Below are 57,671 nucleotides of genomic sequence, written 5' to 3'. Positions count from 1 at the left end.
GCCCGGCCGGCGTCGCTCGACTCGTGGACGCCAGGGCGATCGGCGCCCCCCTCGGGCGAACCGATCCGCATCTGCTCTCCGAGCACGAATCCCGTCACGAAGTGCGTGGACGCGGTGATGGTCTTCGTCGCCAGCTCGGCGCCGAAGCCGAAGCCGGCCAGGGCGTCGATCTCGTCCAGGAACAGCTGGAAGGTCTCGGGGCTGCCGTTGCGCACCGCTGACACCACGCGCGCGCCATCCCGGTGACGCAGGAGCTCCGCACGGTAGCCGCGGGAGCGGCGGAGCACCCACTCCTGCCAGGTCTCGCCGCTCGGGCTCGAGCCCATTCCCGAGCGCTGGATGATCTCGTCGCCGATCGCATCCAGAAGGCTCTGCTTGCTGTCGAAGTGCCAGTAGAGCGCGGGGGAGGTGATGTCGAGCTCCGCGGCCAGCCGTCGGGTGGTCAGCTCATCGAGGCCGACCTCGTCGAGGAGCCGCAGCGCGGTCTCGACGATGGCCGCCCGCGTGAGCCTGGGGCGCGCGTCGCTGGTTGCCATGATGCTTGACAGCTTATCAGTGATAAGGATAATGAAGTGCATAACTTATCACTGATAAGGAGCTGATCATGAGTGAGCACGAAAACCTCGTGGACGACCCGACCGGAGCCGACGTCCGGGTGGAAGGCAGCGGGCCGACCATCCTCATCGTTCACCCGGGCATGGACGACGGCCGTTCCTGGGCGAAGGTCGCCGGAGAGCTGGCTGCCGCCCACACGGTCGCCAGGTTCACGCGGCGGCAGTACCGCCCGTCGGCGCGCCGTCCGGTATCCATCGCCGATGAAGCGGCGGACGTTGCGAGCATCGCGGCCGGCCTGGCGGCGCCTGTCCTCCTCGTCGGGCATTCATCGGGGGCGGTCGTGGCGCTGGAGGCCCTGGCGCGTTCGCCGCACCTCTTCTCCGGAGCCGTGCTCTACGAGCCCCCGCTGGAGACCGAGCTGCCGAGCCCGTATGCGGCCATCGACCGGGCGCTCGAGGCGCTCGCGAACGATCGTCCCGGACGGGCGATGCAGCTGTTCGTCCGGGACATGGTGGGACTCCCGCCGGCCTTCGGCGTGGTCGTCCGGGCGATGGTGCCGCTGGTCCCGCGCATGCGCAGGCTCGGCCCGTGGCAGATCCTCGACGCGAAGAGCATCGCGGAGCTCGGTGATCGGCTGTCCGTCTACGCCGCGATCCCGGTACCGGTCCTGCTCGTGGGCGGCTCCCGCAGTCCCGCGCATCTCGGACGCCGGCTCGACGCGCTGGCGGCCGTCCTTCCGCGTTCCTCGCGCGTCGAGATCGAGGGTCAGGGCCACAGCGCGAACGCCAGGGATCCCCGGGGGATGGCCCGGCTCATCGCGGACTTCGCCGCGAGCGGGCTGGATCCGGATGGACGGACACTGCGATGAGCGCGATCAGGCCGATCCGCTGGACCGGCGCCCAGCGATCGTCCTACCTCCTCCTCGTCGCGCCCGGACTGCTGGTCGCCATCGATTCCAGTGTGCTGCTCCTCGCGATCCCGTCGCTGAACACGGCGCTGAAGCCCACGGCGGCAGAATCCATCTGGATCAACGACATCTACGGCTTCATGGTGGCGGCGTTCATGATCCCGGCCGGCCGCCTCGCCGATCGCGTCGGACGCAAACGCCTCCTTCTGGTCGCGTGCGGGCTCTTCGCCGGCGCATCCGTCGCCGCCGCCTTCTCCATATCGGCGACGATGCTGATCGTCGCGCGCGGGACGATCGGCATCGCAGCGTCGGCGATCATCCCCTGTTGCATCGCCGTGATCCGCGACGTCTTCGCCGACGAGCGCCAGCGCAGTGTCGCAATGGGCATGTGGACGGCCTTCTTCGCTGTCGGAGTCGCCGTCGGGCCGCTGATCGGAGGGCTGCTTCTTTCAGAGCTTCTCGTGGGGTTCCGTCTTCCTCATCGTCGTCCCCGTCGCTGCGCTGGTCATCCTCCTCGGCCCGAGGTTCATTCCCGATGACGCGGTTCGCGCGCGGCGGCCGATGGATCTGCCCAGCATCGCGTCGCTGGTGCTCGGGATTCTGGCCGTCATGTACGGCGTGAAGGCGGAACTCACCACGAACCCGACGCTCTGGGCGCTCCTGGTGCTGGTCATCGGCACCGGCCTGCTGGCCGGATTCGTGATTCGTCAGCTCACCAGGGACGAGCCGCTCCTCGACCTGAGAGTTCTCGGCCGGCCCGAAGTCGCACCACTGCTGGTCGCGTTGTTCGTCACCGCCCTGATCATGGGCGGAGTGCAGCCGCTCCTGACCACCTACCTGCAGACGGTTCAAGGTCTCACTCCGGAGGTCGCGGCGATGTGGCTGCTCCCGCAGACCGCGATCATCGTCGTCGTCAGTCCGGTCGGCGCGCTCCTCGCGGCGAGGATCGGAGCACGCGCGCTGATACCGGGTGGGATCGCAGTGATGAGCGTCGGGCTGACCGTCATGGCTCAGGCCCCGGACCGGAACGGCGCGCTCGTCCTCGTCGCCGGCTACAGCATCGCCGTGGCAGGGATGGGGGCCATCTACGCGGTGCTCATGAACACGGTGGTGGGCTCGGTTCCCCCTCGGCTGAGCGGTATCACCGCCGCGACGGCGCAGACGGCCAACGAACTCGGAATCGCGGTCGGTGTCGCCGTCCTGGGCATCGTCGCGGCGGTCAGCTACCGCGACGCCGTCGCACGCACCGGACTCGCGCATCGGCTTCCCCCGACCGTCACGGTCGCGCTGGCCGAGCACGCGCGCACGGCGGGCCGCCTGGCCGACGTGGTGTTCGCCGCCTTCGCCGGTGCCCTCCGCGTGAACAGCTACGCGTGCGCCGCTGTGCTCGCCGTTCTCTCGGTGCTCGTCGCCGCGTCGCTTCGTCGCGGAGCGGCGACGGCCGTGGTCTCATCGCGTCGGTCAGGGTGAAATGCGGGGGTGAACCCGCGCTCGCCTCGACCCTTTCGTCGACGGTTCTCCCGTATCGTCAACGCGCGTCGGTGCGCCGACTCACCACGACGATGGAGGCGAATTCATGGCGGCTGTCCGCACGCTCGGGAGCACACGGTACAGCGGAAGGGGCTTTCGCGCAGCGATCGCCGCTGCGGTGACCGCCGGTCTCGCCCTGACGGGAGCGCTCGTCACCGCTTCGGCGGCGGAAGCCGCAGCGCTGCCGTGTACGAGCGATCTCTACGGTACCTCCTTGGGTCGCGACACGATCACGAGGACAGCTCCGTCGGGCGCGACGACGACCATCGCGACATCGCCGGCCGGGATCCCGCTGAACAGCCTGGCCTACAACCCGGTCGACGGCTACCTGTACGCGAACACCAACGGAACGGGTGAGCTGTACCGGATCGGCAGTGATGGAGCGGCGACGGATCTCGGCATCGCCGTCCCGAGTTCGACGCTCGGCATCGACTCCCACGGGGTCGCGTGGGCCGGGAGCGGCGCCGCTCTCACGCGCGTCGACCTGACGACGCTCGCTGTATCGACCGTCCCGCTGTCGCAGAGCGTCGGCAGCGGTGATTTCGCATTCATCGGCGACACGATGTACGTGATGGGGGTCCGGTCGGTCGCGGCCGTCGACACCGCCACCGGGACCGTGCGCGTGATCCCCGTGGCGGGCAACCCGATCGGCAGCCCGGCCGCGGTCAGCTTCGACGGCCACCTCTATGTCTCGACGGTTCGGCCGATCGGCCAGCCGGTCCCCGACCTGCTGGAGGTCGTGGGCCTCGACACCGCCAGCGCCTCCCTCGTGGACACCGGTTTTCCGTGGGTGGCCAGCGACGGCGCATCCTGCGCGACGGCGCCGTCGCCGATCCTCGCCGCGACCGACGACGACGTCACCGCCACCCCGATCGTCGGCACCAGCGGCGGCACCACCGCGAGCGTCTTCGGCAACGACCTGCGCGGCGGCGCGGCGGTGACGGCCGCGGAGGTCGTCCCGACCCTGACCGCGGACGGCGGACTCACCGGAGCGACGATCAACCCCGACGGCACGATCACCGTGCCGGCCGGGGCCGCGCCCGGCACCTACACGGTGTCGTACCGGATCTGCCTCGGCGACCGTCCGCAGATCTGCGACACGGCCAGCGTCCGCCTCCGCGTCGCCGCGGGCGGCGTCGCTCCTGGCACCGACCCGGGCACTGGCACGTCCGCCGGCCCGGCGACTGTCACGACACCGGCAGGCGGGCCCGAACTCGCTGCGACCGGCAGCGACGCCACGCCCGCCGCCCTGGCGGCCGCCGGAGCTGTGGCGCTCGGCGTCGGCCTGATCGTGGGTCTCCGGGGCAGGCGGCGCGCCCTGACCCGGTGACCGCTGCAGGCGTCGGCCTCGGAGCTCCTCAGCCGTTGTCCAACAGCCGGAACTGTCGGGCCATCGCCGCCGCCTCGTCGCGCGACGAGACGCCGAGCTTGCGGTAGAGGCCTCGCACCTGGGTCTTGACCGTGTTGTGCGAGACGTGGGATTGAGTGGCGATGTCGCGGATCCGGGTGCCGGCGACGAGCCCGGCGAGCACGGACTTCTCCCTCGTCGTGAGTGCGATGTCGTCCGCCGTTCCGAACGGGTTCGCCAAGCCCTGCGGGAGCCGATCGGCGTCCTCGCCGAGGATGCGCACGAGATCCCCTCTGGCGACCATCGCCAGGGGAACGGTCAGCCCCTCGAGTTCGGCGAGGGCAAGGGCTCGGTGGGCGAGGACTCGCGCCGCGCCGCGCTGTCCGCTCCGCTCGGCCGCCGCCGCGCCCAGGACGTACGCTTCGGCGCGATGTCGCGTCCAGAGCCGGGGAGCAGCGAGGGCTCGGCGAGCGTAGATGCCCGCTCGGGTGGGGTCGTCTTCGGCGAGGGCGAGTCGGGACAGGGAGAGCAGGGTTGCCGGGAACGCGGCGTCAGCGTCGTCCTTCAGGTACGCGCGGGCACCCTCGTGGTGTCCCGTGGCCAGCTCCAGGTCGGCCGCCGCGGCGAACATGACCGACCGGGACTCGGGCGTCACGGGACGGTCCCGGTTCTCGACGAGTGCGCGGTGGAGGCGCTCGCGTCCGGTCAGCGGGTCGTCGGACACCAACCAGGCGAGGCCTTCCGCCCAGAGGAGGTACGGCCAGTGCTCGATGACGCCGCGCCGCCTGCCGACCTCGCCGAGGATGTCGAGGGCGGCCCGCGGATCGCGATCCTCCGTCGCCCCCACGGCGCGCGCGATGTACCACCCCGTCGAAAGGGTGCTCGCGCGCCACTGCGACATCCGGTCGACGGGGAGGTCCGCGACGAAGGCGCGGCTCTCGGACATCCTGCCGGTGACGGCGTGCGCGTAGGCGCGCAAGGCCTGGACGTGGAGGACGCGCACGGGATGATCTTCCGCGAGGAGGGTGAGCACCTCGACCGCGCGGTCGAATCGGCCGGCCAGGATGTTCGAGATGCCGGCCTGCATCATCCCCAGGTTGATCGCCACCGGGATGCGCCCGCGCTCGGCCGGGGTCATCTGGAGCATCATCTCGAGCAGCCGGTCGCTGACGTCCACGGTCTCCTCGTAGCGGCGGACGCTGCGGTAGGCGGCGTAGATGGCGAGCCGGTGCAGGTAGGCGTCGACGATGTCCGCGGGCTCGTCGCGCGCCAGCAGCGTCTCGAGGGCGCCGTTGGCCAGGGTGAGTGTCTCGAGCGAGGGGCGGGGTTCGTCCTCGCCCAACACGATCGCGAGCGCCGCGGCGGCACCGCCGCCCGCGATCATCGTCTCCTTCGGCACCTGTTCCAGGAAGTGCTTGGTCAGCGGGCGGAGGTGGTTGATGAGTTCGGAGAAGTGGTCGACGAAGAAGCGCCAGATCAGGTCGGGAGCGTGGGCCTCGGAAGCGAGCCGGAGAGCGGTCATGGCCCAGCCCTCGCGTCTCGACAGCCCGAGCGCCGCGATCCGCAGCAGCCGAGCCGACTCGGCGGGTGGGATCTCGACGCGCGCGAGCCGGCCGAACGCCTCGCCGATGACGGCGTGGAAGCTGAAGAGACCGTCGGCGGCGAACTCGCCGAGGCCCTCGTGCTCGAACGACCGGACGATGGCGGGAGCTTCGGGCAGGCCGGTCAGGGTCGTCGCCAGCTCGTCGTCGACCGCGGGCGCGAGGGCGATCCGCAACGCGACATCGCGCTCCACCCCGTGGGCCGGCAGCAAGTCGTTCGCGGTGTGCTGCGCGATCAGCCCCGCGTCCACCTGCGCTTCGGAGTGCAGGGCCGCGAGCGCGACCCGTGTCGAGAGCGGGTGCCCGGACGTCGCCTCGTGCAACTCCACCGCACTGAACCGGGGCTGAGGGCGCCCGCTTCTGACCACCTCCTCGACGACCGCGACGGTCTCGGCGGTGTCGAAGGCGAGCTCTGCTTCGGTGAGTACCAGCGGATCGAACCGAGCCGCGGCGCTCGGGGATTCGAGAACGCTCCGTCGACGCGTCGTGAGGACGAGCTGACTGCGGACGCCGCGGCGCAGCATCCAGACGAGATCCGCGGACGCGCGCCACGGCGACAGGTGGGCGTCGTCCACCACGACCCTCGCGGGTCCGTCCGCACCGGCCAGAACATCGCCGACGATCTCTCTCGCCACGTCTGCGGGGATGAAGCCGCGGACGAAGTCGATCAGGCGTTCGTCCGCGGCCCCGGCGCGCACGAGCGCCGCCGCCATCAGCTGCCAGAATCCGGCGTACTCGGCGGCGCGTTCGTCGAGGGCGACCCAGACCGTGGTCTCCCGCTCTCGTCGACTGCGGAGCCAGTCGACCACGGCGAGGGTCTTGCCCGAGCCGCCGGGCGCCCGGACGACGACAGGGCGGCCGTCCGACCCGTCGAGGAGGTCGCTCACCCGGCGGCGGTGGAGGAAGACGGGCGGCAGCAGAGGGAGATTCGTGTGGTCTGGTGTGGGCATCGTCATCCGTCGGCGTCGCGTGTGCAGCTGAATCACTTGCAACTATTGCAGGCGATGAGGAGCTCGGTGAACCACGGGACCGCGGACGCCGCCGATCAACGGCCCAGCGGGTTCTGACGGGCGTCGCTGCGGGCGCGGTGTCGCGACGGAGGGCCGGGGGTGATCCGGAGGGGTGAAATCGACGTGCGGTCGTTGCCCGGGGGTCGCTCGCTCGATTGACTGCAGCGCGGGGCAGGCTGGTCCGGTCGAGGCGGAAGGCCTCTGCGGCCACGCGAAAACCGCCCTGATCGTGTCGCAGAGGGAGGTTGACCGAGTTGAGGCTGCGGGGCAGGTTCGGTACGAGGCGGGGCGTTGTCGCGGCAGGGGTGAGCATCGCGCTAGCGGTGGCGTCCTCACTTGTCGCACTCCCGGCGGCCTCCGCTGCCGTGGGGACCTCCCATGCCGCACTCCCGGCGAGCACCGCAGCGGCGGCCGCAGGCTGCACACCCGACGCGGGCTACACGGATTGCGTGGTCTTCACGTACACCGGCGCCGATCAGCAGTTCACGGTTCCCAACCGCGTGACGAGCCTCAACGTCAAGGCATGGGGCGCCGGCTCAGGCGGCTCGGGCTGGCCGGGCGGGTCCGGCGGCTACGTGCAGGGCTCGCTCGCCGTCACAGCCGGTACGCAGTTCTCGGTCATGGTCGGCAACGGCGGCGGGTACGATGCCGCGTTGACGACCACGGTCCCGAATCCGTGCCTGGCCACCTACGGCTTCGGCGGTGCGTGCGCGCCGCTGCGGAACGGCCAGAACATATACCTCGACGGCGGCGGTGGCGGGGGTCTGTCGGGCCTCTTCACCGGCACTGCGCCGATCACGGCCACATCCCAGGCCAGAGCGCTGCTGGTCGCCGGCGGTGGAGGCGGCGGCGAGGGCGCGAACGGCTGTACTCCTTCGCCGACCACCATCTACCAGTCCGGCGGCGGCGCGGGAGGGAACTCCTTCTCCGGCGGCCAACCGACCATGCAGGGCGTGAACGGTCTCTTCAACCCCGCCACGAGCTGTGAGGCCAACACCGGCGGCGGCGGCGGGTACGCCGGAGGAGGCGGCACGACCCGCCTCTCCAGCGGCGTGGTCGGCGGCGCGAACGGCGGCAGCAACTTCATCGCGCCCTCGGTGACCGGCGCGGTGAACCAGGCGGGCGCGGAGCACATGAGCGCCGGCACGAGCGCTGCACCTTCCGCATCGGCGCTCCAGTACATCGCCGGCGTCGGTGTGGGCACCCAGCAGGCGCTCGGCGGGAGCGGCGAGGTCGTCATCCAGTACGCAGTCGCGCCGCTCCCCACGGTCACGTGCACGACGGACCCCGCCGTGTTCAACACCGGATACGACGCGACGACCGGTGCACAGCTCGCGAACGGCGCTGTGGACCAGCGGTGGACGGTCGCCGGCGGGATCGACGGGTTGAACCATGGGACCAGCACGACCGCTCCCGCCGGCCCGTCGCCTGCCGCCCTCCCTCCGGGCGGCACCACCTTCGCTCCGGCGTATGCGGGTGCGGTCAACACTCTGTGGGCGTCGAGCCAGTCCGGGAAGTCGCAGTGGATCTCCGCGAACTACGTCCCGCCGGCCAACGGCATGAACCAGTCGACAGGGTACGGCGACTGGTACTACCGGTATCAGTTCAACCTCGATCCCGCGGTGGATCCCTCCTCGTTCCAGCTCGACATGTCGTGGTTGGCAGACAACAGCGTCGCCGGCGTCTGGGTGAACAGCGTCGCCCAGACCGGTGCGAACCTGCCGCAGAGCCCGAACACGCCGTATGTCGGTGCCGGCTTCGTGGCCGGCGCCGCCGCGACCACGTCGCTCGCCGGCAGCTGGCAGAGCGGGCTGAACACCATCATCGTGCAGGTCAAGAGCCTCTACCCCGCCGAAGGCTTCAACGCGGAGGTGCGCTCGACCGCTCTCTGTCCCAAGCCGTCGTACACCGTGTCGAAGTCGGCGTCGGCCACATCGGTGCGCCCGGGCGGGACCATCACCTACACAGTGACCGTCGCGAACACCGGCGGCGTCGCCTACACCGCGGCACAGCCGGCATCGTTCACCGACAACCTCGCCGGCGTGCTCGATGACGCTGTCTACAACGGCGATGCGAGCGACGGGGCCACGGTCACCGGGAACACCCTGTCGTGGTCGGGACCGCTCGCGGTCGGGGCCACGAAGACGATCACCTATTCGGTCACGGTCCGCACTCCCGACAACGGGGACCACGTTCTGCGCAACGCGGTGGTCCCGGGGACGGGCGGCAGTTGTGCCGTCCCGGGCGACTGTGCGACGACGACCCCGGTCCAGTCCTTCAGTGTCACCAAGACGGTGGACACCAACCAGGTCATCCCCGGCAACGCCATCACCTACACGGTCACGGTCACCAACACCGGGCAGGCGGACTTCACCGCCGCCGACCCGGCATCCTGGTCGGACGATCTGACCGCGGTGCTCGATGATGCGACCTACAACAACGACGTCACTGGCGGGGCGACCTACGCCGCGCCGACGCTGTCCTGGTCGGGTCCGCTGGCGATCGGCGCCACAGCGACGTTCACCTACTCGGTCACGGTGAACTCGCCGGACACGGGTGACCGGAAACTGCACAACGCGGTGGTCACCGGCAACGGCGGCACCTGCCCGGCCGGCTCCACGGACCCCGCTTGTTTCGTCGACATTCCCTCCGGCTCGTACACGGTCGCCAAGACGGCCAGCGCCACCACGGTGCTGCCCGGCGACACGATCACCTACACCGTGAGGGTCACCAACACCGGCGACGTCGCATACACCGCGGCCGAGCCGGCAGCGTTCACCGACGACCTCTCGGGTGTGCTGGACGACGCCTCCTACAACGGCGACGCCAGCCACGGCGCGACGGTGACCGGCACGAACCTGAGCTGGTCGGGTGCACTTGCGGTCGGTCAGACGATCACCGTCACGTACTCGGTCACTGTCGACCGCCCCGACACGGGCGACAAGTCGGTGAAGAACACCGTGCGCGCCACGACGGGCGGCGGCGCCTGCGACCCGGCGGGTGCGTGCACCACGACCACACCGGTTCGGACATTCACGGTCGCCAAGTCGTCGAGCCCGGCCGGGAACGTGCACCCGGGCGACACGGTCACCTACACGGTCACCGTGACGAACACGGGCACCGGTGCCTTCACCGCAGCGAACCCGGCGTCGTTCACCGACGACCTGTCCAAGATCCTGGACGACGCACGCTACAACGGTGACGCCACCGGCGGGGCCACCGTCACCGGCAACGTCCTGTCCTGGTCCGGAGCCCTGGCCGTCGGCGCTACGATCACCGTCACCTACTCGGTGACCGTGAAGAACCCGAGCACGGGCGACAAAGTCCTGACCAACGCGGTCGTCCCCGGCGATGGCGGGAGCTGTGCCACGACCGGCGGCTGCACGACCACGAACGACATCGCGTCGTTCACGGTCTCGAAGACCGCCAGCCCGACGGGATCCGTCTCCCCTGGCGACACAGTCACCTACACGGTGACGGTGACCAACACCGGTTCGGCCGCCTACACCGCAGCGAGCCCGGCGTCCTTCACCGACGACCTCTCGAGGGTGCTCGACGACGCGAGCTACAACGGCGACGCGAACAACGGGGCCACCTACACGGCACCGAACCTGACCTGGTCCGGCCCGCTCGGAGTCGGCCAGACGACGACCGTCACCTACTCGGTGACCGTCGGTGCGGCAGGATCCGGTGACGGGACATTGACCAACGCCGTGACGCCGGCTCCGGGGACCGGCGGCGGGTGCGACCCGTCGGCCACGTGCACGACGTCGAACCCGCTGAAGGCGTTCAGCCTCACCAAGGCCGCCAGCTCGACGACCGTCCGTCCGGGCGATGTGATCACCTACACGATCACCGCCACCAACACCGGTCGGACGGCGTACACGGCCGCCTCGCCCGCGCGCTTCGCCGACAACCTCACGGCTGTGCTCGACGATGCCACCTACAACGGCGACGCCACCGACGGGGCCACCTACACGGCGCCGACCCTGGCCTGGGCGCTTGCCATCCCCGTCGGCGGCAGCGTCACCGTCAGCTACTCGGTCAGGGTGAACGACCCGGACACCGGTGATCACACCCTGAGCAACGCCGTGGTGCCCTCCGGCCCCGACGGGAGCTGCGCGCCCGGCGCGTGCACGACGACGACGCCGGTGCAGTCCTTCAGCGTCGCCAAGTCCGCCGACACCAACACCGTCATCCCCGGAGGCGTGATCACCTACACGATCACCGTCACCAACACCGGCACGGCCGCCTACACGGCCGCGAACCCGGCATCCTGGACGGACGATCTGACCCAGGTGCTCGACGACGCCACCTACAACGGCGACGCCACCGGAGGAGTCGCCTACGCGGCCCCGACGCTGTCCTGGTCCGGTCCGCTCTCGGTGGGAGCCTCGCAGACCTTCACCTACAGCGTGACGGTGAACGACCCGGCGACCGGCGACCGGAAGCTGCACAACGCGGTGGTCACGCCGCCGGACGGCGGCTGTGCGGCCGGTTCCACCGACCCGGCCTGCTCGGTCGACATCCCGTCCGGCTCGTACTCGGTGGCGAAGACCGCCAGCTCCACCACGGCCGCCGCCGGCGATATCGTGACGTACACGGTCACCGTGAAGAACACCGGAGACGTCGCATACACCGCGGCGAAACCGGCCTCGTTCACCGACGACCTGTCCTCCGTGCTCGACGACGCCACCTACAACGGCGACGCCAGCAACGGCGCCGTGTTCGCCGCACCCAACCTGACGTGGTCCGGTCCCCTCGCCGTCGGCCAGACGGTCACGGTCGTCTACTCCGTCCGGGTGAACGACCCGGACACCGGGGACAAGACGCTCGCTAACGCGGTACGGCCGACCGGCCGCGGTGGCGCCTGCGACCCGGCCGCACAGTGCACCACGACGACGGAGGTCCAATCCTTCACCGTGGCGAAGGCGTCCAGCGCGACCACGGCCGCGCCGGGGGATGTGATCACGTATACGATCACCGTCACCAACACGGGCCGGGCTGCGTTCACCGCGGCGAAGCCGGCCGCCTTCACCGACGACCTGTCGTCGGTGCTGGACGACGCCACCTACAACGGCGACGCCAGCAACGGCGCGACCTACAGTGCGCCGAAGCTGGCCTGGGCCGTCGCGCTCCCGGTCGGCGGCACGATCACGGCGACCTACTCGGTCACCGTGAACAGCCCGGACACGGGCGACCACGAGCTGAAGAACACGGTCGTGCCGGGGACCGGAGGCGAATGCGACCCCGCAGCGTCCTGTTCCACCAGCGACCCGGTCGCCGGATTCACCGTGAAGAAGACCGTCGACACCGCGAACGCGATGCCCGGTGCCACGGTGACCTACACGATCACGGTGACCAATACCGGCAAGGTCGACTACACGACCGCCCACCCGGCGTCCTTCACCGACGACCTCTCCCGGGTCCTGGACGACGCCACGTACAACGATGACGCGACGGGCGGTGCGACGTACGCGAAGCCGGTGCTCTCCTGGTCCGGGCCGCTCACGGTCGGATCGACGACCACGGTCTCCTACTCGGTGAAGGTCACATCTCCCGACACCGGTGACCAGTTGCTCGCCAACGCGGTCGTCACGCCGAGCGGCGGCAATTGCGCCGTCGGCGCGGACGTCGCGGGATGCGCCGTGAAGACCACGATCGGCGACCCGCCGGCCGCGGCCGGTCTCGCGGACACCGGATCGACGCTCGCCATCCCGGCGATCATCGTCAGTGCCCTCCTGGCGCTCGGCGGGGCCGCGATGGTGTTCGTGAGCCGTCGTCGCCGCGCCTCGACCAAGCGGTGACCGGGCCGATGCGCTCCCGGCATGCCTTTCTCGCAACCGCCATCGCGGTCGCGCTGCTCTCCACACCCCTGACGACCGACTCGGCTGCGCGCGCGGGCGAGCCCGACGCGCAGCTGTCGGTCACCCTGACGGCCAGCGAGAAGACCGTCAAGGCCGGGGACACCGTCACCTACACGGGACACGTGAAGAACCTGGGCGCCGCTGAGACGGCCGTGACGATCGCGCTCGAGGCCCCGGGTTACCTCGAGCTCGGCGAAACCTCTGGCGCGTCGGTCGATGCGAACAGGGCGACCTGGAAGCCGACCATCGCACCAGGTGCGGACAACGCTTTCACCGTGAGCGCGACGGTCGGGACGATCCCGGCGACCGAGCGGCGCGTCACCGTGGTGGCGAGCGTCTACGTCGGGGACGACTCGTCTCCGACCGTCCGCACCGCCACCGCCGGCTTCATCCACGGGGTGAAGGACACACCCGAGCGGACGGCCGGTCCAATGGCCGCCTCCCCGCCGAGTGTCCCGACGGTTCTGCCGCGGATCGTGGTCGGCGGCATCCTCCTCGTGCTCATCGCGGCCGCCGCGATCGTTCTCGGTGTACGACGCGCTCCGCGTCGCGTGCGCGGGGTGCGGACGAGGAAGTGAGCGTGGGGGTTCGCGCCCGCCTCAGACCGTCTGGGATGGCGCTAGTCTGGTCTCGATCGTTGTCGATCACGTGGCTTTCTCGGACGGCTGCTTCGACGGGCGTCCTCGATGCCGAACGCCGAATTCGGACGGAGAACTATGACTCGCTCGCGGCGTCGTGGTCTCGGCTGGGCCATCTGCATCCTGGTTGTGGGTACGGTCATCGTTGGATCGGCAGCGGCATACTTCGTCCGCTCGAACCTCCCCGCCGAGCTGACACGCTCTGACGTCGTAGGAACGTGGGTCGACTCCGATGGCGGACCTGGTGTGGCGGTTTTCCGTGAAGATGGGACTGCCGTCATACGGGACATTCCTGGCGGCAACCCCGCGACTGGCCAAGGAACGTGGAGTTTGTCCCACTTCCAAGGCCCGACCGTCGGTGTGGATGTGGGCAGCCGCGGGTTTGATCTCAGCTCGAAGTGGGACAACTTCCGAACCGTGCTCGTCATCTACTCAGGCGACCCCGACGACCCGAAAGCTGAGCACAGATTCGTCCGTCAATCCGGCTGAAGCGACGACGACTTCCGACCCGCTCCGCGTCCCTCACTCACCCGCCCCGCCCGGCGCGACGGTGATCGATTCCCGCAGTGCTGCGACCGCCGCGCCGCGCGCCCAGTCGACGAAGGTGTGGCGGCGGACGATCAGGCGGCAGTTCGCCGCGGTGCCGAAGACGTGCGCCAGGAACTCTTCCCGGAAGCGGCGCTCGTAGAGGTCGTAGTCCATGACGCCCTCGCCGGCGATGACGACCACCTCCGGTCCGAAGAGGTTCACCGTCGTGGCGACCGCGGCGCCGATGGCCGTTCCTGCGCGCTCGAACGCGTCGACCGCGACCGGGTCGCCTTCGTGGGCGAGGCGGATCGCGTCGGCGAGGGTGAGGTCCGGGTCGTCGTGACCCTGCCGGACCGCGTCGCGGATCGCGTGCGAGGAGGCGACGGCCTCGACGCAGCCGCGGCGGCCACAGACGCAGACCGCGTCCGACGGGCCGAGGGGGAGGTGGCCGATCTCGCCGGCGACACCGTGCGCGCCGACGACGACGTCGTCGTTCACGTAGATGCCGCACCCGATGCCCGCGCCGATCGTGATGATCGCGAACGAGTCGGCGTCGGTCCCCACGCCGAACCACTGCTCCGACTTGGCGAGCGCGCGCACGTCGTTCTCGACGATGACCGGGAGGCCCAGTCGGGTGGAGAGGAGGTCGCCGAGCGGGACGTGCGTCCAGCCGAGCAGGGGGGAGTCCCGCACGATCCCGTCGGTGGTGTCGATGTCGCCCGACACCGAGACGCCCACCCCGGTGAGGAATCGGGCGTCGTCGCCGAGCTGGTCGATGAGGGTGGTGACCGACTTCACGATGGCGGTGACGGTCGCGTCAGGGGCGTGGCTGGTGAGCCGGCGGCGGGTGGAGCCGATCACCTCGTTGCCCAGGCTGACCGTGACGGCGAAGATCTCGTCGGCGTTGACCTTGACGCCGACGGCGATCATGGAGCGCGGGACCACGCTGAGCGGGCGCACCGGCCGGCCGGGGAAGGCGTGCTCCGCGTGCTCGCCGACCGTGACGAAGCCGTCCTTGATCAGCGGGCTGACCGTCTTGGTGACCTTCGCCTGCGACAGGCCGGTGAGTCTTCCGATGTCGAGTCTGCTGACCGGGCCGTGCGTGATGATGCGTGTGAAGATCTCGGCGGACGCCGGCGTGCCCAGCACGGGTCGGCGTGCTGTGTGTTCGGACATGCTCAAGCTCATCGTGCACCTGATCTGTGTGGCGGGTCGTGGAGCCGGGCCCCGCACCCCCGTACGGGCCGACCATGCTGTCGGCGTGCGACAAGGCTAGTACACATCCGGGCCGTTTCGAGTGCATCCGGGACCAACTAGTTTCCATTGTGTTGTAACTCCTCTGCGCTCCCGCGCCTGTATTTTCAAGGAACCGCAGCGATTCGACCGCAATCGGAACAACGCCGATGACGGAGATTATTGACAGCGGCAAAGAAATAGGTTTTGCTATAGACCACCCCACCGCGACCGCTCGTGCGGCTCGAGGCGGGAACCAGATCATCTCTTGTAGGGAGTCTTCGATGACGAAGGACGCGTCCTCGTGACGAGCGCGCCGCCCGTGAGCCCGGCGCCACCGGCCACACGGTTCCCCGATGCGGCGACCCCGAGGCGAGTCCCGCGCAATCGCCTGACGCTCCGGCAGCGCTGGCGGGTCGCCTTCCGACGCCACTGGCAGCTGTACCTGCTGACGATCCTGCCGCTCGCCTACTTCGTGATCTTCAAGTACGTGCCGATCTCGAACGCGATCATCGCCTTCAAGGACTACAGTCCCGTGCTCGGCGTCTGGGGGAGCCCGTGGTCGGGCTGGTCCAACTTCGCCAACATGATCCAGAACCCGGTGTTCCCGACGCTGGTCCAGAACACCCTGATCCTGTCGGGATACGCCATCCTGGCGAGCTTCCCCATCCCGCTGATCCTGGCCCTCGCCCTCAACGAGGTGCGCCACCGCTGGTTCCAGAAGACCGTGCAGATGGTCACCTACGCGCCGTACTTCATCTCGACCGTCGTCGTGGTGTCGATGCTCATCCTGATCATGGCCCCGCGGCTCGGGATCCTGAGCCAGGTGTTCGGCTTCTTCGGCGTCCCGGCGCCCGACTTCCTCGGCGACCCCGACTACTTCCGGCACATCTACGTCTGGTCGGACGTCTGGCAGACCGCGGGATACTCCGCCGTGATCTACATGGCGGCGCTGTCCGGCATCGACCCCTCCCTCTACGAGGCGGCCAAGGTCGACGGCGCATCGCGACTCCGCAAGATCTGGCACGTCGACATCCCCGGAATCATGCCGACGGCGATGATCGTCCTCATCCTCAGCGTCGGCAACATCATGTCGATCGGGTTCGAGAAGGTCTTCCTGCTGCAGAACCCGCTGAACCTCGGCCAGTCCGAGATCATCGCGACGTACGTCTACAAGCTGGGCATCCTCAACGCGGACTTCGGTACGGCGACAGCCGTCGGCCTCTTCAACTCCGTGATCAACCTCGTGCTTCTGCTCATCGTGAACTGGGTGGCGAAGCGAATCAGTGGGAGTGGACTGTGGTAACCATCGAGAGCCCCCGACTGCGCCGCCGGCCCCGCCCCGCGTCCGCGTCCAAGAAGACGCGGCGCATCCGGGAGTCCGCGTCGGACCGCGCGCTGCTGGTCGTCATCTATCTCGGCCTCACGCTGGCGGTGCTCGTCGTCCTCCTGCCGCTGCTGTTCATCCTGGCCAGCTCCTTCTCGTCGCCCGAGGCCGTGACGGCCGGGCGGGTGCTCCTCTGGCCGGTCGACTTCACGCTCAAGGGGTACCAGACGGTGCTCGCCGACCCCCAGGTGCTCCTGGGCTACGCGAACTCGCTGTTCTACATGGTCGCCGGCACCCTCATCAGCACGACGCTGACGGTCTGCATCGCGTGGCCGCTCTCGCGCCGCACGTTCATGGGGCGCAACGTGATCATGGCCCTGCTGCTCTTCACGATGCTCTTCAGCGGCGGCCTGATCCCCACCTACATGGTCGTGCAGAACCTGGGGATGCTCGACACCCGCTGGGCGCTCCTCCTGCCCCAGGCCATCGCGGTCTGGCAGGTCATCATCGCCCGCACGTTCTTCAAGTCGGCGATCCCCGAAGAGCTGGTGGAGGCCGCATCCCTCGACGGTTCGAGCGATCTTCGCTTCCTCTGGAGCGTCGTCCTCCCGCTGTCGAAGCCGCTGATCGCCGTCATCGCGCTGATGTATGCGATCGGCCAGTGGAACGGCTTCTTCGACGCCCTGCTCTACCTGAAGAGCTCCGATCTGTTCCCGCTGCAACTCGTACTCCGAAACATCCTGGTGCTCAACGCCACCAACGGCGGCACGAACGATCTGGCCGCTCAGGCTCAGAACCAGGAGCTGGTCAACCTGTTGAAGTACTCGCTCATCGTCATCACGAGCGTCCCGGTCCTGATCATCTACCCCTTCGTCGCCCGCTACTTCAACAAGGGAGTACTCATCGGATCCGTCAAGGGCTGACCCGGGCCTCGGCCGGCACCCCTGACCCTCAGACCCACCACGCGCACCATCGCATTGCACTGCTTTTCCAAAGGAGGAAAGACACATGCCACCCATCACAGACAGTCACCCCCGCAGGCGGCGTCGGCTCGTCCGAACGCTCACCGCTGCGGCCAGCGGCCTCGCGCTGCTGACGATCACGGCCTGCACCGGCACGCCGAACGCCGACGACAACGCAGGCGGCCCGGCCAAGATCAGCGTGTTCGCCCAGCAGGGCACCGGTCAGGACCTGGCGACGAACGCGTTCACCAAGCAGCTCGAGAAGAAGTTCGACATCAAGTTCTCGTGGCAGACGACGACGCAGGACTCGTCGGTCGCTCCGGAGAAGCGCCAGATCCTGATGGCCAGCGGCGACTACCCTGACATGTTCCTGCTCATCCCGTGGGTGGACCAGTTCAACCCGGTGGACGTCGAGAAGCTCGCCAAGCAGGGGGTCGCGCTCCCGCTGAACGACCTGATCAAGCAGTACGCCCCCGACATCCAGAAGGTGATCGACACCAACCCGGACTACAAGGCGATGGTGACGTCGCCGGACGGGAAGATCTACGGTCTTCCCCAGCTGGCCGAGACGCTGCACATCCAGTACCCGTCGAAGCTGTGGATGAACACCGACTGGCTCAAGAAGCTGGGACTGCAGATGCCGAAGACCACGGAGGACATGACCAAGGTCCTCACGGCGTTCAAGAACGGCGACCCGAACGGCGACGGCAAGGCGGACGAGATCCCGCTGAGCGGCGACTCGCACGACACGCTGATCCCCTTCTTCATGAACGCGTTCATCTACGACCCGCAGAACCCGGACAAGGGCATCCAGTCGACGACCGTGCTCAACAAGGGCAAGGTCGACATCCAGGCGAACAAGGACGGCTGGCGCGAGGGCCTGAAGTACATCAAGTCGCTGTGGGATGCGGGCCTGATCGACAAGGGCGCGTTCACCCAGAACCCGGCGGCGCTGGCCCAGGAGGGCAACAACACCGGCCCGGTGCTGCTGGGGAGCGCGAGCGCCCTGCACCCGTACATCTTCGTCAGCCCCGGCGCGAAGGACGGCCGTGACAAGCAGTACGACGCGGTGCCGCCGCTGACCGGCCCCAACGGCGCGAACTTCGCGACCTACGCCTTCGGGAGCACGCCGGGCGCCACCTTCATGCTGACCAACAAGGCCTCGAAGAACGCCCAGGTGGCCGCCGTCAAGATGGTGAACTACCTCTTCACCAATGAGGGCCAGCTCGACGGCAACTTCGGGCCGGAAGGTCAGGGCTGGTCGAAGCCCGCCGCCGGCGACCAGGCGCTCGACCCGAGTGAGCAGCCGCTGTTCAAGAACCTCCAGCTGTCTCAGGACGCCGCCAACGCCGTCCAGTGGGGCGCGCTCTCGACGTACAACCAGAACGCGGCGTTCCGCGGTGCGCAGGTCGAGCCGACCGACATCTACGACCCCTCCGGGTACGAGCGCCGGCTGTTCCAGGCGACCCAGCTGTACAAGGGCCACGAGGACAAGAACCAGATCTACCCGGTCTGGAAGGTCTGGCCCGACTCGTCGAAGGCGACCCAGGTCGCGACCCAGCAGACGAACATCGACAACTACGTGACGCAGAACGCTCTGGCCTTCATCACGGGCTCGAAGAACCTCGACACCGACTGGGACTCGTACGTTGCCGGCTTCAACGGGCTCGGGCTCAAGGACTACCTGAGCACGCTGCAGACGGCGTACGACAAGACCAAGAAGTAGGCGCCTGACCAGATCGGCGAGCGCTGACAAGAGCTGTGGCCCGGTCCCGACGATGTCGGGGCCGGGCCACAGTCATTGACCGCGGACCAGCGGCGATCAGTCGATCGCGAACCGCTGCCGCAGAGCGCGCAGCGCTGCTGCCACGTCGTCGCTGCCGCCGGACTCGTGGCCGGCGCCCGGCCACTCGCAGAACCGCACCGGTGCAGCGTACGCGGAGACCGCGGTGCGCGTCGTCTCGGGCGGGCAGATGTCGTCGGCGAGCCCGTCGGAGATCCAGCCGGGAGCGGTCGCGTGCCGCGCCGAGGTGACGCCGTCGACGTACGCGAGCGTGCGGGCGACGGCGTCCGCGCGTTCGGGGTGCTCGGTCAGGTAGCCGCGCAGCTCCGTCCACGGTCCGTTCGCCGCGTGCTGCAGGGCGGTCGGCGCGTCGGTCAGGAACGGCGACTGGGCGAGCACGGCGACCAGATCGTCGGCGAGTGCTCCGACGCCGAGGGCGATCCCTCCGCCCTGGCTGTTGCCGATCATCGCCACACGCGACCCATCGACGGCGTCGAGCTCCCGCACGGCGTCCACCGCCCGCGCGGCATCGACGAAGACGTCCCGGTAGTAGTAGCGCTCGGGGTCGTCGATGCCGTCCAGGAGGTGGCCGATGCTGGCTCCGCCCTGGCCGTGCGTGTTCACGACGAGGTGCGCGTAGCCGGCGGACGACCAGGTCAGATCGTCGATCGGTGAGAGCCGTCCGGCGCCGTAACCGTTGGCGTGGACGACGGCGGGAAGCATCCCCTCACGGTGCCGGGGCAGGCGCAGCCAGCCGGTGACGGTGCGCCCGCGCGCTCCGGCGAACGAGAAGTCATAGACGTCGATCGTCGTCAGGAGGGTGTCGACCGGGACGGCGCGGGGCCCGACGCTGTGCCGGCGCGCGCGGTCGAGGGCGTCCGCCCAGAAGTCGCGGTAGTCGTCGGGAGTCGGCAGCGGCTCGGTGCCGAGAACCGCGGGGAACGGGGCGCCGGTCATCGCGACACCCCGTCGGCGCCGCCGGCGAGGGCGTCCGCACGCAGGCGGACTCCCTCGCCGGGCGACGCCGGGTCGCTCCGATCGTGTTCGAAACCGGCGGTCGAGCCGCCGACGCGGGCAGATCGGGCGAGGTGGGGCATGGGTCTCCTCAGGTGTTCATCGGGCGGTGTACTGGAAGACGTCGTTCCGGAGGATGTCTCCCGACACCTTCTTGACAAGGATGGTGTGCTGTCCGGCGCGCAGACCGGTCACGGTGTACAGCTTCTGTCCGGTGCGCCGGCTGTCCGAATGCGTGTCGACCGTCTTCGCGAGCTTTCCGTCGATGTAGACCTCGGCCGTGCCCTGGTCGGGTGCGGTCGGACCGATCCACGAGACGCCGGTGCCGGCGAACGTCATGCTCACGGTGTCACCGTCGGCCGTCGTCGCGTGGATATCGTCGTGCGCGTCCCCGCGGAACTGGAACCCGAGCGAGACGGTGCCGTTCGCGATGCCGGCGAGATACGCGGATGCGATCGTGACGGTCGTCCCGGAGACGGTGTAGTCCGTCCCGCGGGTCAGCGCCGTGCCGTCGCGGACGATGCCGGCGAGCTCGCCGCCGTCGCGCTGCAGAGTCACCGTGACGTCGGCGGGCTTGGCCTTGTCGAACACCGCGGTGTCCGGGTCGAGCAGGCTCGCCAGTGTGACGTCGAGCTTGTCGAGCAGCATGAACTGCCCGGACTTCTTGACGACACGCAGGGTGTGCGAGCCGTTCGGGAGGCCGCTGGCGCTCCAGACCACCTGCTGGGCGAGCCGCGGCTGCCCGGAGGGCCTGCTCGTGTCGACGGTCTTCTGGAACTGGCCGTCGAGGTACACGTCGACGTTGCCCTGCGACTGGTCGAGCTCCGTCACATAGTCGATGCCCGTTCCGGTGAACGTGTACTGGAACGACGAGCCGTCGCCCTCGGTGTAGTGAACGTCGTCCTTGTAGTCACCGAGACCGCGTCCCGTGCTCTGTCCCCAGCTGCCGGTGTACGTGATCCCGGGATCGCTGTCGTTGACCGCGACGATCCGGCCGGACGCCGGCGGCGTCGGCACGGTGCCCGTCGACGAGTCGCCGATCGCGACCTGCAGCGGCTGCGTCGCCGCCGCGACCTCGTTGCCGCCGTTACGGGTCCAGGTGCCCGCGTAGACCACCCGCTGGGCGTCGTCGTTCAGTGCGACCGTCGCACCCCTCTGCGGGGTCACCCGGAGCAGCCGGACGCCGTGGATCGGCACGAGCTTGCCCGTGTAGCTCCCGGTGAAGGCGCCGAGGTCTTTTCCGGCCCACAGGTCGCGGACCTTCGCGGATCCGCTGAGGCCGAGGTCGGACCAGTTCGCGGTGATGTCGGAGTCGGTCGGGCCGAGGTTGAAGAGGGCGACGGTGTAGCTGCCGTCCGCGTTCGGCGCGTACCAGACCTGCCTGTTGGTGGCGGTCGACACCGGCTGGGCGGGCGTGCCCGTCTGGTCGACGGCCACGACCTCCTTGTTGGTGAGCAGGTCCAGCCCGAACTGGTCGAGCTTGGTCAGGTCGTTGCCGACGTACAGCGGAGCGGCCGAGATCGCCCACAGGGTCGTGGCGGTGCGGCGCTCGTCCTGGGTGAGGCCGTCCATGGTGCCGTTGCCGACGTTCAGCGAGTCGAAGTCGTTCCAGCCGCCCGGTCCGGCGTACCGCCACCAGTCGGCCGCGCGCGGGAACAGCCGTGCGATGTTGCTCCACTGCGTGAGCTGGACCCCCGGAGCGTACGCCTCGACGTCCCACTCCACGCGCCAGCCGTTCGCGTACTGCTTCCAGGTGTCGGCGTAGTTGATGTCGAGCGCCCAGGACAGCTCGAACCAGATGCCCTTGGCCTTCAGCGCCTTCGACCACGCGGCGACGTCGTCGCGCGCGTCGACGGACAGGTCGCTGATGCCGGAGCCCGGGGTCACGCTGTCGAACTTGACGAAGTTCACGCCCCAGGAAGCGAGCTGGTCGACGATGGAGTCGATGTACTTCTGCGAGCACGGGTTCGAGAAGTCGATCCGGTAGCCGATCTTCCAGTAGTCGGCCTGCTGCAGCGGCTGCTTCACGATGTCGTGGGTGGTGCATCCCGGTGCGTTCGCGATCGGGTACGCCGCCTGGTACACCGCCGGGGAGATGCCCGGGATGAAGTAGAGGCCGAACTTCTGGCCGTTCGCGTGGACGTGGTCGATGACCGCCTTCAGCCCCTGGGGGTACAGGGTCGCGCTCGGCACCGGCCGGCCGTTGGCGTCGACGCCGTCGTTCCAGCCGGCATCGACGTTGATGTAGTCGTATCCGGCCTTGCTCAGCTTGGCCTTCATGGCGTCGGACTGGGCGATGATCTGGTCGGCGGTGATCCATTTGCTGTTGCCGCTGTAGACCTGCATGGAGTAGCTGCTCCAGCCCTGGTAGGGCTTGACGGCCCAGGGGTCCGGGGTGGGAGCGGGCGCCGGCGTCGGCGTCGTCGCGGTCGGCCTCGTCGCGGTCGGCGTCGATGTCGCGGTCGGCGTCGATGTCGCGGTCGGCGTCGCGGTCGGGGTCGGCGTCGCCGTCGACGGGGCGGTGGGGGTGGGCGTTCCCGTCGGGGTCGGCGTCGCCGTCGATGGGGCGGTGGGGGTGGGCGCTCCCGTCGGAGTCGCCCCCGCAGGGGCGGCGGCGGCCGCCACGAGCCCCAGTGCGGCGATCGTCGCGAGGAGGGTGCTCAGCCCTCGTCGCGAGCGTTTCTGGCCTGACATACGTACTTCCTCTCTGAAGCGCTCGAGCGCAGCAGTGCGCGGGAGCAATGCGTGGTGGGCCGTCTGTGACTGCAGCGATCGCCGCCCGCGCCCGTGTCAGGACACGCGCACGAGGTCGAACAGCATCGCCTGCTGCGGGTTGAGGGTCGGAAGGGGCACACCGGCGACGGCGAGCACCGCGCCGGGGAGGATCGCGGAGCCGGCGGCGGCGGCGACGATCCAGGACGGGTCCGCGCTCTGGTGGCGGCTGGCAGGGCCGAAGTCGTCGCGGATCCGCACCGCGTAGCGCGCGGCGGGGTCGAGGCCGGGGAAGCGCACGCGTCCGGACTGGCCGGGCGCTGAGGTGCCGAGCCGCGCCCACGTGAAGATCGCGCGGCTCCGGTCGTCGGCGACGATGCCGGTCAACAGGGTGGACTCGTCGGCGAGGTCGGCGTTCACGACCCGGCCGGAGTGGATGAGACCGCGGAGTTCGCGGTACGCCGCGCCCCAGCGGGCGATCCGGTCGAGCTGTTCCTCGTCGGCCTCCTGGAGGTCCCACTCGATTCCGGCGTGCGCGGTCAGGGCGACGATCAGCCGGAACGCCAGATCCGTCCGTCGGGAGGTCGTGTGCGAGCGCTCGGCGCCGAGGTGTGAGCCGATCAGCTCCGGCGGCAGCAGCATCCGGGTCCAGCGTTCTATCTGCAGGCGCTCCACCGGGTCGTTGCAGTCGGAAGCCCAGACCCGGTCGGTGCGGTCGAGGATGCCGAGGTCGACCCGGCCGCCGCCGCCCGAGCAGGTCTCGATCTCCAGCCCGGGATGCCGCGTGCGCAGCGTGTCCAGCATCCGGTAGAGGGCGAGGGTCTGCTCGTGCACAGCGGGACGGTCGACGCCGACGTAGCCGCTGACGGCCTCGGACAGGTCGCGGTTGTGGTCCCACTTGATGTAGTCGACGCCGTACTCGCCGACGATCGCGCTGATCCGCTCGAGCACATACGTGTACGCGTCGGGGCGGGTGAGGTCGAGCACGTACTGGTCGCGTGCGCTGGCGCCGAGCGCCTGGCGCGGGCCGAGGACCCAGTCGGGATGCGCCCGCGCCAGGTCGGAGTCCAGGTTGATCATCTCCGGCTCGAACCAGAGACCGAACTCCATGCCGTGCGCACGCACCAGGTCGACCAGTGGCCCGAGGCCGTCCGGCCAGACGGAGCGGTCCACGATCCAGTCGCCGAGCCCGGCGTTCGCGTCGCGCCGGCCGTGGAACCAGCCGTCGTCGAGCACCACGCGCTCCACGCCGACCCGGGCGGCGCGCTTCACGAGCGCGGTGAGCCGGTCGAGGTCGTGGTCGAAGTAGACCGCCTCCCACGAGTTCAGCGTGAGCGGGCGGGGCTTCACCGGGTGCGAGGGCCGGGCACGCAGCCGGCGGTGGAGGCGGTCGGCCAGGCCGTCGAGTCCGTCCGCCGACCACACGAACAACGCGGTCGGCGCGACGTAGCTGTCGCCGTCCTCCAGCGCGATCTCGCCGGGGCGCAGGCCCTCGCCGACGCCCAGGACGGACGAGAACGGGCCGGCGCCCTCGGTGAGCCGCTCCACGACGTACTCGGCGTCGCCGCTCCAGGCGAGGTGCGCGGCCCAGGCCTCACCGCGCCGGAAGCCGAGATCTTCGGTGCCGGCGACGACCAGATAGGGCGCGTCGTGGCCCGGCTTGCCGCGCCGCGCACGCCGGACGTGGCTTCCGAAGAACAGCGGGCCGCGCTGCGGCGCGCGTTCCCGGCACCACTTGCCGGTGAAGTCGAGGATGTCGACGGCGCGTTCCGGAACGGGCAGCAGCACCCGGAGCGCGTCGAGCGTGTACGGGACGTCGGCAGGGTCGCCGGAGAGCACGGCGTCCCGCGTGACGGTGACGTCCACCGCGAGCACGCCGAACCGGTCGAGGGCGATCGACATGGTCGAGCGCAGTGCCGTGATCTCGTCCACCAGATCGAATTCGATCCGTCCGCCGAGGTCTCCGTCCGGCCCGTCGGTCTCGTGTCGCACGGCCACCGTGTGCGGTCGCGGCGTCGTCGCAGAGCCCGCGGCGTGCCCTTCCTGGGCGGGCGTTCCTGCCCAGCCTTCGAGCTCGCTGGGCCACAGGCTGAACGACCGCGGGACGTCCGGCGAGTTGTTGAGCACGGCAGGGCTCCCGCTCGCGCGCAGGGCCTCGGCAGTCGCCTCGTCGAGCGGACCGAGGTCGGCGCCCCAGTGCAGCACACGAGGAACTCGTCCCGCAGCGTCGAGGACGAGGGACGTGCCTGCAGCGCGCAGGGCGAGTACGGCGCCGTAGCCGTCGCGCATGGGTGGCTCCTAGGGAAGGGATTGCTTGACAGTGTCAATAAACCATGCCTACTGTGTGATCTGCAAGCCCCGGCCGTCGATTCCCGCCTCCGTGGACGGAACGCGGACCGGACCCTGCGACGGCGCTTCCGGCCGCGCAGCCGCCGATCGGTGAATGGACTCACGGGCCTCCAGATGACGAAGAACACACTGCAGCTCGCCTGGTCGACGCCGGCCGCGCACTGGGAGGAGGCCGTCCCGCTCGGCGACGGCCGTCTCGGCGCGATGGTGTTCGGCGGTGCGGCCGGTCGCTACCAGGTGAACGACGCCACGATCTGGTCGGGCACCCCGGAGACGGCCGCGGAGGAGCTGCGCCGCGTTCTCGCGGGCGGAGCCGGTCCCGACCGGCTGCGGGAGGTGCGTGCCGCCCTCGCGGCCGGTGACCTCGACGACGCAGAGCGACTCCTCCTGACGTTCGAGGGCCGCTACTCGCAGGAGTTCCTGCCGCTGGCCGACCTCTTCGTCGAGCTGCCGGGGGCGGTGCAGGCGCCGGGGGAGCCCGCGCGGGTGCTCGACCTGGACGACGCGTACCTGGAGGAGCTGCTGGAGGTCGGCGGCATCGCCGTCCGCCGCGTCTCCCGGGTCGCCGGGCATGCGCTCGTCATCCGCATCGAGACGGACGAGCCGCTCCCCGAGCTGCGGATCAGGATGACCACGCCGCTGCGGGAGCTCGCCCGCCGGGGCGGTGGCGGCGAGCTCGCACTCGACCTGGCCGTCCCGGTCGACGGGGCTCCCCTCCACGAATCGTCCGTCGTCCCCGCTCTGCGCTACGCGGAGCCGGGCGACGGAACGTATGACGGCTTCGCAACCACGGCCCTCGCCGTGCGGAGCGATGGCACGGCAGAATCCGACGACTCCGGTCTGACGATCCGTCATGCCCGTCGGCTGTCGATCGCCCTCTCGTCGTCGTCCCGCGCTGAGTCGTGGTGGGCCGGCGTGGACGACGAGTGGCGGAGCGTCTCCCATGAGACGATCCGGAACCGCGCGCGGGAGCGCGTTCTCGTCGCACTCGGCGAGAACGCCTCCCCGACCGCTCAGGGCGCAGCGCGCCGGCAGGCGGCGCGGTTCGCGATCGGCGGCCGGCGTGCCGGCCGGTGGGACGTGCAGAACGACGTGCTCGACGGGACCGATGACGGCCTCCGGGCGACGATCGCCGCCGAGTACGGGCGCTATCTGCTCGAGTCGTGCTCGCGATCGGGAGGTCCGGCGGCCAACCTGCAGGGCATCTGGAACGGCGAGCTGCGGCCCGCCTGGTCGTCCAACTACACGATCAACATCAACACCGAGATGAACTACTGGGCGGCCGGACCGCTCGGCCTGACCGACGCCGCCGAGCCGCTGATCTCGCTGGTCGAGCGGATAGCGGAAACCGGACGCGATGTCGCCCGCGAGCTCTACGGTGCGCGCGGCTGGGTCGCGCATCACAACAGCGACCTGTGGGGCTGGAGCCTTCCGGTCGGGATGGGGCACGGCGCGCCGAGCTGGGCGATCTGGATGATGGGCGGCGTCTGGCTGTGCCACTCGCTGTGGGACAACTACGAGTTCACCGCGGACGTCGCCCTGCTGCGCGAGCGGATCTGGCCTCTGTTGCGCGGCGCGACCGAGTTCTGCCTCGACTGGCTCCAGGTCGACGGCGACGGCGTCGCGTACCTGGCGCCGTCCACCTCCCCGGAGAACCAGTACCGCGACGCGGACGGGCGGCCGCGGGCGCTTGGGCTCACGGCGACGATGGACCTCGAGCTGATCCGCGCCCTCTTCGCGCGCGCCATCGCCGCGATCGACACGATCGGCGTCGGCGGCGCGGATGCCGATACCGACGCCGACCTGCGCCGAGAGATCGTCGCGGCCCTCCGAACCATTCCGGAGCCCCGGGTCGGGTCCGACGGCCGTCTGCTGGAGTGGTCCGCGGAGGTGGCGGAGCACGAGCCGGCCCATCGGCACCTCTCCGCGCTCGTCGGCGTGTACCCGCTGGACCTCATCACACCGGAGTCGGCACCCGCTCTCGCCGCCGGCGCCCGGCGCTTCCTCGACGCCCGCGGGCCCGGCGCGATGGGCTGGTCGTGGGCGTGGAAGATCGCGTTGCGGGCACGGCTCGGCGATGGCGAGACCGCACACGAGCTGCTGCGCGAGGCGCTCGCGCCCTACCGGGGCGACGCCCGACGGCACGGCCCGGTCGACGGCTCCGAGTGGGGCGGCCTCCTGCCGAACCTGTTCAGCACGCACCCGCCCTTCCAACTCGACGGCAACCTCGGCTTCCCCGCGGCGATCGCGGAGCTGCTGCTGCAGAGTCACGGTGGTCGCGTCCACCTGCTGCCCGCGCTTCCCGAGGCCTGGCCGACGGGCAGTGTGGACGGCCTCCACGCCCGCGGCGGCGTCGTGGTCGACCTGAGCTGGTCCGAGGGCGTGCTGCGGGAGGCCGTGCTGCACAACCCCGGAACGGCGGAGATCCGCGTGCCGGTCCGTTACGGCGCCTCTGACTTCGTCGTGCTCGTCCCCGCCGAGGGGACGGCCGTCGTCGCGGTTCCGGAACCCGTATCCTGATCGAGGAATGGACATGAACGACGAGGTGCGGACGAGGACGGCGCTGCTCGGGTCGTCCTCCGACGCGGCCACCCGCGTCTTCACCACGATCCTCACCAGGAGCCCCATCAGCCGGATCGACGTGGCCAAGCTCACCGGTCTGTCGCAGGCGGCTGTGACGAAGGCGGTCGCTCCGCTCGTGGCCGTCGGACTCCTGAACGACTCGCTCGGACCGACGCTGACCGGTCTGCCCGGCCGACCCGTGAGCCCGGTCGCCCTCGTTCCCGACGCGGTCGTGACCCTGGGGATCAAGGTCAACGCGGACGAACTCATCGGCGTCGCCACCGACCTCACGACCCGCATCATCGCGTCAGAGCGGTTGCCCCTCGTCTCGCACGTGCCGGCGGAGGCCGCAGACGCCATCGTGGAGCTGTGCGCGTTGCTCGACGAGAAGCTCGACGACCTGGGTTCGCGCGTGGCGTCCATCGGCATCGCCGTGTCGGGTGACGTCGACACCGAGAAGGGCGTCGTCCGCGATTCCGCCCTGATGGGGTGGAAGGGCGTCGAACTGGGAACAGAGCTGGAGGCCAGGCTCGGCCGCCGCGTGGTCGTCGAGAACGACGTGCGGGCTCTCACGATCGGTGAGCACTGGTTCGGTGTCGGACTGGGGACGAGCTCGTTCGCGATCGTCACCATCGGCCGCGGCATCGGCTCCGGCCTGCACCTGAACGGCGAGGTCGTCGAAGGAGCGTACGGGGTGGCCGGAGAGATCGGCCACCTGCCGCTCACCTCGCCCGACAGGGTGTGCGCGTGCGGCCGCCGCGGCTGCGTGGAGGCGGTGGCGTCCACGACCGCGATCGTGGCCGCCGTCTCCGAGGCTCACGGGCGTCCGCTGACCATCGACGAGGTGGTCGCACTCCGGCGGGCCGGCGACAACGCTGCGATCGCGGTGTTCGACGAGGCCGGACGCGTGGTCGGTGCCGCGATCGCCAGTCTCGTCAACCTGGTCGGACCGGAACTCGTCGTCATCGGCGGTGAAGGGGTGTCCGACTTCGACCTCATCGAGGAGCCGCTCCGTCGCTCGTACGCCGAGCACGTGTTCGCGTCCGCCGACCAGTGCCAGATCGCCGTGCGCCCGCACACCTTCGAGGATTGGGCACGGGGAGCCGCGGCGGCCGCGATCCGTGCGCTGGTGGTCTGACGGCCTCCGCTCCGCCTGATCGTCGAACGTCACCGATGAGCTGAAAGTGCTGCGTTCATGACCGCCGAAGTCCAGAAGGTCGTCTGCTACGTCACCCACGGCCACCACCTCCTCGTCTTCACGCACGACACCGTCCCGATCGAAGTGGCCGGCGTGCAGGTTCCCGCCGGCACCATCGCGGCGAACGAGTCACCGGAGCACGCAGCAGTGCGGGAGCTCTGCGAAGAGACCGGGCGACGGGGCCGAATAGTGCGCAAGCTGGGCGTCGCCCGATACGACCTGCGTCCGGCCCGCGATGAGATCGCCGTCCGCCACTTCTTCCACGTGACGTTGCCGAGCGGAGACCCGCGCGAACGGTGGAGAGCCGGCGAGCCCGATGTGCCCACCGGACATGAGCCGATCAGCTGGACATGCTGGTGGCTGCCGCTCACGGACGCCCACGTCCTCGCCGCCGGACTCGGCGCACTCATCGGTCAGCTGTCCGCTGGGCTCGGTGATGGATGAGCGGAAGCGATCGCGTTCATTCGTCGGCCGGGCGCGGTCCACGGTCTGCACGTAGCGGTCAGGTGCAGATCGGATCCCCCAGGCTGATCGTCTTTCCGTCCAGGGTGATGCTCCCGACGGCGCACAGGCGGGTCTGCGGCGAAGGCCGCACCACCAGCATGGTGTAAGCGCCTTGGACGCCCGGCTCGGTCGCATCCTGTCGATCCGGTCCGTGCGGCGCGGTCTCCGGGTAGATCGACACCTGCACTTCATTTCCCTCGGCCTTGCCGTCGTAGCGGGCGATGCGCGCCCACCCGGCATAGCACTTGTTGGACCAGACGATCTGAATGCGCGTGTTGTCGGGGCGGTCTTCGGAGGCTGCCACTTTGGCGTCGTTCACGCACGGAGTCATGGCGGGGTCCACTCCCGTGCGGACGATGATCTGCGCGTTGGGGTTCACGGGGCCGGCGGCTTTGAGCTTCGCCTGCAGAGCGTGAACCTGCGAGCCCATGGCCGTCGAGGTGACGCCGCCGGCCACGGCGGCTCCGAGGACGAACGCGATCACCGCGATGAGGGAGACGATGCTCCACCGCGGGCGCCCTGGTCCCCTGCGGGTCGGCTGAAGCGGGGCGTCGGCGGCCTGCTTGGGGTCGAGCAGGTCTCTGCGGCGGAGCCACTCGTTGGTGTCGCCCTTGCAGGCGCGGACGATTCCATCGACCGTGCGTGCCGAGGGCAGCTGCTTGCCTGCGAAAGCATCCGAGATGACCGTCCGCGAGATGCCCGTCTCGTGCTGCAGGCTGGCGAGCGTCGGGCTCCCCGCGGCGATGCGCAGCATCCTGAGGTCGGAGGCGAACGTCGCGACGGAGTCCGCCGGGTCGTCCTGATCGGTCATCGAAACTCCTCGGGTAGAGCGTCGGTCGGCGCCTGACGCGGCGGCGATGCAGGCTCCCATAGTTTCCCGGACCCCGTGAGGACACGGAATACCGCATTTGCGGGGTACGGGGTGTTCCGGCATTTCCGTTCCGGACGATTCCGGACGCTCCGCAGTTCGGTCGTTTGGAATGCTGAGGTCCACTTCGCCCGATCCCGGGCGGAGACGACCGTCGAAGGACCGCCTTGATCTCCGCCTCGGATGTGTTGCAGCTTCCGGGCCCGAGACTGTCCTGCGGCGGGCAGGGTTCAGAACACGTCGTCTTTGTCGACGCTCAGCTCGACCTTCCTGTCGCCGAAGAAGCCGGAGAGGGTGAACATCACGCGGTACGAGCCCCAACTCGCCTCGGTGACGATCCCTTTGGTCCCTGCGGGCACGTTCTCCTGGAAGATGCCACCCAGATCGCGCCTGGCGACGACGAGATCTCCCTTGTTCATCGGGCCCTCCTTTCTGTTGGTGGATGCAAAAGTACCGGCGCGGGCCGTCGGTCGCACGTGGCCTGGGCGACGGATAGCAGTTTCTGCTATCCGCTGGTCGAGGCATGATGACCGGGCTGGACACCCTTTCAGGGGTGTCTGCGTCCACCGTCCGGGCCTACACGAACGACCTCGCCGACCTCGACACCTGGTGCGGCGAGCGAGGGTTCGCCTCGACTGCTTCGCTCAGCGCACGCGACGTGTTCGCCTACCTGGTGGCGGTTCACAAGCGCGGCCGGTCGCTCTCGACGGTACGTCGGCGGGCGACGATGCTGCGACGCATCGCCGGGACGCCGCGGCTGGAGCTCGCGGCTTCGGAGCTCACCAGACTCGAACACCGCATCCTCCGCAGCGCCCCTGGTCGGGCAAGCGTGCTGGTCATCTCCGACGACGCGATCATCCGGGCGGGCTTGCGCACGGTGCTGACGGAATCGGGAGCCATCTGCTGGGCGGACTCGACGGCGGACCTCAACCCTGCCACTGCCCACGCGTGGGACTACATCCTCGTCTGGCTCAACTCGCATCGCCGATTGGACAGGTTCGGAGCGATACCGCGAATCGGCGCCCTGGGCTCGCGCACGACGACCCAGGTCCCCGTGATCGCGGTGCACTCCGGTGACGTCAACGCGCTCGTCCGGCTGCGACTGGCCGAAGCCGGTGCGCGCTATCTGATCCCGCACCCGTGGCTCTCCGAGCACGTCGCGAGCCTGGCCGGGCTCCTGTCGGCAGCGGAGGTGCCGATCGGGTTCCACCTGGACACGCCTCTCGCGGAGCGACAGCGACTCGGGCTGCGCCTGAGCGGTGAGCTGGCTCCGCTGCTCGACGCTGCTGCAACGCTGCCCGACGTGTCGTGGACGGGCTACCTGCCGCAGTCGCACCTGCCCGTTCCGCGTACCGAGATCTCCCGCATCCGCGGCATCGCTTCGGCTCAGGCCGGTATCCCGGCACCGGACTTCAGCAAGTATGCGGCGTCGCTGCGGAGGCCGCCGGCCACGCCGGAGTGGCCGCGGGTGCGCGAGGTCGTCCGCGCGTGCTGGGGAATCGACGCCTAGCACACCCTCAAGCGCAACACAACAGGGAAATGCTGCATTCGGCGGATTTCTACAGTGAGATCCGCACCACTTCACCCGAGAAGGAAAGGTCCACCCCCATGAGCATCCTCCTGATCCTCATCCTCGTGTTGATCGCACTGTTCGCCTTCGGATTCTGGACGAGCGCGCGCGCCAAGCGACAGTACGAGACGGTCACCTCCCTGAGCCCCGCCCGCGCCCGCCAGGTCATCGAGGACAGCTTCAGCAAGGTCCTCTGGGCCGACGTGCAGGGACCAGGCGACATCAACAAGCGGCGCCGCACCATCAACGACTCCGGCGCGGTCATCTCGATCCATCTCCAGCCCGTCGACGATGGCCGCACACACGTGACCGCCTGGATGTCGGCCTGGAAGACGAAGTACGGGATGGTCGCCAGCGGCGGATGGGCTCTCGCCAAGAAGGTCATCACCCGTCTCGACCAGGCGGCCTAACGATGACGCGCTCCGTGGGCATCGACCTCGGCACGACGTACTCCGCCGTCGCCATCCTGCGCGACACCGGCGAGCCCGAAATCCTCCCGAACCGGGACGGCGAGAGCATCACGCCGTCGGTCGTGCTCTTCCAGTCGTTCGACGGCCGCGACGAACCGCTGGTCGGCACGATGGCCAAGCACTCCTCGGCCGGCGCACCGGATGACGTCGTCCAGTTCGTCAAGCGCAACATGGGAGACGCCACCTGGCGCTTCGAGTCGACCGGCGGCTCGCAGTACAGCGCGGAGGAGGTGTCCGGGATCATCCTGCGCCGGCTCAAGGAGGATGCGGAGCTCGCCCTCGGCGAACCCGTGACCGATGCGGTGATCACCGTCCCGGCCTATTTCGACGACGCCAGGCGCGTCGCCACGCGGCACGCCGGTGAGATCGCCGGCTTGAACGTCCTCCGGGTCCTCAACGAGCCGACCGCAGCCGCGCTGTCCTTCGGTCTCGACACGTCCGCTCAAGGAACGGTGCTCGTGTACGACCTCGGCGGAGGCACCTTCGATGTGACCCTGATGCGGATCACCGACGCCGGATTCGACGTGCTCGGCACCGACGGCGACCGCAATCTCGGCGGTTTCGACTTCGACAACCGCCTGATCGAGCACATCGCAGCAGACATCGAGAAGCAGGGTGGACCCGACCTCCTCGAAGACAACGCCCAGGTCGCCGGTCTGCGCGAGAAGGCCGAGATCGCGAAGCGCAGCCTGACGACGGTGGCCACGACGAGCGTCCACGTCTCCGCCGACGGCCGCCCGTTCCGGGTGACGATCGAACGTGCGGAGTTCGAGCGGATCACCGCCGACCTGCTCAGCCGTACCGAAGACCTCACGGCGCGCGTGCTGGAAGAGGCCGGGGTCGCCTGGCAGGAGGTCGATCACGTCCTGCTCGTCGGGGGATCGACCAGAATGCCGATGGTCCGCTCGCTCGTCGAACGGCTCGCCGGCCGTCCGGCCGAGCGCTCTGTCCACCCCGACGAGGCCGTAGCGCTCGGGGCGGCCATCCAGGCGGCGATGGAGGACTCGGCGTCGGGCGGCCGGGCGGTCGAGCTCTTCGAGGCCGGCGCGCCGCTGATCGCGGATGTGACGTCGCAGTCGCTCGGCGTCATCCAGCTGGACGGCGACAGCACCCGCGAAGTCAATACCGTCGTGATCCCGCGCAACAGCAAGATCCCCGCCAAGCTCAGCGTCGATGGATTCACCGTCGTCGACAACCAGACGTCGATCAACGTGCAGGTGACAGAAGGCGACGACACCGACCCCGAGTTCGTCGTGGAGATCGGCTCGAAGGAACTGGCGATCCCGCCCTATCCCAAAGGATCGCCCGTGCGGGTCACCTACGCCTACGACATCGACCAGACCGTTTTCGTCGAACTGACCGACCTCGCCGCCGGACGATCGCTCGGCACGTTCACGCTGGACCGCCGAGCCAACCTCACCGACGAACAGGTGCGGACCGCGGCCGGCAAAGTCGCGGCTCTGTCCGTCCAGTGAACCCCGGCAGCAGCACAAGCACCAGCACAAGGAGCCAGCCATGACTTTCACGAACTACTACGAGGTCCTCGAGATCGGCCCTACGGTCGACGTGGACACCATCAGCCGCGCCGTCAGCGAGAAGCGCCGCTTCTGGCAGCCGAAGACCAGCAATCCCAAGCTGGAGACCCGGCAGCTCGCCGAGAAGATGATGCGCGACATCTCGGCCGCAGAGGCGCTCTTGACGGACGCGACGAAGCGCGCGGACTACGACAGGCAGCTCGCGGCTCAAGAACAGGCACCGGCCCGCGTGCCGGCCGCGCCGGACGGGGGTCGGGACTGGGTGAAGGTCACCCTGGAGTATCTGTCGCAGGGCAATGCCGCCCAAGCGAACTACGCCGCGCGCGAGGCCACCGCGCAGCAGTCGGAGAATCCCGAGGCGTGGTATTTCCGCGGTGTGTCCTCGGCGCTCCTCGACCATGACCAAGACGCGCTCTTCGAGCTGAGCGAGGCTATCCGGCTGAACCCGAACGAAGCCCCGTACCATGCCGAGCTCGGCGACCTGCACAAGAAGAACGACTCCTGGCGAGATGCGTTGGCAGCCTACGGGCGCGCGAGCGTCCTCGCGCCGGACAACGCCTACTATCTGGCCGGGGTCGGGGTGTCCAACGCCGCTCTCGGCGACACCGACACCGGTGTCAGGCAGCTCCGGCAAGCGCACGAGAAGGAGCCGCAGTCGGAACTCATCGCCTATTACTACGGTCTGGCACTCCTCGACGAGGCGACCGGCACGTGGTCGACCTTCGCCGACGGATCGCAGAGCATCCTCACGGAGGCGCAGCTGGCGGCCACGCGGGAGACGCTTCGGAAGATCGACTCGTTGCGGATCGACGACAAGCAGTTCCAGAACGACGTCGACGAAGTGCGTGTGCTCACCGAACAGGCGGAGAGCGTCAAGTTCCACTCCCTGGGCGGAGTCGGTGGCCTCCTGGTCGGCGAGATCGTGACCTTCGTCGTGATGCTCATCGCCTTCGGAATGGGCGGAGGCGGCGCCTTCGTCGGTGTCGTCTGCCTCATCCTGCTCGTGGTGTGGGTGGTCGTTTTCGTCCGCACCCACCGCATGGCCGGCTGGCAGTGGAACCGCAGACAGGCTCCTGCCTACGCACGCGTGACGGGTCTCCAGTGACCGAGCGGGAGGTCGTAGAGGAGACGGGCGGCGAGACCCTCGTCCCCCCGGGAGCACTTGCCGCCGTGCAGACCGAGCTGAGCCAGCTCAGCGATCTCTTCCGCCGGCGGCTGCTGGAGGACCGCGCGAAGAACGCGCTGATCGAAGCGGTTCAGGAGCAGGCCCGCGTTGCCAACGACCAGCTGGCCAGGCGGGATGTCGAAAGCCTGTTCCGCGAGGTGCTTCTCGCGGTGGACCGGCTGCGCGAGGGTCCGCCGTCGGAGCAGCTGGCCGAATCCGTCGCCGAAGAGCTCCTCGACGCACTGCGGCGGCGCGACCTGGTCGAGATCGAGGATGACCGAGCGTTCGACGCGAGAGTGCATGAAGTGGTCGCGACGGTCGTCGCCGAAGACCTCCCGCCGAACTCGATCGCCGCCGTGGAGCGCCGCGGCTATGCCCTGGCCGGAAGGCTGCTGCGGCCCGCACGGGTCGTCCTCACGGTCGCGGACGATGAGCGACGCGCTTAGCCGCAGCGCAGACCGGCTCCGCGGTTCGCACGCGCGTGCTCTCGGCGCCCTCTCCGCGGCTCGCTCACTGGCGTCGGAGCGGCGGGAGGCTGCCGTGCGCTCCGCACGCTCGGCCCTGGAGCGGGACCGGGCGATCGCACGCAACCGGGCAGCCCAGGAAGGCATCGAGCACAGCCTGCGCGCGCGCGATCTGGGCGATGCGCTGGGGACCGCCACCCCCGGTCCGCTCGACGTCGCCGAGCACATCGCGCTGGGGCGGTTGTCGCTGGCCGGAGGACCGCTGGGAGTGAACGAGGACATCGATGTGCCTTTCGTGCTCCCTCTCATCGGCCGGGGGAACGTGGTGATCGAGGCGACTCCGTCGACCGCACGGTCCCTCGTCGAGCAGATCGTGCTGCGCGCGCTGGAGGGGACCGCACCCGGACAGCTCGATGTGCTGGGCTACGACCCAGAGCTGACCTCGGTTCTCTCGGCGTTCAGCCCGCTCCGCCGGATCTCCGAGGACAGCCTCCAGGTGGTCGGTTCGGCGGCGGACTTGGATCGTGCGATGCAACGGCTTGTGGGCGACGTTCAGCGCGTGAACGACACACTGCGCGGGGTGAGCCCCTCGTTGACGGAATTCCGCCGAGCCGTGGGTCACCCCGTTGAACGGTACCGACTCGTCGTCATGCTGGGACTCGCCGAGTTGGACGTGCAGCTGCGCCGACGCGTCCTCACGCTCGCAGCGGCAGGCGCCGACGCGGGGGTGAGCTTCGTGTTCGCGATCGACCCGGGCGACGACGATGAGGACCTGCGCGCCACGGGTGCCGTCCTCACGGAGGTCGGCGGCAGGGTGCGCTGGGACGCTCACCCGCACTTCGCCGTCACGATCACCGGAGGAGACGAGGCGGCGGTCGCGCGCTCAGTGGACCGGCTGGTCGCTCAGGCCGCCGCAGCCTCCGCCCCGCGCATCCCGTTCGAGCGCGTTCAGCCGCTCGAACGAATGTGGCAGGAGTCCAGCGCGGAGGGTGTGCGATTCGCGATCGGTCTCGCCGGACATGCCGTGGCGGAGATCACGCTCGGCGACGATCGGGAGCAGCGTCACAACGTCCTGATCACCGGCGCGGTCGGCCAGGGGAAGTCGAATCTGCTGAAGGTGGTGGTGCACAGCCTGGCGCAGCGGTACGCGCCGGAAGAACTCGAGCTGCATCTGCTCGACTTCAAAGAGGGCGTGACCCTCTATCCCCTGGCGCCTACTCCCGGGTCGCCCGACTTCTTGCCCCACGCGCGCGTCCTCGGGCTCGAGAGCGATCGGGAGTTTGGGCTGGCGGTGCTGAGGCATCTGGAAGCCGAGTTCACGAGACGGGCCAAACTGTTCCGACCCCACGGCGACAGCATCGCGCGGTTCCGGGCCGCGGTGCCGGAGGCGCTGATGCCGAGAATCGTCGTCGTCATCGACGAGTTCCATCTGCTGTTCGATCCCAACGACAAGACCGCCGAGGCGGCCGCGCAACTGCTGGAAGCGATCGCACGTCGTGGGCGCTCGTACGGCATCCATCTGATCCTCGCATCGCAGACGGTGTCCGGCGTCGCGGCGCTGATGACCAGGGAGGGCGGCATCTTCTCGCAATTCCCCATCCGGCTCGCGCTCAAGAACTCGGCTCAAGAGTCGTTCGCCACGCTGGGACTCGGAAACGACGCCGCCGCGCGTCTGCGCTCGCGCGGCGAGGCGGTGCTGAATCTGGACTACGGCGAGGTCGGCTCGAACCGCACGGTGACGATCGCCGCGGCGGACGATGCCGAACTGGGTGTCTTGCGTCACGGCTGGTGGAACGCCGCGCGGGCGAGGGTGTCCGAGCCGGTCGTCTTCGACGGCGGGAGGCGCAGGCGGATCGCCGACGCGATCGCCGATCTGCGTGGACTCCGGGCCCGCGCGACCGCCGGTGGCAGTGTGACGGCACCGCTCGGCTATCCGATCGACGTGGCAGGACGGCCGGTGTCCGTCACACTCACGGCGGAGCCCGGGCGCAACGTCGCGCTCCTGGGGGCGGGCGACGGGTCGCAGGGCGACGCGGACGATCCGGCAAATGTGGCGATCGGGGCGCTCCAGGCCGCAGCGATCGCGATCGCACTGCAGCACCCGCGGGGGGATGCCGAGTTCATCAGCCTCGACGTCCTGGACACCGAGACACTGGAGCGCAACGGCCACGACCGCTGGCTCGGACTCATGTCCACGCTCGGGTTCCCCGTCGAACGGATCGGGCGCGCGGACATCGCTGCATACCTCCAGCACACTGCGAACGGGCTCGAGGGGCGGAGCGCGGACGGCCCGGCTCGATACGTCTTCGGCTTCGGGCTCGATCGCGCCACGGCGCTCGACGTGCCCGACATGTTCGCCCACCGCCCAGCCGAGGACCTGCAGCAGGTGATCCGCAACGGGCCGTCGACGCGGACGCACGTGTTCGGTTGGTGGGCCAACGCGGCGACTTTCAAGGCGCACATCGGCTTCGGGGGCGAGGGCTTCATCGACACGATGCTCATGCTGCGCCTCGACCAGAGCAGCGTACAGGAGCTTCTCGCCTCGCCGTTCGTCACGTGGGCCCCACGGGACAACCGTGGCCTGCTCGCCGACCGCACGCAGTTGCCCGAGCCCCTGACGATCATTCCGTTCTCGCCGTTGACGGCCCGGGATGCGGCGGAGATCGCGCGCGCCGATTGGGACGCCGGAGAATGACCGCGACAGACGACCGCCATGAACGCTATGGGGACTATGAGGCCTGCCTGGTCGCCCTCCGCACGATCCCGGAGAATCTCGCCGGCGCCCTCGCCGCCGCCGAACACGCCTACGACGGCGCACGGAAGGCGGCCGATGAAGCCTACCGTCGCCAGGGAGCCCGACTGGACGATCTGGTCCGCGACAGCCGCGACCGCTATGCGGCGGCGGTCGCCGCGCTCGCCGAGCACGATGTGGCCCTCCCGAGGAAGGTGCGGGCGGCCGTCGGCATCGAGGGTGACGAGAGCAGCCTCCGCCTCGCCCTCGACGCGGAGTCGGCCGACGCGGCTGCGGTCGTTGCCGCGTTGCGGGAGGCCGACAGCGCCGCGCGAGGGAAGAAGGCGGACGCGGCGCGCCGGGCCGCCGAGGAGCAACGGGCACAGGAAGCGCTCCGCGCGCGCCGAGCCAAAGTGCTGAGCGAGAGGGAGGCGACGGAAGCCCGCCGTCGCGAAGCCGCGGCCGCGGCCGCAGCGCGTTCACGCCGCCGGCGGCGGATCGCGATCGCCGCTGTCGCCGCTCTCGTCGCTCTCGCCGCCGTCATCACCGTCACTGTGATCGTCATCAACCACTGAACGTCATCAACCACTGAACGCCCGACACCCCGAGGAGCCAATACATGTCCCAGCTGAACTCCGTCAAGCAGCAGCTCACCAGCATCTCCACCGACGCCAAGTCGACAGCCTCCGGACTCGCCGGATTCAAATCGAAGTTCTCCCAGGCGGTCAACCAGGTGCAGGCGGCGATCGGAGGGACGGCTTCCGGCGCCGACAAGGAGATGATCCAGACGCTCCAGGCCGCCGAGAAGCAGTTGGACGCCGCCATCACCGCTCTGCAGCAGGCGTCGCAGTCCGCAAGCCGGTTCTCGGCGTCTCTGTGACGACGCGCGGCGAGTCGGAGACGGTGCGATGAGCTCTCTGCGGGAGGTGATCGACGCCCTCGAATCGGTGAACCACGATGCCGACCGTTTCGCCCAGCAGCTCGACAGCCAGGCCAGGCTGCTCCAGGCGGCGGCAGCACACGCCACCGCCGTCGCCCAGCACACCGCACGTCCCGATGGTGCTGTCGTGGTGGCTGCGCTGCAGGCGGCGCACCGTGCGGTCTCCGAGGCTGCGCAGTACCTCCACCGTTCCGCCATCGCCGGCAGGGGATTCATAGCACGGCATGCAGCTGGAGCGGCTGCGGGCTCCCCGGCCGGTGGGGGCACGTCGGAGAGCGGCAACGACAGTCCGTCGATCGGGGGCCGGTACCTGGACCCCGGCGCGACCGTCGCGGCCCGGTTCGAACAGCTCGTCTCGACCTTCGGCGCCGCGGACCCGGCGGCGTGGATCGCCGCGGGCAACCCGCACTACGCGAGCCACCTCCCGGCGTGGACCAACAATTGCGGCCCGTGTTCGCGCTCGTTCGCCGACACGTTTCAGGGAGTGAGCGCTCAGCCGGCGCTGGGCGACTCCAGCGTCCCGCCGGGCGAGTACGAAGAGATGTGGAACGCGCTCGGAACGCGCCCGCTTTCGCGCCTGACCAACCTGGAGGCCGAACCAGGCCCGTTCACTGCTGGTGCGTTCCAAACACTCGAGGCGAGCCTGCAGCGTGAAGGGCCGGGCGCTGTGGCTATCATCGGAGTCGATTGGGATCTGCCCGGGTTCCCACGAGGCCATGCGGGAGGCCACTGGTTCAACGCCTACGTCGACCACGCGGGCGTCGTGCGCTGGGCGGACGAGCAATCCGGCCGCACCAGCGGCTGGCCGCCGGACTATGGCGTCGACATCTGGCAGATCGAGGCGGTGGTCCGCCCGGCGCCGGGCGCCCCCTGGAAGGAGCTGACCCTGTGAACGGGCGGGAGAGTGCGCTCGAAGCGCTGGGCGAGTGGCTGAGGGCGAACGGTGGCGTCGGGGCAACCGACGAAGCCGCGTGGAACCTCACTGAGTACCGCGGCGTTTTCGTCGCCGCGCCGGCGGGCGGCCGACGGTCCAACACCGTATACGTGATCGGCAACGGCGTGGTCCGACCGTGCATCACGAGTAGCGGGTCGCTCGATGACGTGTGCGACGAAGTGATCGCGGCGGGAAAGTAGCCTCCCGCCGCCGATGTGTGAGCGGCGGCGGCAGAATGGAGCCACGCGGGCTCGAAGGGGGGCGGCAGTGTCGAAACGGAGCGAACTCGCCGGCTCGCTGGCCCAGGTCGCGATATCGGCGTTGGGTGGTCCTGCTGTGCTGGTTCGCACGGCCCTCTCCGAAGGGGCCAAGCATGCGCAAAGTCACTTCGAGGAGAAGGAGCAGGCGCGCGAAGTCCGGAAACGGGTGGCCGATGCTCTGGACGCGTGGGCGAGCGGCGAGGGGATCTCCCCGGACGATCTCGCGGCCGGGCTGAGCAGGGCGGACGACATCGTGCGCGACTTCGGGCTCGACTTCCAGGGGATCGCCGACCTCGACTTCGACGCGGACCGCGTGTCGAGCGCTGTACTCGATGCCGCGACGTCGGCGGACCCGTCTTCGGAGCTCGATAGCGTCCAGGTGCTGGCGACGCGAGCAGTGCGGGAGACGTACGCGGTCTTGATTGCTCAGTTGCGCGCCAAGAACGAGACCTCGATCGCGTTGTTCTTGTCGCTGCAGAGGCGTTTCGACGAATTGGCGGAGGCGCAAGCCTCGCGCGAGGACATCATCCGGTATCTCCGGGGTCGAATCGCCGACTGGGATACTGCATTCTGGCGAGCAGACCTGAAGGCATCAGCGATCGAGCGGGCACTGCGGTATGACGACGCGCCCCGAACGGCGCCGGATGCCACGCCATCTCGCCGGCCGCCCGGCGCTGAAGACATCTCGCGCGAGCCGACGTTGGTGATCCTGGGAGAGCCCGGCTCTGGGAAGACCTGGTTCATGCGCATGTTGGCGAGAAAGGCGGCGCAGAAAGCGCTCGACGAGTTGGAGCGTGGGGGAAGCGCCACCGGGGTCGAGATTCCGCTCTACACAACGTGGCAGCGGTGGGCGGATACGCCGGGGGACACTGCGGGGTCGTTGGTCGCATCGTCGTTCGCCTCCGGACTCGGCTTCACTCCGCTGGCCGATCGTGGCATGCGCGAGCGCCTGGATATGACTCTGCTGGAATCGCGGTCGCGAGTGGTCGTCATGGTCGACTCCTTGGATGAAGCCGCGGACGTCACGGATCAAGCCGCACGGCTGAAGGAGCTCTTCGGCCTACCGGCTCGCTGGCGGGTCGTGATCTCGAGCCGCCACGCCGCGTGGGAGCACGCGATGAGACGTGCGCCGGTCAAGCGATCGCCCCGGCAGATCTCACTGCGCGGGCTCCGCTATCCCACGGACGTGGTCTCTTTCATCCATGCCTGGTTCGCAGAACCCGACGAGGAGTGGCGTGCCGATGCTCTTCTGCGTGAGCTGGCTCGGCGCAGAGAGCTCGTCGGCAACGCGGTGCTCCCCCTCATCCTGACGTTCTACTGCCTGCTTGCGCAGGGCGTCGACAGAGGTGACGCCGCTCTTCCGCAGAGCGCGCGCGACCTGTACCGGCGCCTGGCCGCACGGCTTCTGTTGGGCTCGTGGAGGGGTGACGCGCCGGGTCCGGACGGGCAACCCGACATCGCGTACTGCGAGCAGCTCTTGAAGGCGTGGGCCTGGGCTGCATTCCGGGCGCAGACGCGGAACGCGGGCGGACGCCCGCGAGACGACTCGTTCGTACAGGATGTCGTGATCCGACCGGCCGAGCGGCGGGCGATCGACCACATCGCACCGAAAACAGACGGGAACGATGAAGGTGTGGTGACACGCCAGTTCATCCACCGTACCTTCCTGGAGTACTACTTCGCAGAGTACGTCTGCCAGCTGGACGCCGGTGAAGCGGCTCGGGCCTTGGCGGGTGTGCTCACATCGCAATCGAGTTGGACCGATGCCGCGTGGCGCGCGGTCGTCGTGCACAACCAGGAGCACAAGGGGATCCTGTTCGAGGAGCTGCTGCGTGGAGACAGCGGGGATGGCGTCCGCGCGGCGCTCGAGCGGCCGGAGGGATACCTGTTGACCCTGGCAGCGCTGTCCGACCCGGACGACTGGACCCCGGAGCATCAGTCGCTGATCAACCGCGCCCGAATCACGTTCGGAGTTGTGCGACCCCAAGCCGCTCAGCTCTCGGCGCGATGGGCTGAGTCCAACTACCTCGTCCTGCTCTCGTTTCTGAAGCAGGCGACTCAGGCCACGATCAACAGCCGCTCCGAAACGGAGAGGCTGGCCGAAACCGTCGCGGCTCTGACGTACGACCCGGTCGTGCGCAGGGAGGCAGCGGACCTGCTCATCGACGCGCTGAGCCATCCGGGGCCCTGGCAGGACCCTCGCGGTCTCGCCCGGGCCGTGCGGGCGCTCCCTGCGACAAAGGCGGAGCGAGGTGGGCTGAGGGCCGCACTGCTGGCCCGTGCGGTATCCGCCGACGATCCCGAGATCGTCCGTGCCCACGCTGAGGCGTTGGCGGGCCTCATCCACGACGCGGACGAGTACGACGAGCTTTCACGCGAGCTCGACGCGGCGATACCCGGCGTCAGCGATCCGATCGTCCGACAGATTCTGTCGGGACTTCGTCTCGAGCGCAGGTCGGAGGCCGACCCGATCGAGTGAGTCGGTCGGCCGCGTCAGCCGCCTGACCTCCGTCCAGACAATTTCCACCACATGGTGGAATTTTGAGATAGAGTCTCTCCGACCCGGCATCCCGCCACTCGAAGACGAGCACAGAGGACCCCCGATGAGCGAGCTCTACGCCAACCCGACCACCCAGCCGACCATTCCGTCGGCCTCCGACGAACCGACGTCGCCTCCGCGACGGTTCCCCCTCTTCCTGACGACCCTGCTGACCGGCAACCTCGCGATCTTCCTGATCTGGGGATCCGTGCTGAGCCTGCTGATGTCGACGCAGATCGAGCGCGTCGACCCGGCGGCCAAGGTCGGCAACCTCGCCCTGGTCTCGATGATCGGGGCGATGGTGTCCGTCGTGTTCCAGCCGACCTGGGGGATGGTCTCCGACCGCCTCCGCACGCGGATCGGCAAGCGCGCGCCACTGCTGCTCCTCGGCGCCGTCCTCGGCGGGTTCTCGCTGATCCTCCTCGGGATCTCGAACAGCCTGCTCTGGATCACCCTGTCGTGGTGCGCCGTCCAGCTCTTCGTCAACATGGCGCAGGCGCCGCTCCAGGCCGTCATCCCCGACCGCGTGCCCCGCCGGCTCCGCGGCACGACCTCGACGATCATGGGCCTCGGTCTGATGGGCGGGTCCCTCGCCGGCAGCTTCTACGGTGCCGCTTTCGTCACGTCGAACTCGATCCTCGCCGGGTACGTGATCCTCGCCGGGATCCTGCTGCTGGCGATGGTGCTGTTCGTGGTCCTCAACCCGGAGGGCTCCAACCGCGACGTGCCCCGCGAGCCGTTCCGGCTCGGCGCGATCCTCGCCGGGTTCTGGGTGAGCCCGCGCAAGCACCCCGACTTCTTCTGGACCTTCACCGCGCGGTTCGCGCTGATGCTCGCCTACTTCGGCGTCTCGCTGTACCAGCTCTACATCATGCAGGACTACATCGGGCTCGGCTCCGGAGCGGCGGCCGCTGTTCCGCTGGTCGCCATGGCGTCGCTCGCAGGTTCTGTCGTCACGATGCTGATCTGCGGCCCCTGGTCCGACCGGGTCGGCAGGCGCAAGCCCTTCGTGCTGATCTCGTCCCTGATCCTCGGCATCGGCCTCCTGGTCCCGTTCTTCGTGCCGACGCTCACGGGCATGCTGCTCTACGGCGTCGTCTCCGGGCTCGGCTTCGGCTGCTACATGGCCGTGGACACCGCCCTGTTCACCGAAGTCCTCCCCAAGGGCGAGGACGCCGGCAAGGACCTCGGCATCGCCAACATCGCCTCCGCGCTGCCGCAGGTGCTCGCGCCCGCCGTCGCCGGCGCCGTCGTGGGGATCACCGGCGGGTTCCAGGGGCTCTTCCTCATCGCCCTCGTGCTCGCGGTCGTCGGCGCGCTCTGCATCATCCCGATCCGGAAGGTGCGCTGATGACAGACGCCCTCGACACCTGGACGCGTGTGCGTCCCTGGGCGCGCCCGGAGCTCACCGGTCTCGCCCGCGTGGACGCTCACGCGATCACGCACGAGGACCGCCTCGACCTTGACGGCACCTGGGAGTTCCAGCTGCTGCCGTCGCCCACCGTCCCGGAGGCCGCGGACGCCTGGCGTCCGATCGCGGTGCCGGGCGCCTGGACGATGCAGGACGTCGGTGACATCCCGATCTACACCGCGCAGCGCGTGCCCTTCGACGGGTTGCCGCCGCTGCCCCCGTCGGACAACCCGACCGGCGTCTACCGGCGGACCTTCACCGTCCCGGCCGACTGGGCCGGGAAGCGGATCGTCCTCCACGTCGGAGCCGCGATCAGCACGCTCCTCGTGGAGGTCAACGGCGAGCCGGTCGGCATCGGCAAGGACAGCCGCCTCGCCGGGGAGTTCGACATCACCGCGCACCTCACGGAGGGGCGGAACGTCGTCGTCCTCCGCGTCGTCCGGTTCTCCGACGCGACGTTCGTCGAGAACCAGGACTCCTGGTGGCACGGCGGCATCACCCGGTCGGTCAGCCTGTACACCACGCCCCTGGTGCATCTCGCGGACGTCCAGGCGCGGGCGTCCCTGGACGGCGACGGCGGACGCTGCCGGGTGCGCGTCACCGTGCGCTCCGGCTCCGAACCGCTGCGCGCGGGCTGGAGCATCGTGGCGCGGATCGGCGGCACGACCGCGGAGGCCCCGGTGTCCGCGCCGGGAGCCGCTCCCGCCCAGGGCGCCGGTGACGGCGCGATCTCGATGGCCGAACCAGCTGCCGCTGTCGACGTGTCCGGGCTCGACATCCTCGACCTCGCCAGCCGCCGTGCAGCGGGAGCCGCGCTGGACCCGTCGACCGGTGCGGCGCTGCGCGTGGTCGACGCCCTCCTCGTGCCCGAGCCGATCGGGTGCTCCGACCTCGAGCTGGTACTGCCCTCCGTGCAGCCGTGGAGCGCGGAGACGCCCGTCCTCCACGAGCTCGACGTGGTCCTGCGCGATCCGCAGGGCGTGGCGGTCGAGCGCTCTCGGCACCGCGTCGGCTTCCGCGACGTGGTCGTCCGCGACGGGGAGCTGCTGGTCAACGGGCGTGCCGTGCTGATCCAGGGCGTCAACCGCCACGACTTCCATCCGCGGACCGGAGTCACGTCGACCAGGGCCGAGGTCGCCGCCCAGTTGAGGTTGCTCAAGGAGCACGGCTTCAACGCCATCCGCACCGCGCACTATCCCAACGACCCGATGGTCCTCGACCTCTGCGACGAATACGGGCTCTACGTGGTGGACGAGGCGGACATCGAGGCGCACAACTACTCCACGACCATCTGCGACGACCCCCGCTACGCGTCGGCCTTCCTCGACCGGGTCTCGCGGATGGTGCGCCGCGACGCGAACCACCCCAGCGTGATCCTGTGGTCGCTCGGCAACGAGACCTCCATCGGCGTCAACCACCACGCGGCCGCCGGCTGGCTCCGCGCCTTCGATCCGTCGCGTCCCCTGCACTACGAGGGTGCGATCATGCGCGACTGGTTCGCCGGCCACGCGGTGACCGATGTCGTCGCGCCGATGTACCCGTCGCCGGCGGCACTCCGCCAGTACGCGGAGGACCCCCGCGCCGACCGTCCGCTCATCATGTGCGAGTACTCCCACGCGATGGGCAACTCCACCGGCGGCCTCGATGAGTACTGGGAGCTCATCGAGCACACCAGGGGACTGCAGGGCGGGTTCATCTGGGAGCTCACCGACCACGGTCTCGACCCGGACGGCGACGGCCGCTACCGTTACGGCGGCGACTTCGGCGACCAGCCCAACGACGGCAACTTCTGCATCGACGGTCTGCTCTTCCCCGACGGCTCGCCCCATCCGGGGATGGAGGAGGCCAGGCGCCTGTTCACCCCGCTCGATGTGACGGCGATCCCGGCCCAGCTGCGCGCCGGCACCGTCGACGTGCGCAACCGTCAGTTCTTCGTCGACTCCTCGCGCTACCGGGCCGTCGCCCGCGTGGATGCGGTGGACGGCAGCGGACCCGCCATCGCGCTCCCGCTTCCGGTGATCCCGCCGCGCGGGACGGCGACGGTCGTCCTGCCCGACGAGCTGCGCGCCGGCCTCGCCGCGCCGGGAGCGTTGGGGGTCAGCATCGAGATCCTCCTCGCCGACGACGAGACCTGGGCACCCGCCGGCACAACGCTCGCGGTGATCCAGGTGCTCTCGGTGGACGGGCCGCCCGTGCCCGTCCTCCCGTCGATCACGGAGGCCGTCCGTCCGGGGGAGGCGGACGGCACGGACGAGGAGCAGGGACTCATCCTGTCGGCCCTCCTCGACGGTGAGCCGGGGATCGAGCTGTGGCGCGCGCCGACGGATAACGACGCGTCGATGATGCACTTCGGCCGGCTGTCCGGCAGCGGTTTCGCGGCACCGGTCCGCGAGCTGGTGCGGGTGACCGAGGAGGGCGGCGCGACCGTCGTCGAGGCGCGGTATCGAGCCGACGGCGTCGAGGTCGCCCACACTCGCCGGTTCGGGCGGGCGGCCGACGGCGGACTCGTCGTGCACGAGCGCGTGACCGTCCCCGCCGCGCAGCGCGACCTCCTCCGGATCGGGACCACCGTGCCGCTCCCCGCCGGTTACGATCACGCGACCTGGCTCGGCGCAGGACCGCACGAGTCGTACCCGGATCGTCGCCGCTCCGGCCGATTGGGGAGGTGGGACGCCGCGATCGACACGCTCCAGGTTCCTTACATCAAACCGCAGGAGAACGGTTCGCGCGCCGACGTCTGGCTGCTCGAACTGTCGGGGCCCGGACTTCCGGGCTTGCGGATCCGGCTGGATCGACCGTGCCAGGTCGGTGTCTCGCGGCACACCACGGGCGAGCTCGCCGCCGCGCGGCACTCGTGGGAGCTGCCGCCGTCGACCCGTTCGTTCGTCCACCTCGACGTCGCCCAGCGCGGGCTGGGCACCACCTCGGTCGGCCCGGACGTTGCCGCGGAGTTCCGGGTCGGGCCGGGAGTCTACGAGTGGACCTGGATGCTCGAGGAGCTTCCGGCGACGTAGGCCGCAGAACGTGCGACGGCGGGCTCAGGTGCCGAGCAGGCGTCCGAGCTCGCCGTCCAGCACGACACCGATGTCCAGTCGGCCCGGATTGACGGCGTCGAAGACCTGGAGGCCCTCCCAGAGGGCGAGGTAGGTCAGCACCCGAGCGTGCAGGTCGGCGGGGATCGGGCCGGTGCCGAACCGCCGGATCGCGTCCTCGAACTGCGTCGCGAGCTGCTCCGCCCGCTCCTGGAAGAACGCGCGGGCGGGATGACCTTCGGTGGCCGCCTCCGCCGACAGCACCGCGTACAGCTGGACCAGTCCGGGGATGGAGCGGTTGTGCTCGACGAGCGCCGCCATCTGGGCACGCAAGTCCTCCGCGCTCACCCAATCGGCCGAGACGAACCGCATCGCCTCCTCGTCGCGCCACGCGAGCACCGCGAGCAGCAGGGACGTCTTGTCGCCGAAGTGGTGGAGCAGCGTCGAATGGTCGATCCCGGCGCTCCGCGCGATCGCCCGCAGGGACGCGCCGTGGTAGCCCTGCTCCGCGAACGCCGCGGCGGCGCGATGGAGGACGTCCTCCCGCGTCGCCCTACCGTTCGCGTACCCGCCCGGGCTCTTGCGGCGTGCTTCGTTCGGCACGTCCTCACCACTCTCGCTCAGAAGCGCGCTGTCGGGCACGCACCACTAACGCTAGAGGAGTTTCGCGGGGCATTCTCCCCCGGCGCGGAGTACTCTCACGCCGTGGCAGGATGCGCCTGCCGGGCGGAGGACGACATGACCACGACGACAGCGGCACCCGGCCAGACGAAGGCGAAGTCGCACGGCCAATACATCAGGCCGTCGCGGTTGTTGAAGAACGCCGATCCGGCGCGTCTGCACCCCGCGGTGCTCGCGCAGGCGGAGCATCGCGCGGCGAGCGTGCAGCTGCGCATCGCTGACTGGATCACCGCGTTCGCCGGCTCCATGGCCTTCGTGTACATCCACATCGCCCTGTTCACGGTCTGGATGCTGTGGCTGGAGAAGAACCCGTGGCCGACGCTGACGCTCATCGTGTCGCTGGAGGCGATCTTCCTCTCCACGTTCGTCATGATCGGGCAGAACCGGCAGGCCGCCTTCCAGCAGGCCAAGGCCGATCGCGACTACAACGACCAGGAGAAGCTGCTCGTCGAGAACACCGAGCTCACCAAGACGATCCGGGATCTCTCCGAGCAGATCCGCGACCTGACCTCGCAGATCCACGCGCACGTCATGCCGCCCGCGACGGAGGCGGAGACGTCTCCGGCGGCGTCCGCGTGATCGACATGAGTGCATCGCCACGCACACCGGAGAAGGAGCACCCGTTCTACATCTTCGCGATGGATCACCGCGCGTCGCTCGCGAAGGACGTGTACTCGATCGCTGGGGAGCCGACGGCCGATCAGGCGGCGCGCCTGGCGGAGGGCAAACGGCTGGTGTTCGAGGGTGCCGCGTCCGTGCGCGACCGGCTCCCGGCCGGGAGTGTCCCCGGCATCCTGGTGGATGAGCGGTACGGCGCCGCTGTCGCCAGGGCGGCGAAGGAGCAGGGGCTTCTTCTGCTCATGCCGATCGAGCGGTCCGGCCGGCCCTTCTTCGAGCTCGAGTACGGCTCGTTCGGCGATTCGGACTGGCTGGAACACGTCGAGGCGTTCGATCCCGACTACGTCAAGATCCTGGTGCGGGACAATCCCGGGTTCGACGTCGGCGGTCGTCGGCGTCAGCAAGAGCACCTCGCCTCGGTGACGCAGGAGCTCCACGGGCACGGTCGCCGATTCATCATCGAACTCCTCGTTCCAGCGACGTCCGCGCAGCAGGCGGCCGGTGCCGACGAGTACGACAGGACGATCCGGCCCGGACTGACCCAGGAGCTCATCCGGGAGTTCCAGCACGCCGGCGTCGAGCCGGACATCTGGAAGCTCGAGGGATACGAGACGCGGGACGCGGCCGCAGCTGTGGCCGCAACCTCCCGGGAGGGCGGCCGCGCGGCGGTGCGCTGCATCGTCCTCGGGCGGGACTCCACACAGGATCGTCTCGACCACTGGCTGGAGACGGCGGCGCCGGTCGACGGGTTCGCGGGCTTCGCGATCGGCCGCAGCATCTGGCAGCAGCCGCTGCTCGATCACCTCGCAGGCAGGATCGACGCCTCGACCCTCCGTGCCCGGATCGGTGCGTCCTACCTCGGCTACGCCGACGACTACCACGCCGCCGCGACCGCGTAGACCCTGAACAGCCCCGGAAGACCGCCGAGTGCGCAGATGATCTGCGTACTCGGCGGTCGCGGGACGCTCAGAGGCCGCGGACGCTCGCCTCGTCGACGAAGGACCAGGCGCTGCTCGCCGGCGTCACGGTGAAGCGCACGTAGCGGCCGGTTCCGGACAGCGAGTACGCCGCGTAGGTGTATCGCTGGTCGGCGTCGCTGACGTTCGGCGCCGGCATCGTCACCAGGGGCGTGTAGGTCGAGCCGGTCGTCGACACCGACACCTGGATGCTCGACGGCAGGAAGATGTACAGCGACTTCGTCTGCAGCCACGACGTCGAGACCTGCGTGATCGTCTTCGTCGCGCCGAGGTCGATCGTGAAGCTGTACGGGTTTCCGGTGTTGCGTCCCTGCCAGGCCGCATCGGCGTAGCTCGTGGAGGCTGTGACGCCGTTCGTCAGCTCGGTCCCGCCCGTGTCCGGGTAGCTCGGGTCCGCCGCCACCGACGCGGTGTACGACTTGCCCGTCGAGATCAGCGGGTTCGGGGCCGGCGCGGCCGAGGTGGTCGCGCTCGCCGTGGAGCTCTGCGCCGACAGGTTCCCCGCGGCGTCGAACGCCGCCAGCGTGTAGCTGTACGCCGTCGACGGGGTGAGACCCGCGTCGGTGAAGGTCGTCACCGCCCCCTGGATGACTTTGACGAGGGAGCCGCCGCGGTACAGGCGGTAGCCGGCGACGCCGATGTTGTCCGTCGACGCCGTCCAGTTCAGGGTGATGGAACTCACCCCGCCCGCGGTCGCCGATAGTCCGGTCGGCGTGGTCGGGGCCGAGGTCTCGACCGTGCCCGTCGACAGGTAGTTCCGGTAGGTCGTGTCGTAGACGGCCGGTACGACGAGCGGGCTCTGGTAGTGGTCGTACGAGAACGACAGCGTCTTGCTGACGTACGGCGCCACCGCGTTCAGGTCGGAGACCAGCTGCCCGATCGACATCGGCGTGAAGTCGGGGTTGAAGGTCTCGCTGTCGGCCCAGAGCTTGGTCGCCGGGCGCCCGCTGGAGATGGCGCTCGCCGTCGCGGCGAACCATGTCGGCAGCTGGGCGTTGGTCGCGTGCCCTGCGCCGATGCCGTCCTGCAGCGCGATCGCGTCGATCGGCGCCGAGGCGAGGATGCTCGACCACATCGTGGTCCATTGGCTGCTGGTCTGGCCGCCCGCCGTGTTGAAGAAGGGGCTGATGATTACGGGCTTGCCGGGAGTCAGGGCATGCAGGTGGTTCGCGATCGTCGTGTAGAAGGTCGCCATCGCGCTCCACGAGGAGGTCGACGTGAAGTTCCAGTTGTCGACCTCGAACGGCAGGTACCAGCCCGCGAACGAGCTGTGCGTGCCGTACTTGGTGGTGAGGTCGTCGGCGAGCGCGTTCGCTTTCGTGGCCTCGCCGTTCAGCCAGGTGGTGTTGTTCGCGTAGGTGTTCCACCAGTCGTCGTTGGTCTGCAGCCCGAGGTACTCGGAGACGCCGGCGCTGTCGGCCGCGGTGAGCACGCGCGAGACGACATCGGTCGAGGTGCTCTGCGCGTACCCGCTGAGACCGCTCGGATAGACGGTGGTCGACGCCTTGGTGTCGGCCGTCCATTGCAGCACCTGGCTGGTGATGCACGCGTTGGTGAGGGTGGAGAACTCGGAGGTGAGCTGGGTGGAGGTCCAGCCGTCGACGAGGGCCGCCTGGATGAAGCTGCCGTCGATGCGTGGGGTGGTGGTGCAGGTCGGTGTGGCGACGGCTGCTGTCGCGGGGATGGCGAGCGCGGCCGCGAGGGCCGCTCCCGCGACCGCGGCGGCGATGCGACGCCCGGTGCGATGACTCATGCCTACTCCTTCGTTGTGCGATGACTCCCCGGCGGCAGCGCCGAGGCAGTTAATGGAGTACACCATTTAAGGGCGTGTAGGCAATGATCTTCTTTAAATCACGGGGATCTGCTGGTAATGGTAATGACCATTACCGTTGCTGCAGCGTCAGCCCGACCTCGAAGCTGCGCTGCCACGGCAGCGTGACCTCCGTGAGCTCCCACGCTTCTCCCGCCGGCAGGATCCCGGCCAGGTACTCGCGCAGCTCCCGGGTGATCCGCGCGATGGCGGCCTCCTGGCTCGCAGCGTCGACCGGGCCGATGCGTCCGCCGAACTCGGCCTCGTGCATCGCCAGGCGCGTCCCGCTCTGGTAGGCGCGGTCGTCGAGGATGCGGGTGAGCAGCGCCTCGCGGAGCGCTGACTCGTCTGCCGTGCCGAGCGCCCGGCCGGCCCAGAGGGCGGTCGCCTGGGCGACGGCTCCGCCGATCGAGTTGCCCGCGGTGTTCCACCCGCCGTACGACGACAGCCGGAGCAGAAGGCCTTCCTCCGCCAGCCGGTCGACGAGCTCGGGGTCGCCTCCGTTGCTGAAGCGCACGTCGGCCAGCGCGACGATCCTGCCCTCACCGAGGGCGGCCCGGACGGCGGAGACGGTGGCGTCGGTCGCCGCCGGGTCGGAGGCGGGGCGCGCGGCGAAGTAGTCGCCGCGGGCCGGGTCGGGCGCGTGGGCGACCACCACGAGCTCGGCGGTCTCGCCCGGCTCCGCCACCCGGCCGCCGGAGGCGACGATCTGACGGCGGAGGCTGTCGCGCAGGGGTGCGTTCTCGAAGTTCGGCACGCGGTCGAGCCCGTCGGGCTCGCCGCAGTCGATGCGCCAGACCGGCACGCCGACGCCCGCGGCGAGGGCGCGCGCGACGAGCACCGCGCCCACCTCGTCGGCTCCCGGATACATCAGCACCTCGCCGCCGCGCGGCAGCGCCCTGGCCCAGTGTCGAAGCCACACCTGCTCGGCGGAACCGGCCGAGTACGGCGCCGTGTCGTCGGCCGTCAGCGTGAGCGTCTCGACCGTCCCCTCCTCGTGCAGTGCGAGCGCCGCCAGGTTGACCGTGTGATTGCGCAGCCGGCGTCGCTCGAAATCGCTGCGGACCTCGGCGGGCACCTCGGTCGCCGGCGGCCGGGCCGCTGCCTCGCCCTCCCGGACGTCGGTCTCGAAGGCGCGATGGAGGGCGCCGCCGAGCGCGTGCAGCTCGCGGCCGTACGAGCTCCAGTACTCGGGCTCCTCGACAGGCGAGTACGAGTCGCTGGCGCGCATGATGAGGGACGCCGCCGTGATCCGTAGCTCGGGCGACGCGTCCTTCAGCTCGCGCAGCAGGTCGAGGCGTTCGAGGGCGGTCGTGGTGCTGTCGGAGGTGATCCTGGCCGGGATGATCCCGCCGTGGACCAGCGTGTCCACGCACGCGACCAGGCGGGAGGCGCCGCCCGCGGCGACGAGCCCGCGGAGCCAGCCGTGCAGCGCGGCCACGTCGGCGGGGCGCCGGAACACGGGCATCGCCTCCGCGGGCGGCAGCAGGAGCTCGGCCCCCGCGATCGCCGCCACCTGGCGGGGGAGGTCGACGTTGACCGGGCGTTCGTCGAGAGGGACGAGGGCGATGCGCATGGCTCTCCTGGGATCGGCGCGGACGGGAGCGAAGGGGATCGGCGCGGGCGGGGCTCAGCGCGAACGATGGATTTTGAACTCGTAGTGATACCGGTCGCCGCGGTATGTCGACTCGGCGTACTCGACCGCGCGGTCCTGGGCGTCGAAGCTGGTGCGCGAGACGAAGAAGGCCGGCGAGAACGGCGGGGCGTCGAGCAGTTCCGCCTGGTCGGGCTCGAGGACGCTGGCGTGGACGCTCTGCTCCGCCCACTCGATGCGCATGCCGTACTCGGTCTCGAGGATGCGGTACAGGGACTCACCGCCGACGTTGTCGATCAGTCCGGGGAAGAGCCGCGGGTTGAGGTACGAGTCCTCCAGGGCCATCGGCTCGCCGTCCGCCGTGCGCGCGCGGCGGATGTGGAAGACGTCGTCGGAGGGGCTGACCCGCAGCTTGGCGCCGAGCCGGGCGCCGGCGGCGATCGTCTCCGTCACCAGGACGGAGGAACCGGGCTCGAGGCCGCGGGCGCGCATGTCCTCGCTGAACGAGGTGAGCTCGACCGACTTGGTGATCCGCGGAGCGGCGACGAAGGTGCCAGCGCCCTGCACGCGGTAGACGAGCCCTTCGTGCTCCAGGCGGTCGAGGGCGCGGCGCACGGTCAGCCGGCTGACCTCGAACTCCACGGCGAGGTCGCGCTCCGTCGGCAGCTTCGAGTGCGGCTCCAGCCCCTGGTCGATCACGTCGACGAGGTGCCGGCGCAGTCGCTCGGACTTGGTGTGCTGCTCCGCCATGGCGCTCCTCAGGGATCGGTGGACGCGGCTGATCGCGATTGGTGATGCCCATTGTAGAGACACCGTGGTCGCCGAGCACAACCTTCGAGCAACTTTTCCTGATTTGTTGACACGCCGCGAACAAATGGAGTACACCAATTGAAAGCAATTCCATTCCTACCCCCTCACACCTGTAAGGAAACCCATGGAATCCAGGATGTTCCGGCGGCGGACCGCGCTCCGCGCCGTAGCGCTGACCAGCGTCGCCGTCGCCGCTGTCGCCCTCACCGGCTGCTCAGGAGCCGGAGACTCCGGCCCCACGAAGATCACGTTCTCGTACCTCTGGGGAGGCGAGGAGGCCAAGGCGTTGGAGAAGGTCATCGCCGACTTCAACGCCAGCCAGAAGGAGATCAAGGTCGTCGGCGTCTCCAGCCCCGACATGCAGAAGCAGCTCACCTCGATGTCGTCGAGCAACGGCAGCTTCGACATCTCCGACAACTTCGGCAACGCCGTCGGCTCGTGGGCCTCGAAGGGCATCCTCGCCCCGCTCGACGACTACCTGAAGACCGAGAAGGTCGACCTGGGCGCCTTCGCCCCGGCCTCCCTCGACCAGATGAAGTACGAGGGCAAGACCTACGCGCTGCCGATCGCCGTGCACACGCAGCAGCTCATGTACAACAAGGACCTCCTCGACAAGGCCGGCGTGCAGCCGCCGAAGACGATGGACGAGCTCGCGGCCGCGGTCAAGAAGCTCACCGTCACCGACGCCAGCGGCGCGATCACCCAGATCGGCCTGGGCAACCCGTCGACCTCGACGCTGTTCACGACCCTGGGCTACGCGTTCGGCGGCACCTGGGATGGCAAGGACGGCAAGACCCCCACGCCCGCCGACCCCAAGAACGTCGAAGCCCTCGACTGGTACACGAAGACCCTGACCGATGCCTACGGCGCGGACAAGATCTCGTCGTTCACGTCGGGCCTCGGCCAGTACATGTCGGCGCAGGACCCGTTCTACACGGGCAAGGAGGCGATGGTCATCGACGGCGAGTGGCAGGCCGTCAACATCCCCAAGGTCGCGCCGAACCTCAACTGGGGCGTCGTCGACATCCCCGCCGCGAGCAGCGACCTCGCCGGCTCGACCCAGGTGACGACGAGCACGCTGTTCATCCCCAACAACTCGAAGCACAAGGCGGAGGCCGCCAAGTTCCTCGCCTACATCGTGGGCGACAAGCCGATGACCGACTTCACCCTGGCGCTCGGCAACCTCCCGTCCAAGACCTCGCTGCTGTCCGACCCGGCGTACAACGCGATCCCGCACTTCGACGCGTGGCTGAACGCCCTGAAGAGCCCGAACGCGAAGTCGCTCTCCAGCCAGCCGTACAGTGCGCAGTACTCGACGGACCTGGGAACCGCGTTCGACGATGTGGTGCGCGGAGTCGCCACACCGGAGAAGGCCATGCAGTCGGTGGCGGACAAGGCCAAGTCCTACTGATGACGACGACCGCCAAGCGCGGTGCGCGACGCCAGACCCTGCTGGGCCTGGCGTTCGCGTCGCCTTTCATCGTGGGCGCGGCGGTGTTCATCGTGTGGCCGGTGCTCGCCTCCGCCGGGTACAGCTTCACGGACTTCAACCTCTTCCAGGCGCCGAAGTGGGTGGGCCTCGACAACTACGCCCACATGCTCCAGGACTCGACGTTCTGGAAGGCGCTCTGGAACACGCTGTTCCTGACGGTGACGGGGGTGCCGCTGACGATCATCATCTCGATCGTCGGGGCGCACTTCCTCAACCTGCCGGTGCGTGGCCAGCCGCTCTACCGGGCACTGGTCTACCTGCCGACCATCGTCCCCATCGTCGTCGGCGGCTACCTCTGGCGGTGGCTGCTCAACACCCAGTACGGCTTCGTCGACTACTTCCTGGGGCTGCTGCACCTGCCGCAGCCCGAGTGGCTGGAGCAGCCCGACTGGGGCAAGCCGGCGATCCTGCTGATGTGCCTCTGGACGATCGGCGGCACGATGATCATCTACCTGGCAGCCATCAAGGACGTCCCAGGCGAGCTCTACGAGGCGGCAGAGCTCGACGGCGCAGGCTGGTGGGGCCGGTTCCGCTACATCACGTGGCCGACGATCTCCCCGGTCACCCTGTTCCAGATCATCGTGACGGTGATCGCCTACCTGCAGATCTTCGCCCAGCCGTACCTGCTCACGCAGACCCGGCTGAACGAGACGAGCGGAGGCCCCGGGCAGTCGATGATCAGCTACGCCATGTACCTGTACCAGAACGCGTTCGTGTTCCTGAAGATGGGCTACGCGTCGGCGATGGCGTGGGTGCTGTTCCTGCTCACGCTGATCATCACGCTGCTGCTGCTCTGGTCGTCGAAGAAATGGGTTCACTATGGTTCTGAACGCGACTGAGGAGCGCCAGTCAGAGACCGCGCCGGCGCGTCCGGCGGGCGAGCGGTCCTCCCGGCTCCGGCGCCGCCGGCCCGGCCGCACCGCGGGCCGCTACGTGCTGGTCTGGGTGCTGACGCTGCTGTTCGTCTTCCCCTTCCTCGCCATGCTCAGCACGGCCTTCAAGCTCCCGGCGGACATCTTCAGCGCGCCGCCGTCGCTCTGGCCGAAGGAGTGGACGCTCGCCAACTTCGCGGCGGTGTTCGAGGAGATCCCGTTCTGGCAGTACCTGTGGAACACCGTCGTGATCGCGGCGTTGTCGGTGCTCGGGATGCTGATCGCCTCCCCGCTCGTCGCCTACTCGCTGTCGAAGATCGGCTGGCGAGGGCAGCGACCGCTGCTGGTGATCGTGATGGCGACGATGATGCTCCCGCCGCAGGTCACCATGATCCCGCTGTTCCTGATGTGGAACGGTCTGGAGGCGACGAACACGATCATCCCGCTGGTCGCCCCGGCGTTCTTCGGCACACCGTTCCTCATCTTCATGCTGCGGCAGTTCCTGATGTCCGTCCCCAACGAGCTGCTGCAGGCGGCGCGGATCGACGGCGCGTCGGAGTTCCGCATCTACTGGTCGATCGTCCTGCCGCAGGCGCGGCCCGCGCTGATCACGGCGGTGATCTTCCAGTTCGTCTGGGCCTGGACCGACTTCCTCAACCCGCTCATCTACCTCAACGACTCCTCCAAATACACGCTCTCGATCGGCCTGTACTCGTTCTTCGGCGAGCACAACGTCGAGTGGGGGCCGTTGATGGCGGCGTCCGTCCTGTTCACCATCCCCGCGCTCGCACTCTTCGTCGTGTTCCAGCGCTACTTCGTAGGAGGCATCAGTGCTGGCGCACTCAAATAGTGACGAGAGCGCTCTCGAGCGCGTGGCCGAGCGGGACGACGACCGCGCGGACGGTCTGCTGGCGGCGATCGCCGGGGGCCTGGTCGTGTCGTGCCAGGCGTCCTCGGGCTCCCCGATGCGCGACACCCCGACCATCGCGCGGCTCGCCGCGAGCGCGTTGCAGGGCGGGGCTGCTGCCCTGCGGGTCAACGGCGTGGACGACGTGCGGGCGGTGCGGGAGCTGACGGAGGTTCCCCTCATCGGGCTCGACAAGCGCATGGGCGCCCGCCGCAACCTGATCACGCCCACCGACGAGCAGGTGCGGGCGCTGGTCGCCGCCGGCGCCGACATCGTCGCGGTGGATGCCACGGAGGAGGTCGCCGACGATGTCGCCGGGCGCGTGCGCTCGGCGGTCGCCGCCGTCCGCGTGCCCATCATGGC

The 57,671-nt window shown here is 69.4% G+C and carries 44 protein-coding genes (2 of these 44 cut by a window edge); 31 read left to right on the top strand and 13 right to left on the bottom strand.

Annotated elements, in window-relative coordinates; all coding sequences use genetic code 11:
* Positions 1-536: the 5' portion of a TetR/AcrR family transcriptional regulator C-terminal domain-containing protein gene (locus tag JNB50_RS22235; RefSeq protein WP_208042311.1), read on the bottom strand. 109 nt of this gene lie to the left of the window's left edge; 536 of the gene's 645 nt are visible here — the first part of the coding sequence; its start codon is at positions 534-536; its stop codon lies beyond the left edge, outside the window.
* A 68-nt stretch (positions 537-604) separates the two neighbouring features.
* On the opposite strand from JNB50_RS22235, the gene JNB50_RS22230 reads away from it, so the two are divergent.
* The 4 genes from JNB50_RS22230 (at position 605) to JNB50_RS22215 (ending at position 4,322) form a co-directional block, all read left to right on the top strand.
* Positions 605-1,423: an alpha/beta fold hydrolase gene (locus tag JNB50_RS22230; protein ID WP_208042310.1), complete on the top strand. Its 819-nt coding sequence runs from the start codon at positions 605-607 to the stop codon at positions 1,421-1,423.
* Positions 1,420-2,001, top strand: a complete 582-nt coding sequence (locus JNB50_RS22225; protein WP_208042309.1) for an MFS transporter — start codon at positions 1,420-1,422, stop codon at positions 1,999-2,001. Before JNB50_RS22230 ends, JNB50_RS22225 begins: the two co-directional genes overlap by 4 nt.
* Positions 1,943-2,932, top strand: a complete 990-nt coding sequence (locus JNB50_RS22220; protein ID WP_208042377.1) for an MFS transporter — start codon at positions 1,943-1,945, stop codon at positions 2,930-2,932. Before JNB50_RS22225 ends, JNB50_RS22220 begins: the two co-directional genes overlap by 59 nt.
* 106 nt (positions 2,933-3,038) lie before the next feature.
* On the top strand, positions 3,039-4,322 hold the full coding sequence (locus JNB50_RS22215) for an LPXTG cell wall anchor domain-containing protein (RefSeq protein WP_208042308.1): 1,284 nt from the start codon (positions 3,039-3,041) through the stop codon (positions 4,320-4,322).
* A gap of 28 nt (positions 4,323-4,350) precedes the next feature.
* Here JNB50_RS22215 and JNB50_RS22210 read toward each other — a convergent pair whose 3' ends face one another.
* The gene (locus JNB50_RS22210) at positions 4,351-6,891 is read right to left on the bottom strand and encodes a LuxR C-terminal-related transcriptional regulator (RefSeq protein WP_208042307.1); all 2,541 of its coding nucleotides are present in this window, start codon (positions 6,889-6,891) and stop codon (positions 4,351-4,353) included.
* Positions 6,892-7,274: 383 nt separating this feature from the next.
* Here JNB50_RS22210 and JNB50_RS22205 point away from each other — a divergent pair, with 383 nt between their 5' ends.
* Positions 7,275-12,758, top strand: a complete 5,484-nt coding sequence (locus JNB50_RS22205; protein ID WP_208042306.1) for an Ig-like domain-containing protein — start codon at positions 7,275-7,277, stop codon at positions 12,756-12,758.
* 8 nt (positions 12,759-12,766) lie between these two features.
* On the top strand, positions 12,767-13,396 hold the full coding sequence (locus tag JNB50_RS22200) for a DUF11 domain-containing protein (RefSeq protein WP_208042305.1): 630 nt from the start codon (positions 12,767-12,769) through the stop codon (positions 13,394-13,396).
* Positions 13,397-13,978: 582 nt separating this feature from the next.
* Here JNB50_RS22200 and JNB50_RS22195 read toward each other — a convergent pair.
* A complete protein-coding gene (locus JNB50_RS22195) occupies positions 13,979-15,160 on the bottom strand; it encodes an ROK family protein (protein WP_208042304.1) in 1,182 nt (393 codons plus the stop codon).
* A 361-nt stretch (positions 15,161-15,521) separates the two neighbouring features.
* Here JNB50_RS22195 and JNB50_RS22190 point away from each other — a divergent pair, with 361 nt between their 5' ends.
* The 3 genes from JNB50_RS22190 (at position 15,522) to JNB50_RS22180 (ending at position 19,232) form a co-directional block, all read left to right on the top strand.
* Positions 15,522-16,523 carry an ABC transporter permease subunit gene (locus JNB50_RS22190; RefSeq protein ID WP_307794839.1) on the top strand — a complete coding sequence of 334 codons (1,002 nt, stop codon included), beginning with the start codon at positions 15,522-15,524 and terminating at the stop codon, positions 16,521-16,523.
* Positions 16,517-17,467, top strand: a complete 951-nt coding sequence (locus tag JNB50_RS22185) for a carbohydrate ABC transporter permease (protein WP_208042303.1) — start codon at positions 16,517-16,519, stop codon at positions 17,465-17,467. The genes JNB50_RS22190 and JNB50_RS22185 overlap by 7 nt, the downstream gene beginning before the upstream one ends.
* Positions 17,468-17,552: 85 nt before the next feature.
* A complete protein-coding gene (locus JNB50_RS22180; protein WP_208042302.1) occupies positions 17,553-19,232 on the top strand; it encodes an ABC transporter substrate-binding protein in 1,680 nt (559 codons plus the stop codon).
* Positions 19,233-19,328: 96 nt separating this feature from the next.
* On the opposite strand, the gene JNB50_RS22175 is transcribed toward JNB50_RS22180, so the two are convergent.
* The 4 genes from JNB50_RS22175 to JNB50_RS22160 all read right to left on the bottom strand — a co-directional run bounded on the left by JNB50_RS22175 (position 19,329) and on the right by JNB50_RS22160 (position 25,304).
* Complete coding sequence (locus tag JNB50_RS22175) at positions 19,329-20,246, bottom strand: acetylxylan esterase (protein WP_208042301.1); 918 nt, start codon at positions 20,244-20,246, stop codon at positions 19,329-19,331.
* Positions 20,243-20,386, bottom strand: a complete 144-nt coding sequence (locus JNB50_RS22170) for a hypothetical protein (protein ID WP_208042300.1) — start codon at positions 20,384-20,386, stop codon at positions 20,243-20,245. The genes JNB50_RS22175 and JNB50_RS22170 overlap by 4 nt, the downstream gene beginning before the upstream one ends.
* A 16-nt stretch (positions 20,387-20,402) precedes the next feature.
* On the bottom strand, positions 20,403-22,997 hold the full coding sequence (locus tag JNB50_RS22165) for a X2-like carbohydrate binding domain-containing protein (protein ID WP_208042299.1): 2,595 nt from the start codon (positions 22,995-22,997) through the stop codon (positions 20,403-20,405).
* A 96-nt stretch (positions 22,998-23,093) separates the two neighbouring features.
* Positions 23,094-25,304, bottom strand: coding sequence for an alpha-galactosidase (locus JNB50_RS22160; protein ID WP_208042298.1), 2,211 nt, complete (start codon positions 25,302-25,304; stop codon positions 23,094-23,096).
* Positions 25,305-25,478: 174 nt separating this feature from the next.
* Here JNB50_RS22160 and JNB50_RS22155 point away from each other — a divergent pair, with 174 nt between their 5' ends.
* Genes JNB50_RS22155 through JNB50_RS22145 form a run of 3 tightly spaced genes read left to right on the top strand, consistent with a single transcriptional unit; the run spans position 25,479 to position 29,568 of the window.
* Complete coding sequence (locus JNB50_RS22155) at positions 25,479-27,884, top strand: glycoside hydrolase N-terminal domain-containing protein (RefSeq protein ID WP_208042297.1); 2,406 nt, start codon at positions 25,479-25,481, stop codon at positions 27,882-27,884.
* A 13-nt stretch (positions 27,885-27,897) separates the two neighbouring features.
* Positions 27,898-29,064, top strand: a complete 1,167-nt coding sequence (locus JNB50_RS22150) for an ROK family protein (protein ID WP_208042296.1) — start codon at positions 27,898-27,900, stop codon at positions 29,062-29,064.
* 57 nt (positions 29,065-29,121) lie between these two features.
* Positions 29,122-29,568 carry an NUDIX domain-containing protein gene (locus JNB50_RS22145; RefSeq protein ID WP_208042295.1) on the top strand — a complete coding sequence of 149 codons (447 nt, stop codon included), beginning with the start codon at positions 29,122-29,124 and terminating at the stop codon, positions 29,566-29,568.
* Between the two features lie 58 nt (positions 29,569-29,626).
* On the opposite strand, the gene JNB50_RS22140 is transcribed toward JNB50_RS22145, so the two are convergent.
* Positions 29,627-30,439, bottom strand: coding sequence for a DUF2690 domain-containing protein (locus JNB50_RS22140; protein WP_208042294.1), 813 nt, complete (start codon positions 30,437-30,439; stop codon positions 29,627-29,629).
* A 287-nt stretch (positions 30,440-30,726) separates the two neighbouring features.
* Positions 30,727-30,915 (bottom strand): hypothetical protein, encoded by a 189-nt coding sequence (locus tag JNB50_RS22135; protein ID WP_208042293.1) that lies wholly within the window; start codon positions 30,913-30,915, stop codon positions 30,727-30,729.
* Positions 30,916-31,049: 134 nt separating this feature from the next.
* On the opposite strand from JNB50_RS22135, the gene JNB50_RS22130 reads away from it, so the two are divergent.
* The 13 genes from JNB50_RS22130 to JNB50_RS22070 all read left to right on the top strand — a co-directional run bounded on the left by JNB50_RS22130 (position 31,050) and on the right by JNB50_RS22070 (position 47,529).
* Positions 31,050-32,006, top strand: coding sequence for a site-specific integrase (locus tag JNB50_RS22130; RefSeq protein WP_208042292.1), 957 nt, complete (start codon positions 31,050-31,052; stop codon positions 32,004-32,006).
* A 98-nt stretch (positions 32,007-32,104) separates the two neighbouring features.
* Entirely contained in the window at positions 32,105-32,476 is a 372-nt protein-coding gene (locus tag JNB50_RS22125; RefSeq protein WP_208042291.1) for a hypothetical protein, read from the top strand.
* 2 nt (positions 32,477-32,478) lie between these two features.
* Positions 32,479-34,011 carry an Hsp70 family protein gene (locus JNB50_RS22120; RefSeq protein WP_208042290.1) on the top strand — a complete coding sequence of 511 codons (1,533 nt, stop codon included), beginning with the start codon at positions 32,479-32,481 and terminating at the stop codon, positions 34,009-34,011.
* Between the two features lie 40 nt (positions 34,012-34,051).
* Positions 34,052-35,176 (top strand): DnaJ domain-containing protein, encoded by a 1,125-nt coding sequence (locus tag JNB50_RS22115; protein WP_208042289.1) that lies wholly within the window; start codon positions 34,052-34,054, stop codon positions 35,174-35,176.
* Positions 35,173-35,682, top strand: a complete 510-nt coding sequence (locus JNB50_RS25265) for a nucleotide exchange factor GrpE (protein WP_208042288.1) — start codon at positions 35,173-35,175, stop codon at positions 35,680-35,682. The genes JNB50_RS22115 and JNB50_RS25265 overlap by 4 nt, the downstream gene beginning before the upstream one ends.
* Positions 35,666-38,395 (top strand): FtsK/SpoIIIE domain-containing protein, encoded by a 2,730-nt coding sequence (locus JNB50_RS22105; protein ID WP_208042287.1) that lies wholly within the window; start codon positions 35,666-35,668, stop codon positions 38,393-38,395. Before JNB50_RS25265 ends, JNB50_RS22105 begins: the two co-directional genes overlap by 17 nt.
* Positions 38,392-39,006, top strand: coding sequence for a hypothetical protein (locus JNB50_RS22100; RefSeq protein WP_208042286.1), 615 nt, complete (start codon positions 38,392-38,394; stop codon positions 39,004-39,006). Before JNB50_RS22105 ends, JNB50_RS22100 begins: the two co-directional genes overlap by 4 nt.
* Before the next feature lie 44 nt (positions 39,007-39,050).
* Positions 39,051-39,311 carry a hypothetical protein gene (locus JNB50_RS22095; RefSeq protein WP_208042285.1) on the top strand — a complete coding sequence of 87 codons (261 nt, stop codon included), beginning with the start codon at positions 39,051-39,053 and terminating at the stop codon, positions 39,309-39,311.
* Between the two features lie 28 nt (positions 39,312-39,339).
* Complete coding sequence (locus JNB50_RS22090; RefSeq protein ID WP_208042284.1) at positions 39,340-40,263, top strand: toxin glutamine deamidase domain-containing protein; 924 nt, start codon at positions 39,340-39,342, stop codon at positions 40,261-40,263.
* Positions 40,260-40,505 (top strand): hypothetical protein, encoded by a 246-nt coding sequence (locus tag JNB50_RS22085; RefSeq protein WP_208042283.1) that lies wholly within the window; start codon positions 40,260-40,262, stop codon positions 40,503-40,505. Before JNB50_RS22090 ends, JNB50_RS22085 begins: the two co-directional genes overlap by 4 nt.
* A gap of 67 nt (positions 40,506-40,572) precedes the next feature.
* On the top strand, positions 40,573-43,044 hold the full coding sequence (locus tag JNB50_RS22080) for an NACHT domain-containing NTPase (protein WP_208042282.1): 2,472 nt from the start codon (positions 40,573-40,575) through the stop codon (positions 43,042-43,044).
* A 124-nt stretch (positions 43,045-43,168) separates the two neighbouring features.
* A complete protein-coding gene (locus tag JNB50_RS22075; protein WP_208042281.1) occupies positions 43,169-44,455 on the top strand; it encodes an MFS transporter in 1,287 nt (428 codons plus the stop codon).
* The gene (locus tag JNB50_RS22070; RefSeq protein WP_208042280.1) at positions 44,455-47,529 is read left to right on the top strand and encodes a glycoside hydrolase family 2 TIM barrel-domain containing protein; all 3,075 of its coding nucleotides are present in this window, start codon (positions 44,455-44,457) and stop codon (positions 47,527-47,529) included. Before JNB50_RS22075 ends, JNB50_RS22070 begins: the two co-directional genes overlap by 1 nt.
* A gap of 24 nt (positions 47,530-47,553) precedes the next feature.
* Here the strand turns inward: JNB50_RS22070 and JNB50_RS22065 are convergent, their stop codons facing one another.
* Complete coding sequence (locus JNB50_RS22065) at positions 47,554-48,189, bottom strand: TetR/AcrR family transcriptional regulator (protein ID WP_208042279.1); 636 nt, start codon at positions 48,187-48,189, stop codon at positions 47,554-47,556.
* Between the two features lie 96 nt (positions 48,190-48,285).
* On the opposite strand from JNB50_RS22065, the gene JNB50_RS22060 reads away from it, so the two are divergent.
* Entirely contained in the window at positions 48,286-48,807 is a 522-nt protein-coding gene (locus tag JNB50_RS22060) for a DUF1003 domain-containing protein (protein ID WP_208042278.1), read from the top strand.
* A gap of 5 nt (positions 48,808-48,812) precedes the next feature.
* Positions 48,813-49,745, top strand: coding sequence for a 2-deoxy-5-keto-D-gluconate 6-phosphate aldolase domain-containing protein (locus JNB50_RS22055; RefSeq protein WP_208042277.1), 933 nt, complete (start codon positions 48,813-48,815; stop codon positions 49,743-49,745).
* A gap of 67 nt (positions 49,746-49,812) precedes the next feature.
* Here JNB50_RS22055 and JNB50_RS22050 read toward each other — a convergent pair whose 3' ends face one another.
* From JNB50_RS22050 to JNB50_RS22040, 3 genes are all read right to left on the bottom strand, one after another.
* Entirely contained in the window at positions 49,813-51,576 is a 1,764-nt protein-coding gene (locus JNB50_RS22050) for a DUF4434 domain-containing protein (RefSeq protein ID WP_208042276.1), read from the bottom strand.
* A 130-nt stretch (positions 51,577-51,706) separates the two neighbouring features.
* Entirely contained in the window at positions 51,707-53,209 is a 1,503-nt protein-coding gene (locus JNB50_RS22045; RefSeq protein ID WP_208042275.1) for a DUF4127 family protein, read from the bottom strand.
* Between the two features lie 54 nt (positions 53,210-53,263).
* On the bottom strand, positions 53,264-53,977 hold the full coding sequence (locus tag JNB50_RS22040; protein WP_208042274.1) for a GntR family transcriptional regulator: 714 nt from the start codon (positions 53,975-53,977) through the stop codon (positions 53,264-53,266).
* Between the two features lie 184 nt (positions 53,978-54,161).
* On the opposite strand from JNB50_RS22040, the gene JNB50_RS22035 reads away from it, so the two are divergent.
* The 4 genes in view from JNB50_RS22035 to JNB50_RS22020 are tightly spaced (each overlapping or abutting the next) and all read left to right on the top strand, a layout consistent with a single transcriptional unit that may run on beyond the window.
* A complete protein-coding gene (locus JNB50_RS22035) occupies positions 54,162-55,448 on the top strand; it encodes an ABC transporter substrate-binding protein (protein ID WP_208042273.1) in 1,287 nt (428 codons plus the stop codon).
* Positions 55,448-56,368: a carbohydrate ABC transporter permease gene (locus tag JNB50_RS22030; protein WP_243768800.1), complete on the top strand. Its 921-nt coding sequence runs from the start codon at positions 55,448-55,450 to the stop codon at positions 56,366-56,368. The genes JNB50_RS22035 and JNB50_RS22030 overlap by 1 nt, the downstream gene beginning before the upstream one ends.
* The gene (locus JNB50_RS22025; RefSeq protein WP_208042272.1) at positions 56,349-57,251 is read left to right on the top strand and encodes a carbohydrate ABC transporter permease; all 903 of its coding nucleotides are present in this window, start codon (positions 56,349-56,351) and stop codon (positions 57,249-57,251) included. Before JNB50_RS22030 ends, JNB50_RS22025 begins: the two co-directional genes overlap by 20 nt.
* A protein-coding gene (locus JNB50_RS22020) for a putative N-acetylmannosamine-6-phosphate 2-epimerase (protein WP_307794838.1) crosses the window boundary here: on the top strand, positions 57,232-57,671 show its 5' portion. Its footprint extends 298 nt past the window's final position; 440 of the gene's 738 nt are visible here — the first part of the coding sequence; it begins with the start codon at positions 57,232-57,234; its stop codon lies beyond the right edge, outside the window. Before JNB50_RS22025 ends, JNB50_RS22020 begins: the two co-directional genes overlap by 20 nt.

It is taken from the genome of Leifsonia sp. TF02-11 (assembly GCF_017565305.1).
Lineage (GTDB): Bacteria > Actinomycetota > Actinomycetes > Actinomycetales > Microbacteriaceae > Leifsonia.
The sequence above is the reverse complement of the archived record's forward strand: the minus strand, read 5'-3'. Positions and strand labels throughout refer to the sequence as shown.

What these genes read in the sequence shown, in the direction of transcription:
- JNB50_RS22030 (WP_243768800.1), top strand. Translation starts at nt 55,448, where the DNA reads ATGACGACGACCGCCAAGCGCGGTGCGCGACGCCAGACCCTGCTGGGC.
- JNB50_RS22225 (WP_208042309.1), top strand. Translation starts at nt 1,420, where the DNA reads ATGAGCGCGATCAGGCCGATCCGCTGGACCGGCGCCCAGCGATCGTCC.
- JNB50_RS22045 (WP_208042275.1), bottom strand. Translation starts at nt 53,209, where the DNA reads ATGCGCATCGCCCTCGTCCCTCTCGACGAACGCCCGGTCAACGTCGAC.
- JNB50_RS22140 (WP_208042294.1), bottom strand. Translation starts at nt 30,439, where the DNA reads ATGACCGATCAGGACGACCCGGCGGACTCCGTCGCGACGTTCGCCTCC.
- JNB50_RS22050 (WP_208042276.1), bottom strand. Translation starts at nt 51,576, where the DNA reads ATGAGTCATCGCACCGGGCGTCGCATCGCCGCCGCGGTCGCGGGAGCG.
- JNB50_RS22125 (WP_208042291.1), top strand. Translation starts at nt 32,105, where the DNA reads ATGAGCATCCTCCTGATCCTCATCCTCGTGTTGATCGCACTGTTCGCC.
- JNB50_RS22175 (WP_208042301.1), bottom strand. Translation starts at nt 20,246, where the DNA reads ATGACCGGCGCCCCGTTCCCCGCGGTTCTCGGCACCGAGCCGCTGCCG.
- JNB50_RS22155 (WP_208042297.1), top strand. Translation starts at nt 25,479, where the DNA reads ATGACGAAGAACACACTGCAGCTCGCCTGGTCGACGCCGGCCGCGCAC.
- JNB50_RS22100 (WP_208042286.1), top strand. Translation starts at nt 38,392, where the DNA reads ATGACCGCGACAGACGACCGCCATGAACGCTATGGGGACTATGAGGCC.
- JNB50_RS22135 (WP_208042293.1), bottom strand. Translation starts at nt 30,915, where the DNA reads ATGAACAAGGGAGATCTCGTCGTCGCCAGGCGCGATCTGGGTGGCATC.
- JNB50_RS22170 (WP_208042300.1), bottom strand. Translation starts at nt 20,386, where the DNA reads ATGCCCCACCTCGCCCGATCTGCCCGCGTCGGCGGCTCGACCGCCGGT.
- JNB50_RS22070 (WP_208042280.1), top strand. Translation starts at nt 44,455, where the DNA reads ATGACAGACGCCCTCGACACCTGGACGCGTGTGCGTCCCTGGGCGCGC.
- JNB50_RS22120 (WP_208042290.1), top strand. Translation starts at nt 32,479, where the DNA reads ATGACGCGCTCCGTGGGCATCGACCTCGGCACGACGTACTCCGCCGTC.
- JNB50_RS22180 (WP_208042302.1), top strand. Translation starts at nt 17,553, where the DNA reads ATGCCACCCATCACAGACAGTCACCCCCGCAGGCGGCGTCGGCTCGTC.
- JNB50_RS22215 (WP_208042308.1), top strand. Translation starts at nt 3,039, where the DNA reads ATGGCGGCTGTCCGCACGCTCGGGAGCACACGGTACAGCGGAAGGGGC.
- JNB50_RS22230 (WP_208042310.1), top strand. Translation starts at nt 605, where the DNA reads ATGAGTGAGCACGAAAACCTCGTGGACGACCCGACCGGAGCCGACGTC.
- JNB50_RS22105 (WP_208042287.1), top strand. Translation starts at nt 35,666, where the DNA reads ATGAGCGACGCGCTTAGCCGCAGCGCAGACCGGCTCCGCGGTTCGCAC.
- JNB50_RS22150 (WP_208042296.1), top strand. Translation starts at nt 27,898, where the DNA reads ATGAACGACGAGGTGCGGACGAGGACGGCGCTGCTCGGGTCGTCCTCC.
- JNB50_RS22075 (WP_208042281.1), top strand. Translation starts at nt 43,169, where the DNA reads ATGAGCGAGCTCTACGCCAACCCGACCACCCAGCCGACCATTCCGTCG.
- JNB50_RS22060 (WP_208042278.1), top strand. Translation starts at nt 48,286, where the DNA reads ATGACCACGACGACAGCGGCACCCGGCCAGACGAAGGCGAAGTCGCAC.
- JNB50_RS22160 (WP_208042298.1), bottom strand. Translation starts at nt 25,304, where the DNA reads ATGCGCGACGGCTACGGCGCCGTACTCGCCCTGCGCGCTGCAGGCACG.
- JNB50_RS22200 (WP_208042305.1), top strand. Translation starts at nt 12,767, where the DNA reads ATGCGCTCCCGGCATGCCTTTCTCGCAACCGCCATCGCGGTCGCGCTG.
- JNB50_RS22195 (WP_208042304.1), bottom strand. Translation starts at nt 15,160, where the DNA reads ATGTCCGAACACACAGCACGCCGACCCGTGCTGGGCACGCCGGCGTCC.
- JNB50_RS22040 (WP_208042274.1), bottom strand. Translation starts at nt 53,977, where the DNA reads ATGGCGGAGCAGCACACCAAGTCCGAGCGACTGCGCCGGCACCTCGTC.
- JNB50_RS22145 (WP_208042295.1), top strand. Translation starts at nt 29,122, where the DNA reads ATGACCGCCGAAGTCCAGAAGGTCGTCTGCTACGTCACCCACGGCCAC.
- JNB50_RS22090 (WP_208042284.1), top strand. Translation starts at nt 39,340, where the DNA reads ATGAGCTCTCTGCGGGAGGTGATCGACGCCCTCGAATCGGTGAACCAC.
- JNB50_RS22055 (WP_208042277.1), top strand. Translation starts at nt 48,813, where the DNA reads ATGAGTGCATCGCCACGCACACCGGAGAAGGAGCACCCGTTCTACATC.
- JNB50_RS22115 (WP_208042289.1), top strand. Translation starts at nt 34,052, where the DNA reads ATGACTTTCACGAACTACTACGAGGTCCTCGAGATCGGCCCTACGGTC.
- JNB50_RS22165 (WP_208042299.1), bottom strand. Translation starts at nt 22,997, where the DNA reads ATGTCAGGCCAGAAACGCTCGCGACGAGGGCTGAGCACCCTCCTCGCG.
- JNB50_RS22035 (WP_208042273.1), top strand. Translation starts at nt 54,162, where the DNA reads ATGGAATCCAGGATGTTCCGGCGGCGGACCGCGCTCCGCGCCGTAGCG.
- JNB50_RS22210 (WP_208042307.1), bottom strand. Translation starts at nt 6,891, where the DNA reads ATGCCCACACCAGACCACACGAATCTCCCTCTGCTGCCGCCCGTCTTC.
- JNB50_RS22025 (WP_208042272.1), top strand. Translation starts at nt 56,349, where the DNA reads ATGGTTCTGAACGCGACTGAGGAGCGCCAGTCAGAGACCGCGCCGGCG.
- JNB50_RS22095 (WP_208042285.1), top strand. Translation starts at nt 39,051, where the DNA reads ATGTCCCAGCTGAACTCCGTCAAGCAGCAGCTCACCAGCATCTCCACC.